The organism is Ruegeria sp. BHSC223 (assembly GCF_059613025.1).
Map to the genome: position 1 here is coordinate 332,236 of NZ_JBXWRR010000001.1, position 55,671 is coordinate 387,906.

Here is a 55,671-nt window from a genome sequence, read left to right on the forward strand (position 1 = left end):
GCACCACGGGGGCGGATCCGCTCTTCGCTTTCGACCCGGTTGAGTGACAGCAGGTCACCCACCAGCCGGTTCATCCGGCCCGCCTCCTGCTCCATGATGCCCAGGAAACGGTCCTGGGCTGCGGGGTCGTTGCGCGCCGGGCCGCGCAGGGTTTCGATGAAGCCCATGATCGCGGTCAGCGGCGTGCGCAGCTCGTGACTGACATTGGCGACGAAATCGCGCCGCATCTGCCCTGCCTGCTCCATCGGGGTGACGTCGGTAAAGCTGACCAGCACCGCGCCGCCCGCCACCGCGCCGATCCCGTTCACATAGCGGCAGGTCACCTCGAACGTGGTGTCCTGTGCGCCGTCGTTGGCCAGATGGCGGCTGCGGCTGGCGCCCTTGTCGCGCAGGGAGCGCTCGATTGCCTCGATCACCTGCGGCTGGCGCAGGATGGTGGCATAGTGCCGCCCGACGATCTGCTGACCCAACAGCGTCTGCGCCTCGGTATTGGCGGCGATGATGCGTTCAGACTGATCGACCAGCAGGGCCGCCAGCGGCATCGCGGCCAGGAAATCATGGTTCAGTGCGTCGCTCATGGCAGCGGTCGGGATCAGTCGACCGCGACCATCGTGTCGCGGAACCGGCGCATATTGTCCTGATAGTGCTTGGCGCTCCAGGCGATGCGGGCCACAGCGGCCTCGTCCAGCTGGCGCACCACCTTGCCGGGCGCTCCCATCACCAGCGAGTTGTCGGGGATTTCCTTGTTCTCGGTGATCAGCGCCCCCGCCCCGATCAGGCAGTTGCGGCCGATCCTGGCGCCGTTCAGCACCGTCGCGCCCATGCCGATCAGCGAGTTTTCCCCGATGGTGCAGCCGTGCAGCATGACCTTGTGGCCGATGGTGCAATTCGCCCCGATGGTCAGGGGATAGCCCGCGTCGATATGCATGACGCAGTTCTCCTGCACATTGGTTCCCTGCCCGATCCGGATCTCTTCGTGATCGGCGCGGATGGTGCAGCCGAACCAGACCGAGGCGCCCTCTTCCAGCACCACCTTGCCGATCAGGTTGGCATCGGGGGCGACCCAGGTGTCGGGATGGATTTCGGGGCGGTGTTCGCCCAGGGCATAGATGGTCATGACAGGTCCTCGAATTCGCTTTGCAGCTTGCGCACATGTTCCTGCAGCGCCGGTTGCTGGATGCGGCGCATCCGCTCGGCGCTGACAATGGTTTTCAGCCGTTCCTCGGTGGCGTCCAGATCGTCGTTGATCAGGACATAATCGTAATAGCCCCAATGGCTGATCTCGTCCCAGCTTTTGAGCATCCGGCGCGAGATCACCTCGGCGCTGTCCTGGCCCCGGCTTTCCAGCCTGCGGCGCAACTCCTTGATCGACGGTGGCAGGATGAAGATCGACAGCGCATGCTTGCCCAGGTCCGAGTTGCGGATCTGGATCTCGCCCTGCCAGTCGACGTCGAACAGCACGTCCTGCCCGGCCTCGATCGTGTCGCGCACGGGGCCTGCGGGTGAGCCATAGAAATTGCCGAACACATGGGCATGTTCCAACATCTCGCCGCGCCGCACCTGTCCCTTGAACTGCTCTTCGCTGAGGAAATAGTATTCGCGGCCATGTTCCTCTCCCGGCCGCGGCGCGCGGGTGGTGGCCGAGACCGAGAATTTCAGACCGGGATCCCAGGCCATCAACCGGCGTGCGAGCGTGGATTTTCCCGCGCCCGAGGGGGAGGAGAGAATGATCAAGAGGCCACGGCGGTCTGTCATCTGTCTTGCTTCCTGTCTTTATTCCACATTCTGCACCTGCTCGCGCATCTGGTCGATCACCGCCTTCAGCTCCAACCCTACCCCGGTCAGATCAGCGTTTTGTGACTTTGAACAGAGTGTGTTCGCCTCTCGATTGAATTCCTGCATCAGGAAATCCAGCTTGCGGCCCACCGCGCCGCCTTTGGCCAGCAGGTCGCGGGCGGCCTTGATATGGGCGTGCAGGCGGTCCAGTTCCTCGGTCACGTCGGCCTTGACGGCGAGCAGGGCCAGTTCCTGCGCCACCCGGTCGGGATCGGCGCCGTCGCTGTTGCCCAGCACACGGGCCAGATTGGCGCGCAGGGTTTCGGCCACCAGCGGTTTGCGCGCCTCGGCCAGATCCGCCGCCTGCGCGGTCAGTTCCGCGACACGGGTCAGGTTGTTTTGCAGAATTTGGGCCAGCGCCTTGCCTTCGGTCTCGCGCATTTGCAGGAATGCGGCGATCAGCGGACCCAGTTCGGCCTTCAGCCGTTTCACCAGCGGGGCCGGATCGTCGCCGCCGCCACCGGCCTCCAGCACACCGCGCAGCGCCAGCAGATCGGCCGCGCGCGAGGGCGCCAGCGTCATGCCGCGCGCCATCGCCTGGTCCTCGACCTCCGACAGCGCCTCCAGTACCGCCGCCAGCGCTGCGGGGTTCAGAGACAGCGCCGCGCCCTCCTCGCCCCGGCTCAGCCGCAGGCTGAGCGTCACGCTGCCGCGCGTCAGCGCCTTGCCCAGATCGGCGCGGATCGCGGTCTCCAGACCTTCGAGCCATTCGGGCACACGCAGGCGCAGATCCAGCCCCTTGGCATTCACGCTGCGCAGCTCCCAGCTCCAGCTGAACGGCGCCAATTCGCCGCGCGCCGAGGCGAAACCGGTCATGGATCTGATCATCGCTGCCCTCTCTGGTGGGTCCGGTCCAGCCGGAAATGCCCCCGCACCTAATGCCAAGCCCGCCCCTTGAGCAAGACCCGGCCGGATTTTCGTCAAGTTTTACCCGGTTAACCATTCGTTAAGAAATAGGTCCAAGATTGGGGCAACCCGTGGCAGGTTAACGTTTAGGTAACCTGTCTTAAGCTCAGCCCTTGCCCTGCAGGACGCGAGCCAAGGCAGGAGAGCGACGAGCAACAGGGTAACGGTGATGAAGGCTTTTTTTGGTAGCAGATCCCGGCCGGGTACCGGGGACAGCGCGGGGAATGTGATCTCGATGGACCGGTTTCGCAGCGGACGTACCGTGTCGCCGCTTCGGCAGGCCGAAGCCTATTGGGCGGCCCTGCGCGACGGTGACGGGGTGCCGCGACGCTCGGACATCGACCCGCGCGGGCTGGAAAACATCCTGGAATACACGTTCATCCTGGAACGGATTGCACCCGGTATCGCCCGGTTCCGCCTGGCCGGCAGCCATCTGAGCGAGATTGCCGGGATGGAGGTGCGCGGCATGCCGCTGACCGCGTTTTTCACCGCCGGTGCCCGGTCCGAGATCGGCGCCACGCTGGAACATGTCTTCGACACGCCGGCCATCGCCGAAATGACGCTGAACGCGGAACGGCGGTTCACCGCTCCTCGGGTCGAGGCGCGGATGATCCTCTTGCCGCTGCAAAGCGATTTCGGCGATGTCAGCCGGGCCTTGGGTATCATGATCTCGGATGGGCCGCTGGGCACTGGCGGGCGCCGCTTCGAGATCGCCGGATCGACCCTGCGCGACCTTCCTGCGGCAGCGGACACGGCAAAGGAACAGGTCTCTGGGACTGCTGAAACTGTGGGGTTTGCCGAACCACGCACGGGATTTGCGGGCGGCAAGCCGCAGTTGCGCCTGGTTCTGCCCGAGGATTGAAGGAAAAACTCGGGGTCACAACGGAAATGGCCCGGGACGATGCCCCGGGCCACTTTGTCTAAAGTCTGATACTGCTTCAGCTCGCGGCGCGGCGGCGCTGATCGGCGCGCAGCCGGGTCAGTTCCTCGGCCACGAGAAAGGCCAGTTCCAGCGACTGGCTGGCGTTCAGGCGCGGATCGCAGGCGGTGTGATAACGGGCGCTCAGATCCTCGTCGGTTACGGCCCTAACACCTCCAGTGCATTCGGTTACGTCCTTCCCGGTCATTTCGAAATGTACGCCACCGGGCACGGTACCTTCTGTCTGATGCACAGCAAAGAAGTCACGTACCTCGCGCAGCACGGATTCGAATGGGCGAGTCTTGTAGCCCGAGGCTGATTTAATCGTGTTGCCATGCATCGGGTCGCAAACCCAGGTCACCTTGGCGCCTTCTTCACGCACCGCCTGAACGAGGCGCGGCAGGTGATCTGCGACCTTGCCCGCGCCAAAGCGCGCGATCAGGGTCAGCCGGCCCTCTTCGTTCTCGGGGTTCAGCTTGGCCATCAGCACCTTGAGATCCTCGGCGGTGGTGGTCGGCCCGCATTTCAAGCCGATCGGGTTCAGCACGCCGCGGCAGAATTCCACATGCGCGCCGTCCGGCTGCCGGGTCCGGTCGCCGATCCAGATCATGTGGCCCGAGCCCGCTAGCCAGTTGCCCGAAGTCGAATCGAGCCGCGTCAGCGCCTCTTCGTATTCCAGCAGCAGCCCCTCGTGGCTGGTGTAAAACTCGACCGTCGAGAACTGATGCGTGGTATCGGCGGTGATGCCCGCCGCGCCCATGAAGTCGATCGTGTCCTGGATGCGGTCGGCGATCTCGGAGTATTTCTGCACATCCTGTTCGTCGGTAAAGCCCAGCGTCCAGGAATGCACCCGGTTCATGTCGGCGAAACCGCCGGTCGAAAAGGCGCGCAACAGGTTCAGCGTCGCCGCCGCCTGGGTATAGGCCTGCAGCATCTTCTGCGGGTTGGGGATACGCGCCTCGGGGGTAAAGGCCAGCTCGTTGATGATATCACCGCGATAGCTGGGCAGTTCCACGCCATCGACCACCTCGGTCGGCGCGCTGCGCGGCTTGGCGAACTGACCCGCCATGCGTCCCACCTTGACCACCGGCACCTTGGCGCCGAAGGTCAGCACCATCGCCATTTGCAGCATCACCTTGAACGTGTCGCGGATGCCGTCAGCGCTGAATTGCTCGAAGCTCTCGGCGCAATCGCCGCCCTGCAGCAGAAAGGCCTCGCCGCGCCCGGCTGCGCCCAGATGCCGTTTCAGCCGCCGCGCCTCGCCGGCAAAGACCAAGGGCGGATACTGGGAAAGCTGCGCCTCGACACGGGCCAGTTCGGCCTGATCGGTATAATCGGGCATCTGGACCCGCGGTTTCGCGCGCCAGGTCGATTTTTGCCACTCGCTCATCGCTCTCATCTCCGCAAGGATATTCACAGGGGGCCTCTATACAAAATGACCCGGGCAGAGACCATATCAGATTTGCGCCTCTTGACGTCGCAAACAAGCTCTGAGCAATGTGAATGACAACCCAGCGCAGACGCCCCCGACGTAGCGTCACATAAGCCAAGGAACGCGCGCATGAAAGAGCAACGCCAAGTTGTCAGAGTGGATACCGGCCAGAAGAAGCCGCAGAGGTTTGTCTTTGTCCTGCTCGACCAGTTCACGATGTTGTGTTTCGCCTGCGCTGTCGAGGCGTTGCGCATCGCCAACCGGATGGCGGGACAGCAGCTGTATGAATGGTCCGTCGTGGGCGAAGGCGGTGCCTCGGCCACCTGTTCCAACGGCACGGTGTTCAAGCTCGACGGCGATCTGGACGAACTGCGGCGCGAGGATGTGGTGCTGGTCTGCGGCGGCATCGATGTGCAGAAAGCCACCACGAAAAAGGTGGTCAGCTGGCTCCGGCGCGAGGCGCGGCGCGGTCCGGTGATCGGCGGGCTCTGCACCGCCGGCTACACCCTGGCCAAGGCCGGTCTGCTGGACGGCAAGCGCGCCACCATCCACTGGGAAAACCAGGACAGTTTCATCGAGGAATTCGAAGAGGTCACGCTGACCAAGTCGGTCTTTGTCATCGACGGGCCGCGCATAACCACGGCGGGTGGCACCGCCTCGATCGACCTGATGCTGAAACTCATCGCCAATGCCCATGGTGAGGAACTGGCCAATGCGGTGGCCGATCAGCTGATCTATTCCTCGATCCGTACCGACCAGGACACCCAGCGCCTGTCCACCCCCACCCGCATCGGCGTGCGCCACCCAAAGTTGAGCCAGGTCATCCAGATGATGGAGCGCAATATCGAAGAGCCGATCTCGCCCGCGCTGCTGGCCAAGGATGTGGGCATGTCCACCCGCCAGTTGGAACGGCTGTTCCGCCGCTATCTCAGCCGCAGCCCCAAGCGCTATTACATGGAACTCAGGCTGCAAAAGGCGCGCAACCTGCTGATGCAGACGGATATGAGCGTGATAAACGTGGCACTGGCCTGCGGCTTTGCCTCGCCCAGCCATTTCTCGAAATGCTACCGCGCGCATTACAACACCACGCCCTATCGCGAACGCGGCGCGCAAAGCGCGCGGCTGTCGGTCTAGCATCACGCGCGGCTTGTGTCGCCGCTGCCAGCCAGAGGTTTGTGTTTTCGACACCAGGGCGCGTTCGCGCCAAATGAAAGACACTCGAAAGAAGCGGCGAGCAGGGACTAACCCCCCGGCGCCACGCGATAAACCGCGCCCCGGCCTTCGGAGATGAACCAGATCGTGCCGTCGGGCGCCTCGACGATGTCGCGGACGCGCTCGGTCTCGGGGCCCTCGATCCGCTCGGCTTCGCGCAGCGGGCTGCCGGTCAGCCTGACAATATGGTCGAATTTCAGCGACCCGACAAAGATGTCACCGGCCCAATCCGGCCAGAGCGCGCCGGAATAGACCAGCAGGCCAGACGGGGCGATTGACGGATCCCAATGGAATTGCGGCTGTTCCATCCCCGCCTTGTGGGTGCCTTCACCGATCTTGGCCCCTGAATAGTGGCGGCCATAAGAGATCACCGGCCAGCCGTAATTGGCACCGGGCCGGATCTGGTTCACCTCGTCACCGCCGCGCGCGCCATGTTCCGAGGTCCAGAGCCGCCCTTGTGCATCCAGACCCGCGCCTTGCGGATTTCGGTGCCCCAGTGACCAGATCTCGGGCCGGATACCGCTTTGTCCCACAAAGGGATTGTCGGAGGGAATGCTGCCGTCGGGATTGATGCGGATGACCGATCCTTGCGGGTTGGTCGGATCCTGTGCGCTGGCGTCGTCGCCGCGATCGCCCAGGGTGACGAACAGCGTACCATCCGGCGCCTCGACGACCCGGCTGCCGAAATGGCGGCCGCCCTGCCCGCCCGGTGGAACCTGATAGATCTGGCGAAGGCCGGTCAGGCGACGGTTGTCCTCGGACAGCCGCGCGACCGCCACCGCCGTTCCGGCACCGCCCCCAGACTGCGGCTGCGCAAAGGTGAGGTAAAGCCGCCGGTTGCGGGTGAAATCGCGGGCGAGGGTGATATCAAGCAAACCGCCCTGCCCCGCGACCCGCACCCGAGGCACGCCGGCAACCTCGTTCTTGTGGCCCTGTGCGACATGCACCAACACACCGTCCCGCTCGGTGACAAGAAATCCGCCGTCAGGCAGCGGTGCCACCGCCCAGGGCGACCTCAGCCCTTCTACCATGGCTTCGATCCTGAGCGGCCCCGCCCGCGAGGACAGTTCGGCCCTGGCCTGCCCCGAGGCGAGCAGGCTCGCGATCGTCAGAATCACGCTGCCAAGTTGTACGATTGTCATGCCGTTTCCTCCCGTCCGCCCAGTCTCAATTCAAGACCAGGGCAAGCAAAACATCCATGATTTCCGGCACCAAACCACTTTTTCGTTAGGACTTTTCTTTTGGCGACAGCTTGCCTAGGGTTTCGTCAGAACGATTACGTTCCAACAAGGGAGTAACACATGAAAAAGCTTCTCACGGCCACTGCGGCCTCTGCCCTGATGGCGAGCGCGGCCTTTGCCGGTGGTCATGCCAAAGAGGTGAAGATCGGCGTGATTCTGGGCTTTACCGGCCCGATCGAATCGCTGACCCCCTCGATGGCCGATGGCGCCGAACTGGCGATGAAGGAAGTCACCGATTCGGGCCTGCTGCTGGATGGGGCCACCGTGACCTCGGTCCGCGCCGACTCGACCTGCGTCGATGCCGCCGCCGCCACCGCTGCCGCCGAACGTCTGGTGACCTCGGACAAGGTCGACGGCATCATGGGCGCCGACTGTTCGGGCGTGACCGGTGCGATCCTGTCCAACGTTGCCGTGCCGAACGGCGTCGTGATGATTTCGCCCTCGGCCACCTCGCCCGCGCTGTCGACCGCCGAGGATAACGGCCTGTTCTTCCGCACCGCGCCCTCGGATGCCCGCCAGGGTGTCGTGATGACCGAAGTGCTGATGGAAGAAGGCATCAAGGAAGTCGCGCTGACCTATACCAACAACGACTATGGCAAGGGTCTGGCCGACAGCTTCCAGGCCGCATTCGAGGCGGCAGGTGGCACCGTGACCATCTCGGCCGCGCATGAGGACGGCAAGGCCGACTATTCGGCCGAAGTGGGCGCACTGGCGGCTGCTGGCGGCGACCGTCTGGTGGTTGCCGGTTACGTTGATCAGGGCGGTTCGGGCATCGTGCGCTCGGCCATCGACTCGGGCGCGTTCGACACCTTCCACTTCCCCGACGGCATGATCGGCGCCAAGCTCGAAGAGAATTTCGGCGACGAGATCGAAGGATCGAGCGGCCAGCACCCCGGCACCGACAGCCCGGGCGTGGCCAAGTTCTCGGAAATGGTGGGCGGCGCGTTCGATTCCACCTCGCCCTTTACCCCGGAGTCCTATGACGCGGCGGCCCTGATCATGCTGGCCATGCAGGCGGCCAACTCCAAGGACTCGGGCGACTACAAGGGCAAGATCATGGATGTGGCCAACGCACCGGGCGAGAAGATCTATCCCGGCGAACTGGCCAAGGCGCTTCAGATCATCAAGGACGGCGGCGAGGTCGACTATGTCGGCGCCACCGCAGTCGAGCTGATCGGACCCGGCGAAAGCGCCGGCAACTACCGCCAGATCACCATCGAAGGCGGCAAGATCACCACGGCCAAGTACCGTTGATCGCCCCGCGATGAGATGAGACTGAACAGCCCGGGCCTTGTGTCCGGGCTGTTTCAATGACAAAAGGCCGCACCTCTTTTCGGGGGATGAGGCAACAACCAACAAGGCCGCAGAAAACAAGCGGTCCCGGGGGAACACATGATCGTCGTCGAAGACGTGCACAAGCACTTCGGCGGATTCCATGCCGTCGATGGTGCGACGCTGGAAATCGCCAAGGGCTCTGTCACCGGTCTGATCGGACCGAACGGAGCCGGTAAGACCACCCTGTTCAACGTGATCGCCGGCGTCCTGCCGCCAACCAGCGGCAAGGTCACCATGGATGGCGAGGATATCACCGGCCTGCCGCCGCACGAGCTGTTCCACAAGGGCCTGCTCAGGACCTTTCAGATCGCGCATGAATTCAGCTCGATGACCTGCCGCGAGAACCTGATGATGGTACCGGGCGGCCAGTCGGGCGAGACGCTGTGGAACACCTGGTTCGGGCGCAAGCGGATTGCCGATCAGGAACGCGCCCTGCGTGCCAAGGCCGACGAGGTGCTGGAGTTCCTGACCATCGAACATCTGGCCGACCACAAGGCGGGCCAGGTCTCGGGCGGGCAGAAAAAGCTGCTGGAACTGGGCCGCACCATGATGGTGGATGCCAAGATCGTGTTCCTGGACGAGGTCGGCGCCGGGGTGAACCGGACCCTGTTGATGACCATCGCCGACACCATCCTGCGGCTGAACAAGGAACGCGGTTATACCTTTGTCGTGATCGAGCATGACATGGATTTCATCGGCAAGATCTGTGATCCCGTCATCTGCATGGCCGAGGGCAAGGTTCTGGCTCAAGGCACGCTTGACGAGATCAAGGCCAATGAACAGGTGATCGAGGCCTATCTGGGCACCGGCCTGAAGAACAAGGCACAGCTGGAGGCGGACGCATGAGCGACAATCCCTATCAGGACGGTCGCGGCAACAAGGATGCCTCGATCACCAACACCAAGGGCATGGGCACCATGACCCCCGCCCATCGCAAGAGCGGCCCCACGACCAAGGTCGATGGCGGTCCCTTTCTGATCGGCGACACCATGACCGGCGGTTACGGCAAGGGGCCCGATATCCTGCATGAATGCACCATCGCGGTGAACCCGGGTGAGATCGCCGTGATCGTCGGCCCCAACGGCGCCGGCAAGTCGACCGCGATGAAGGCGGTGTTCGGCATGCTCGACGTCCGTTCCGGCTCGGTCCGGCTGGATGGCGAGGACATCACCAAGCTCACGCCGCAGGACCGGGTGGTCAAGGGCATGGGTTTCGTGCCCCAGACCAACAACATCTTCACCTCGATGACGGTCGAAGAGAACCTGGAAATGGGCGCCTTCATCCGCCGCGACGATATCCGCGAGACCATGGAACAGGTCTATGACCTGTTCCCGATCCTGCGCGAGAAACGCTATCAGGCCGCCGGAGAGCTGTCAGGCGGCCAGCGCCAGCAGGTCGCCGTGGGCCGGGCGCTGATGACCAAGCCCAAGGTGCTGATGCTGGACGAACCCACCGCAGGCGTCAGCCCCATTGTGATGGACGAGCTTTTCGACCGCATCATCGAGGTCAGCCGCACCGGCCTGCCGATCCTGATGGTCGAGCAGAACGCCAAGCAGGCGCTGGCCATCGCCGACAAGGGATATGTGCTGGTTCAGGGCCGCAACGCCTTTACCGGCACCGGCAAGGAACTGCTCGAAGATCCCGAAGTCCGCAAATCCTTCCTGGGGGGCTGAGACATGGAAATCCTCAACGCCCTTGTGGCGCTTTCTAACTTTGTCCTGATCCCCGCGATCGCCTATGGCAGCCAGCTGGCGCTGGGTGCGCTGGGCGTCACGCTGATCTATGGCATCCTGCGGTTCTCGAACTTTGCCCATGGCGACACCATGGCGTTCGGCGCCATGATCACCGTGCTGGTGACCTGGTGGATGCAATCGCATGGCATTCACCTTGGTCCGCTGCCCACCGCGCTTCTGGCGCTGCCCTTCGGCATCCTGGGCTGCATGGCGCTGGTTCTGGTCACCGACCGCGCGGTCTATCGCTTTTACCGCGAGCAAAAGGCGAAACCGGTGATCCTGGTCATCGTCTCGATGGGCGTCATGTTCATCATGAACGGGCTGGTGCGTTTCATCATCGGCCCCAATGACCAGAACTTTGCCGATGGCACCCGCTTCCTGATCTCGGCCCGTGATTTCAAGAAGATGACCGGGCTGGACGAAGGGCTGGCGATCAAGACCACCCAGGCGCTGACCGTGGTTGTGGCGGTGATCTGCGTGGCGCTTCTGTTCTGGTTCCTGAACCGGACCCGCACAGGAAAATCCATGCGCGCCTATTCCGATAACGAGGATCTGGCGCTGCTCTCTGGCATCAACCCAGAGCGCGTGGTCATGTACACCTGGCTCATCGTGGCGGCGCTGGCCACCACGGCGGGTGTGCTCTACGGCCTGGACAAAAGCTTCAAGCCCTTTGTCTATTTCCAGCTTCTGCTGCCCATCTTTGCCTCGGCCATCGTGGGCGGTCTGGGCAGCCCGCTGGGCGCCATCGCGGGCGGCTTCGTCATCGCCTTTTCCGAGGTGACGGTGACCTATGCGTGGAAAAAGGTGCTGGGCTATCTGGCGCCCGAGGGCATGTCACCCGACGGGTTGCTGCAGCTTCTGAGCACCGATTACAAATTCGCGGTCAGCTTCGTCATCCTGCTGATCGTGCTGCTGTTCAAGCCTACGGGCCTCTTCAAGGGGAAAGCGGTATGACCGAGACAGTGAAGAACACCGCCCTGTTTCTGGGCGTCGCCGTGCTGGTCGTGATCACCGGTTTCATGCAGAGCTGGAACTCGGCCATCCTGATCGTCAACATGGGGCTGATCTCGGCCATCATGGCGATCGGGGTGAACCTGCAATGGGGCTTTGCCGGGCTTTTCAACGTGGGGGTTATGGGCTTTGTCGCGCTGGGTGGCCTGGCCGTGGTGCTGGTGGCCGAGCCGCTTTCGCCCGAGGCGTGGAGCGCGGGCGGCTTCGGCATCGTGCTGGCGCTGCTTCTTGGTGCTGCCACCGTGGTGGCCGCCGTTCTGGTATCACGACACATGCCCAAGGGACGCGGGCGTAATCTGGCGATGCTGGCGGTGCTGGTGCTGGGCTTTGTCCTCTATCGCGCGGTGTTTGACCCCAACGTGATGGCGGTCGAGGCAATCAACCCGGCCGCGGCGGGCAATATCGGTGGCCTCGGTCTGCCCGTGTTGCTGGCCTGGCCCGCAGGTGGTCTCTTGGCCGCAGGCGCGGCCTGGCTGATCGGCAAGACGGCGCTGGGTCTGCGCTCGGACTATCTGGCCATCGCCACGCTGGGCATTGCCGAGATCATAATCGCGGTGATGAAGAACGAGGACTGGCTGGCGCGCGGGGTCAAGAACGTGATCGGCCTGCCCCGCCCGGTGCCTTACGAGATCGACCTGCAAAACGATGCCGGATTCGTCGAAAGCGCCGCGTCGCTGGGCATCGACCCGGTCACCGCCTCTACCCTCTATGTGAAACTGGGCTACTCTGTCCTGTTCATGGTGGTGCTGCTGGTTCTTCTCTGGATGGCGCAGATGGCGCTCAAAAGCCCCTGGGGCCGGATGATGCGGGCCATTCGCGACAACGAGGTCGCGGCCGAGGCGATGGGCAAGGACGTCACCCGCAGACACCTGCAAATCTTCGTTCTGGGATCGGCGGTCTGCGGCATCGCCGGTGCGATGATGACCACGCTTGACGGGCAGCTGACACCGGGCACTTATCAGCCGCTGCGGTTTACCTTCCTGATCTGGGTGATGGTGATCGTGGGCGGCTCGGGCAACAATTTCGGCGCCGTGCTGGGCGCGATGCTGATCTGGTTCCTCTGGGTTCAGGTCGAGCCTCTGGGCCTTTTCCTGATGCAGGTGATCACCAGCGGCATGGCCGAGGGCAGCGCATTGAAATCGCACCTGATCGACAGCGCCGCCCATATGCGGCTCCTGACCATGGGGATCATCCTGCTCCTGGTGCTCAGGTTCAGCCCACGCGGCCTGATCCCGGAGAAGTAACATCCAGAAAGGCCGCGCCCCACCCGGACGCGGCCTTTCTTCTCTGGCGCGACGCGCCCCTTCCTCTTGCTCCAAATATCCCCGCCGGAGGCATGGGCTTCAGCCCATATCCCGCGTCAAGACACTCACCGCCCCTTGAACAGGCTGCCCAGGATGCCACGCACGATGCGGCGGCCGGTGGTGCCTTTCAGTTCCTTGATCACCGCCTCGCCCATGGCGCTGGTCAGCGTGTCCTCGCTGCGCCGCCGGCTGCTGGTCTGGCGCGCGGTCGAGCGGCCCACCCGGCTGCCGGAATAGCGGCGGGCCGAGTTGTATTCGCGCTCCCAGGGGCTGGCCTCCTCGGCGCGCTCCTCGGCCTGTTCGGCCTCTTTCGCGGCCTCCTCGGCCCGTTTCGCCAGGATCTCGAAGGCCGATTTGCGATCCAGCGGCGTGTCGTATTTTCCCGCCATCTCCGATGTGGTCAGAATCGCCTTGCGCTCGGCCGGGGTGATCGGGCCCAGTTGCGACGAGGGCGGGCGGATCAGGGTGCGTTCCACCACCCCTGGCACGCCCTTCTTCATCAGCATCGAGGTCACTGCCTCGCCCACGCCCACCTCGCGGATCGCCTCTTCGGTGTCGAATGCGGGGTTCTCGCGATAGGTCTCGGCGGCCAGCCGCAGGTTCTTGCGGTCGCGCGCGGTAAAGGCGCGCAGCGCGTGCTGGATGCGGTTGCCCAACTGGCCCAGCACATCCTCGGGTACATCCGCCGGGTTCTGGGTGATGAAATAGACCCCCACCCCCTTGGAGCGGATCAGGCGCGCCACCTGTTCCACCTTGTCCACCAGCGCCTTGGGCGCGCCGTCAAAGAGCAGATGTGCCTCGTCAAAGAAGAACACCAGTTTCGGCTTCTCGGGGTCGCCCACCTCGGGCAGTTCCTCGAACAGTTCACTGAGCAGCCAGAGCAGGAAGGTCGAGTAGAGCCGCGGCGAGGCCATCAGCGTATCGGCGGCCAGGATGTTGACCATGCCGCGCCCCTGATCGTCGACCCGCATCATGTCGGCCAGATCCAGCGCCGGTTCCCCGAACAGGCGCGCGCCGCCCTGGTTCTCGATCACCAAAAGGCGACGCTGGATCGCCCCCACCGAGGCGGTCGAGATATTGCCATAGCGCAGCGACAGCGACTTGCCATTCTCGCCGATCCAGACCAGCAGCGCCTGAAGATCCTTGAGGTCAAGCAGCGGCAGCCCCTCCTCGTCCGACAGCCGGAAGGCGATGTTCAGAATGCCTTCCTGCGCCTCGGTCAGCTCCAGCAGTTGCGACAGCAACAGCGGCCCCATCTCGGCCACGGTGGTGCGCACCGGATGCCCCTGTTCGCCGAACAGGTCCCAAAAGGTCACCGGACAGGCGCGATAGGCATAGTCGGTCAGACCGATCTTTTCGGCGCGCGAGGTAAAGGCTGCATGCAGCTTGTGATTGGCCGACCCCGGTTTGGCCATGCCCGACAGGTCACCTTTGACATCGGCCAGAAACACCGGCACGCCGGCCTCGGCAAAGCCCTGCGCCAGGATTTGCAGCGTCACCGTCTTGCCGGTGCCGGTGGCGCCCGCGATCAGCCCGTGCCGGTTGGCATATTTCAGGTCCAGCCCCTGCGCCACGCCATAGTCCGGGCCGCCGCCGCCCAGGAAAATCTTTCCATCCATTTGGTTTATGCCTCGAAATTCATCGTCTCACCGCAACCATACAAAGTTAACCTTTGCCTGCGATAGTCTTTATTGCCCCTCAGACAACTGGTGCTGCGGGGGCACTTCCTCCCTGTCAGACTGGCCGTGCCTTCGGGCACGGCATTTTTCGACCCGACGGTCAAAAATCGTGCATCTCCAATCAATTGCCCCCGAGAGTCGAAAAAACCTGCGATAGCTGTTGACCCGTTGGCGCGCCTCTCGTAACGTCTGCTCACAATACTAAGTCGGCCAGTCCGACGGGGAGACAGATAAGAGGGAATCCGGTTCACGGGTTCCCTTTTTTGTTCGGCTCCGCTGTCATCAAATCGCCGCTGATGCGCTGCTTTGTCCCTGACAGCGCCGAACACTCGTGATAGACGGGGCGCGAGCAGCTCATCTTTTGACGAGGCATTCATGACCAAGACCCTGATTAACCTGTCCGCCGCCGCCCTGCTGGTCCTGACCGGCGCAGCGACGGCACAGGACACGACCACCCCGGCCGAAACGGCCCCGGCACAGGAAGAGCAGAAGACGGCCGACCAGCTTCTTGATCTGGGCACGCCGGCAGATGGTTCGCCACAGCTGGGACAGCGTTACTCCAAAGAGAAGATCGGCGATTGGGACATGGCCTGCATCAAGACAGAGGGTGAAACCGACCCCTGTTCGATGCTCCAGATCCTGACCGACGCCCAGGGCAACCCGATGGCCGAGTTTTCGATGTTCCGGCTCGAAGAGGGCGGTGTCGCGGTTGCCGGGGCAACCGTGATCGTTCCACTGGAAACCCTGTTGCCAGCCCAGTTGACGATCTCGATCGATGGGGCACCCGGCAAGCGGTACAACTACTCGTTCTGCAACCCGATCGGCTGCATCGCGCAAATCGGTCTGACCCAGGCCGATATCGACGCGATGAAGAAGGGGGCCAAGGCAACGGTATCGCTGGTTCCCGCCCCGGCCCCGGATCAGACCGTGTCGCTGGAATTGTCGCTGACGGGCTTCACCTCCAGCTATGACAAGGTGGACGTGGTCAGCAACTGACCCTGTTTACCGGAGTGCAGAAAGGCCGCCGGTTCGGGGGAACCTGGCGGCCTTTTCATATCCGTCTGATCCAGGGCGCGGGTCAGACCTTGCGCAGCGCCAGCACCGCGTTCAGCCCGCCAAAGGCAAATGCGTTGCTCAGCACCACATCGACCTTGGCCTCGCGCGCCTCGTTCGGGACCACGTCCAGCGCGCATTCGGGGTCGGGTTCCTCATAGCCGATGGTGGGGGCGATCACCCCGTCGCGCAGCGCCATGATACAGGCCAGCAGTTCCACCGCGCCAGTGCCGCCGATCAGGTGGCCATGCATCGACTTGGTAGACGAAATCATCAGGCTGTCGGCATGACGCCCGAACACATCGGCCACCGCGGCGCATTCGGTCTTGTCATTGGCCGCCGTGCCGGTGCCATGGGCGTTGATATACCCCACGTCACCCGGATTGATCCGCGCATCGGCCAGCGCACCCGCCATCGCCCGCGCCGCCCCCTGTTTCGATGGCATCACGATATCGGAGGCATCCGAGGACATGGCAAATCCCGCAACCTCGCACAGGATCTCGGCACCACGGGCCTTGGCGTGCTCCATCTCTTCGAACACGAAGATACCCGCGCCCTCGCCCTGGACCATGCCGTTGCGGTTGGCGCTGAACGGGCGGCAGGCATCCTTGGACATCACCCGCAGCCCTTCCCAGGCCTTGACCCCGCCGAAACACAGCATCGATTCCGATCCGCCGGTGACCATCACCGGCGCCATGCCGCTGCGCACCATGGAAAAGGCCTGCGCCATTGCATGATTCGACGAGGCGCAGGCGGTCGAGACGGTAAAGGACGGGCCCTTGAGGTTATGCTCCATCGACACATGGCTGGCGGCCGCGTTGTTCATCAGCTTGGGCACGACAAAGGGATGGACCCTGTTCTTGCCCTCTTCATAGACCGAGCGGTAATTCTCGTCCCAGGTGCTGACGCCGCCGCCCGCAGTGCCCAGCACCACGCCCGATTTCGCCGCCAGTTCACCGTGAAAGTTCAGCCCCGACTGGTCGATTGCCTCTTTGGCCGCGGTCAGGGTGAACTGGGTGAACCGGTCATAGAGCGACATTTGCTGGCGGTTGAACCGGCCCTCGGCCTCGAACCCGCGCACCTGGCCGCCGATGCGGATGGCCAGCCGCTCGACATCGCGAAACTCCAGCTCGCCGATGCCGCAATGGCCCTCGCGCATGGCGTGCAGCGTCTCGGGCACCGAATGCCCCAGCGCGTTGATGGTGCCGGCTCCGGTGATGACGACCCGTTTCATGGGCGCTGTCAGACCTTTTCCGCCACCAGTTTCTCGATCCCCGCGATGATCGCGGCCACGTTCGAGATATCGAAATCGCTCTGGCTGGGTTCATTGGCGTTGAAGGGGATCGAGATGTCGAATTCCTCTTCGATGGCAAAGATGCTTTCCACCAGACCCAGGCTGTCGATGCCCAGATCCTCAAGCGTGCTTTCGGGGCTGACGTCGGAGGGCTCCAGCACGGCCTGCTCGGCGATGATGGCGATGACGCGGTCGCTGATGCTCATGTCGATCCTCTGGGTTCTGTCTGGCGCTGATTTACTCGCTCGGTCCCGGTTTGGAAACCGCCTTTTTCAGTGCCGCGATGTCGCGCAACAGGCGCGGCAGGCGGCGCTGCGCCTTGTAGATCTCGGTGTGCTGGTCCATTTTCACTGCGGGATATCCCATGATCACCCGGCCCGCCGGTACGTTCGACAGGATCTTGGTGCCACCCCCCGCGATCACCCCGTCGCCAATAAAGATATTGTCGACCACGCCGGTCTGGCCGCCCAACACCACGTTGTTGCCGATCTCGACCGAACCGGACACGCCGGTCTGCCCACAGAGCAGACAGTCGCGCCCGACACGCGTATTGTGGCCGACATGCACTAGGTTATCGAGCTTGCTGCCATCGCCGATACTGGTATTGCGGATGGTGCCGTTGTCGACGGTGCAATTGGCGCCGACCTCGACATCGTCGCCGATCTCGACCGCGCCCAGCGAATGGATGCGGGTCCAGGCCTGCGCCTTGGCCTCGCCCTGATCGCCCATTGTCTTGCGGGCATTTTCGGCGCCTGACACCTCGGGGGTGACAAACGAGAACCCGTCGCCGCCGATCCGTGCGCCGGGTTGCGCAATGAAACGGGCGCCAATGGTGGTACGGGCACCAATGCTGACCATCTCGCGCAGGAAAGCGCCCTCGCCCAGCACAGCATCCATGCCGATCACGCAATGCGGCCCGATGACCGAGCCCTCGCCGATCCGGGCCCGTGCGCCCACAACGGTCAGCGGCCCGATGCTGACATCGGCGCCGATCTCGGCGCTGGGGTCGATCACCGCCGAGGGATGGATGCCCGCCGCGACGCCCTGACCGGGGTCGAGCATGGCGGTCACGCCCGCCATGGCCAGACGCGGTCGGGTGGCAAAGATCGCGGCCTCAAGCCCCATCGCCTGCCATGCGGCGCCGGGCCACAGGATCGCGGCGCGCGCCCCCCCCTGTGCCAGCGCCTCGGCATATTTCGGTGACATCGCCAGCGCCAGCTGGTCGCGCCCGGCATCGCCCGGTTCCGCCGCGCCGGTGACGGTCAGGTCGAGATTGCCTGCGGCCTCGGCCCCGAGGGCCTTGGCGATCTGCGAAATGGTATAGGTCATCTGGGGCCTGCTTCTTGTGGTTGGCCCCGTGGATTTAACCCTGAACCGCGCTCAGAACCACCCCTGCCCGACTGAGCGCGTCCCAAATCTTTGCGTCACGCCCATAAACGTCGCGCCGATAGCCGGGCTGCCCCCGGTCATCCACCACCGCCGTGCGATAGATGATATGTACCGGCACATGGCGTTCCAGATCGACCTTGGTTTCACGACCGGTGTTCAGCACGTTGTGAAAAAAGGCTTTCGGATCGGTTTCTTGCAGAGCGAGCAGCGTGTAAGCGAATTCAAAGGGTTGCGCCAGCCGGATGCAGCCATGCGAATAGGCGCGGACCTCGCGGGCGAACAGGTGTTTCTGCGGCGTGTCGTGCAGGTAGATGTTGTATTTGTTCGGGAACATGAATTTCACCAGCCCCAGCGCATTGCTCTTGCCCGGCGGCTGGCGCATGGCAAAGGGAAAGCTGCGGCTGGAGAACTGGCTGAAATCCACTGCACCGCGATTGACCTGGCGGCCACGGCTGTCCGTGATTTCCAGATGCCGGACCGCATTGGGGTTTGCGCGCAGCTTGGGCAGATATTCCTTGGTGATGATCGAGCGCGGCACGTACCAGCTCGGGTTGATCACCATATGCTCCATCTCATCCGAGAATTCGGGGCTGCGCCGGTCGCTGACATTCTTGCCGATGACCGAACGGGTCTCAAAGGTGACGCGGCCATGATCCACGATCTTGGCGGTGAAATCGGTCTGGTTGACCAGGATATGCCGCTCGCCGCGATCACGCGGCAGCCAGCGTTCGCGCTCCAGCCCGACGATCACCGATTTCAACCGGTCGGCCACGGATTTGTTGATCTCGTCCAGGGTGCCGTCGCCGGCAACCCCGTCGGGCTCCAGCCCATGGGCCAGCTGAAACGCCTGAACCGCCTTTTGCAGCGTGCCGTCATAGCTCGCCACCGCGCTGCGATCCATGTATCCCATGGCGATAAGGCGGTTGCGCAGCGCCACGACCCGCGGGCCGCTGTTGCCCGGTTCCAGCTTGCCGCCCGAAACGGTCGGCCCCCAGCCACCGGTGGCCAGCGCATGTTCGAGGTCGAGCTTGAGTTTCAGAAGCGCCCGGTATTGCGGGGTATCCGGGGCCAGTGCGCGCATATAGGGGGCAGGCTCGGCGGCCTGAAGCTCCTTCAAATAGGCCTCGGCGCCTCGGCGCTCAACAACCCGCACCATACCTTCGTCGATCTGGGAGGGGGTCAGCAGCCCGGTTTGCAGATCGCGGGCGAACCGGGCGAATTCACGGCTCAATGCGACCTCGACCATGCCAATGTCGCGGGTGGTACGGGCGGCGGCCATCTGCGCCTTCAGCCCGTCGATGTCATAGCGCCCGGAGGGCAGGCCATGCACATCTGCCATGCTCAGCGCCTCGATCAGGGCGACGCGGCGGGCGGTGAATACTGCCCCTTCGCCGGTCCAGAGCGGCTGGTACCCGTTCTTTCGGTAATAGGCGGCAACCCCCTCATCGCCGTAGCTTGCCTCGGCAACCGCTTGTTTATAAGCGGTAACTTGCGCATCCGCCACACCCGGAGCCCCCAAAGCCGTCACACCGGCAAGCAGCAAAGCTGTCAGGGTGAGACGAATGGCAGGGCGTTTGCGATGCGGCATGATGAGATCCTGAGCAAAATACACTTAACAACGTTCAAAGACGTTAATCTGGACAAATCTTCAAGAAAAACAGGGGGAAATGTCCATTCACAATCGCTTCAATGGGTGACAATTCAGCTTGGCTGATGCGCGGATGCATCGCCCAGTCGCGGATGGCGCGCATGTCCTGCCTGTCTAAAGCAGTGTTCTCATCACCTGTTTGGGCGAAAAACTGCCGAAATTTCCCCCTTGGCTGTCACATTTTGAAAGAAAACTTGGCGAACGAATCCCCCTGTGCCATACAAATGCGCAACCGGGGGATGGTTATTAACAATGTACACGTAACATCGTGTGCAGGCAGGACGAAGTACGGGACGAAACAGTCACATGACTCAACACAACTCGACGAGCCTTTCTCGGCGCGCACTTCTTCAGGCATTCGCCGCGACTGCGGTTGCCGCAACTCCAACATACTCGATGGCAGCAGGGTTTCTGCGCGGAGGTGGCGACATCCGCCGTATTCGCATGTACTCCGGTCGTACCGGGGAACGCATTGACATGGTGTATTGGATCGACGGCAACTACATCAAGGACGCGGTGAAGGAGATCAATCACTTCATGCGCGACTGGCGCGTTGACCAGGTCAAGTCCATAGATCTGCGCACCATCGACATCATGGCCGCCGCTCATAACCTGATGGATGTGAACGAGCCCTATATGCTTCTTTCGGGCTATCGGAGCCCGCAGACCAACGCCATGCTGCGCAGCCGCTCGCGCGGGGTGGCCCGCAACTCGCTGCATATGCAAGGGCAAGCAGCCGACCTGCGGCTTGCCTCTCGCTCGGTAAGCCAGATGGCAAATGCCGCGATTTCCTGCCGCGCCGGCGGTGTCGGCAAATACTACCGCTCGAATTTCGTGCACATGGATTGCGGAGAGGTCCGCTCCTGGGGCGGCTGACCGTCCCTAAACAGGAAAAAGACCGGATGTCCCCCGTGCCGCAGGCTCGGGGGTTTTTGTTTTACGAGTGCATACCGCCTTGTCATCCAATCTGGCAGGATGGGCCGCGAGCCGAAGTATGGAGAGGGCCGCGCATTACCCAAAGGCTCATCCCCTTCGGAACCACCACCCCACCCCCTGGCATATTTCTGTTGCAAGCGGCATCCGCGCCTGTTCCAGGATCAGAACTGCAAATACCGTCGGTTCGGGCACAATGGCCCGATCGCAGAACCGGATATCGCCCCCCGAATGAATGTGCCTCTATTCGCCCGTGGTACCCGGCCTCCCGCTCAGTCCAGCACCTCGATCAATGGAACCCCGGTCGCGCCAGAGGGCGGCTTGGTGCCCAGATAGGCCGCGATGGTCGGCGCCACGTCCACCGTTTCGACATGGCGCGCAATGCGTGCCGGGGGGATGCCCGGGCCATGAAAGATCACTGGTACATGGGTGTCATAGGTCCACGGCGACCCATGCGCCGAGGCCACCGTCAGCCCGTCAAAATCGGCGATGAACCAATGCGGTTCGAACACGACATAGATATCGCCCGACCGGTCGCGGTGAAAGTTGCGGCGCACCGCGTCCACCACCTTGCCCTCGCCGATCTGCCCCTCGCGCAAGCGGCGGCTGGATACGGCAAGGTCGATGCCGGGCAGCAGGTCGAGTTCGCGCGCAACCGAATCCTCGACCGTCGCCGGATCGAGCCCCTTCTCTGCAATCAGCTCGCGGTTGAGATAGACATAGGGGCTGGAAAAGTTGCGGATCAGCGCGCGCGCCTCGCCGAATTGCGCGCCCAGACGCACGAAACCGGGCTCTGTATCGACGCGCTCGAAATCGAAAGTGCCGGCCTTTATGCCATGGGTGGCAAGGTAGCCCGGGTTCTCGGGAGAGCCATGATCGGCGGACAGCACCACCAGCACCTGATCCAGCCCGACCCTGTCATCCACGAAATCAAGGAGATCGGCCAGCGTCCGGTCGAGGCGTCGAATGTTGTCTTCGGCCTCAAGGCTCGACGGCCCGAAGACATGCCCGACATAGTCGGTCGAAGACAGCGAGATGGACAGGTAATCGGGCACCGCGTCCTGCCCGATGCCCTCGGCCTCGATCAGCGCCTTGGCGAAATCCACGGTGATCTCGTCGCCTGCCGGGCTGAGCGTCAGGCGGGTGGTGTAATACTTGTCATCGTCCTCTCCCCAGGGATGGGGAAAGCTGCGCCCGAAACCGGGAAAGTCGGTCTCCCACGGCTGGTCGTCGCGGGTGCCGAACATGTAGCTTTCGGGCGCGTCCGCGAGCGTCCAGCTTGTCCCGGCATAAGATGCAACCATGCCCGAAGCGTTCCAGTCGCTCACCCAGCCGGGGTAATCGTCGCGGTAAAAGGTCGAGGTTACGAACCGCCCCTCGGATTTCGAGAACCAATAGGCCTGACCGGTATGGCCGGCCATCGAAATCGCGCCCCGATCCTTGATCGACACGCCAAAGATCAGCGCCTCGGGACCAAAGAACATGCCGATCTCGTCGGCGATGGTCGAGGTCAGGATGTTGCCGGGCGAGCGGCCATCGGTGGTGGCGGCACGCTGGGTCGGGTCGATCTCGGTCGCCGCATCGACCCCGGCGGCGCCCACCAGCGGATAGTCGGGATCCTGCACGTTATAGACCTGACCGCCCTCGACCCGGTCGAACCAGACATTGGCGACCATCCCGTGCACCGCCGGATCGGCACCGGTGGCCAGCGTGGTGTGGCCGACGATGGTTTCGGTATTGGCATGGCCGTGATGGGCCTGGGTGAAATGGACACCGCCCCGGATCAGGCGGCGGAACCCGTCCTCGCCAAGTCCGGCACCGAACCTCTCGATCAGGTCGCCGCGCAATTGGTCGACGGTGATCTGCAAGACCAGTTTCGGACGTTCCTGTGCCAGGGCGGGTACTGCGGGTGCAATGCAGGCTAGTGCCGCCACCAGCGCAGGCGCCGTCATTCTTGGGCTGCTGTTCACCATCTTGTTCCTCCTCCAAGTCAATTGTCCGGACCGCACGCGCCGCCGCTAGTGTTCGGCAACCGAGCGTTTCATCTCGTTGAGCGCCGCACTATGCGGCAATTTCTCCAACGCCTCGTCAAGCACCCCGGCCGTAGCGTCGGGCCCGTCCATCGCCGCAGCGATGCGCGCCAGCATGATCCAGGCCTCTTCGCGTTGCGGGTCCATTTCGACCACCTGCCGGAACGCGCCGCGCGCGGCCGGGATGTTGCGCATGGTCAGCGCCATGCCCGCCATCACCATATGGGATTCGGGGAAATCGACACGTGCGGCAAGCGCCCTGCGCCAGTCGGTCATCGCTGCCTGCATCTGCGCCTCGATGCGGGCCGGCAGCCGCGCAATGGGAGCATCCAGCATCGCCTTGGCGGTCTCGATCCGCACCATGCGCACCGGATCCGCCAGCAGCGGGATCAGCCGCTGCACACGTGTCTGAGGGGGCGCCGCGCGCTGAACCCCGATCGCCGCGGCGCGCACGAGGGGATCGTCGTCCTCTAGCAGCCCGGCCAGGAACTCGGCACTGTTGGCATCGCCCCCCTGAGACAAGAGCCAGAGTGCCGTCGCGCGGACCAGCCCGGCCTGATCCCGATCCTGGGCCAGGATGCGCAGCCCCGGCCCCGCCGCGACCGGATCGGCCCGCCCGGCTGCCAGCACCGTGCCGAAATGCGGACGTTTGGCCGCATCGGGATACCGCTTGGCGATTTCCGCCGCCGCCCAGCCCGCATCCTGATCCGCATGGCAATCGGTACAGGCATCGGGCCCGCCGGTCACCGCCGCCAAATCCGGGCGCGGGATGCGGAAACTGTGATCGCGCCGCCCGTCTATCCCCATGTAATCACGCTCGATCATATGGCAGGACTTGCATTCTGCCCCGACAGAGCCCTTGGGGTGGAACGTATGCGCGGGATCGTCGTAGAGCGCTGCCTTCAGGCTGGGAAAGCGCGGGTTCGCCGCCGGTGAATGGCACTGGGTACACAGGCTGTTATCCTCGGCCCGCAGCGTCGCGCCATGCGGCTCGTGACAGTCCAGACAACCCACGCCGCGCTGATACATCTTCGATTGCAGGAACGAGCCATAGACATAGACCTCGTCCTGGATCTGACCGTCGGCGTGATACAGTCCGGGCCGCAAAAGCGACAGCGTATAGGCATCGTGATAGGGCGTCCCCGGTATCGGGTTGCCCTGCCCCATCGGCTCGCGCCGGGAATGGCAGCCGGCACATTGCTGGATCATCGCCTCGGTGCCGGCGGTGTCGAAGTCCATGGCAAGCCCATAACCCTCGGGCGGCAGCAGCGGGTCCTGCGGGCTTCGCTCGCGGGCGGTTTCGGCCCAGGTCACATGCGCGGAACCGGGGCCATGGCAGGCCTCGCAGCCCACGCCGATCTCGGCCTGTTGCGAGTGGTAGCTGTCGCTTGCCGCATCGTAATTCTTCTCGAACCCGGTTGCGTGGCATTCGGCGCAGCGTGCGTTCCAGTTCTTGTAGGGGCCGGTCCAGTGCAGGCCGTCGCCCGGCGGCAGGTCCTGTTCGGGGTAAAGGTGGTACCAGCGGGCGCCGTCGACATCCCAGACCACGTCGAAGCTCTGAAGTCGCCCCGGTTCGGTCTCGATCAGGTATTGCTGAAGCGGCGCGATCCCGGCGACCGAGTGGATATCATGAGTCTTTTCGCTGCCGTCGGCCTCGGTGATGGTGACGCGATATGCGTCGCCTTCACGACTGAACCGATAGCGCACCCCGTCATGTTCGAACTGGCTGTTGTCGAAATCGGCCAGCACGGTTTCGGGCGTGGGCAGGGTCCAGGCCAGCGCGTGGTGCGAGCCTTGCCAGGCGGTCGCCGCGCCCTCGTGGCAGTTGGCGCAACTGGCCGAGCCGACGTAATCGGCGCTTCCGGTCTCTGTGTCACCGGTCTGCGCCAGGGATGGCATCGCCAGGCTGATACAGGCCAGAACCGCGACAAGGAGGGAACGAAACATGGGCGACTCCGGTTTGCGCGGTCAGCGCGGATTGAGCGGGGGCAACCCGGCCAGCTGATGATGGCCCGCGCGGTCGGGGCTGTAAACCGCAAGTGCCCGGTCAAGCGCACGCCAGTCCGCCAAATCGCCTCTGGGTGCAGGTCCATAGAGCGCCGCGCCGAGCGCCCTGAGCGCGCTGGCGATGGCCGGATCGCGGCGCGGGTCCGTGGTGCCGAGCCGCGCCGCCCAGAGATCGAGCGCGGCCAGCGTCGCCGACAGATCGCGCCGCCGCGCCGCGTCGATGGCCAAGCTGCGCGCGTGCGCAGGCGAGGCAAGATAGCGGCTAAGTCTGGTCGCGCGCCAGCGTTTCCAGCGCCGCAGCACGGGCCGGACGGCAAATGCGACGACACCCAGCACCAGCACCAGCACCAGCGCTCCCAAGATCAGCAGCTGTGGCGAAAGCGCGGGCACACTGCGCGCGACGGGCGCGTCCACGGTCAGATCGACCCCCGGCACCGAGGCCGTTTCCACCTGACCGGTTTCCAGGTTGTACCAGTCAAGCGTGACCGGCGGGGCGGCGCCGCTTCCGCCGCTTTGCGCCAGATAGGTCACCCGCTCGACCCGGCTGCCGCCCGGTTCGCCGCGCGTTTCGGTTTCGCTCAGCACCGGTTCCGATGGATACACGGTCAGCCCGGTGACCGGTTCGACAGCTAACAACCCCGGCAGCAGCAGCGCCGGTCCGCCCTCGATTTCGGCGGTGACGATACGGGTCAGGCTGTCACCGGGGCCAAGCGGTGCGGTGGCCCCGGTGACCTCTTGCGTCAGCGTCACCGCGCGGGCGGCGATGAACGGGTCCAGCCCCTCGGCGCCATCGGGCAGGATGCCGGTGATCGTGATCGCCTCAATTGGCACGACCTCTTCACGGGGGGCAGAGCTGTCGGGATCGGCCCAGGTCACGATCAGTTCCTGCGGCGGGATCACGAAGCGGCCCGGCACCAGCGGCGTGATCCGGTAGCGCCGCGAGACCCCGGACCAGGTGTCGCGGTCAATCCGTTCGCTGATCGGGTTTGTTGCCCGTTCGGGCAGGCGAACCATCAGGTTCGGCGCCTCGAAAGAGGGGAAGACCACCGGCTTGGGCAACCATGTGGGCACCAGCACCGTGATCCGCAGGTCAAGCGGCTGGCCCGGTATCGTCTCGGCGGTCTCAAGCTCCACCGTCACGCGGGGCACGTCCTGCGCGCGGGCCGGTCCCGTCACGATAAGCGAGAGCACCGCAAGGACCAGGAACAGCGCGCCTCTCATTGGCCCGCCCCCGATGCCTCGAACCGGAAGCGATAGCGCAGGAAATCCCCCGTTCGGGTGTCGACCGTGTTCATCCACTGGTCACTGGTCAGGATCGCCTCATCACCGCGCGGTTGCCGGTCGGTCTGGGTGTCGACGCCCCGGTTGGCCTCGTTGTCAAACACCACGTCATCGGCGCCGATGCCGGTTTCCTCGCCCGTGTCCGAGGCCTCGCGGGCATCTTCGACATAGGTCACGATGCGCCGCGCGGTTTCCAGGTTCTCTGCCGCGCCGGGAAAGTCCGGGTCGCGCTCCAGCGTGGTTTCAAAGGCGCGCACGCCGTCGCGATACTGGCGGTTCTTGATATGGGCGAGGCCCTGGGTAAAAGAGGCCTCGGGCGTCTCCAGCCGGTTCAGCACCTCGATCGCCTCGTCATAGCGCCCGGCCCGATAGAGCGCGTGACCCTTCCACATCGGATCGGCAAAAAGGTCACCCGCGCCTGTGAAGTCGTTCCGGTTGAACGCACGATAGCCCTGCTGGTCGGGTGTCAGGAACCAGTCGGCCAGCCCGTCGGCCCGTGCGGCACCAGGGTTGAGACCGACCGAGGCGACAAGGCAAAGCGCGCCCCAGCGCATGGTCCAGCCCTGCCGGAACCACAAGAGCGCCAGCAGCGCGGCGGGCACCGCCAGCCACCAGCCGCGATCCTCCCAGGGCTGGCTGTCATCATCCAGCAGCGCGCGGCGGTAATCCACATTCAGGATCCTGTCCAGCCGCTGCACGTCGCTGTCGTCCGTTGTTGCCCGGACCACCGGCACCGTGCCAAGCCGGTCCAGCCCGATATCCGAAACGCCATCGGGCAGCATCGCCAGAACGGTCGTCGCCGCACCGGCCCCGGCGGAATCGAAGGCTGCCACATCGGCACTGTCCAACCCGTCCGCCACGACCAGCACCCCGCCTACGCCTTCGGCGGCTAGGATCTCTTGCGCCAAAGACAGCGCGGCGGTGGCATTCGCGCCCTCCTGCGGCATCACATCGGGCGTCAGCCCCTCCAGATAAGGCAGCATCACCTGCGCGTCCTCTGTAAAGGGCAGGACCCGGTGCGCCGTCCCGGCATAGGCCACAAGGGCGGTGCGCGCCCCGGCGCGCAGGTCCAGCAGGTCGCGGATCTTGAACCTGGCGCGCTCCAGCCGGCTTGGCGCCAGATCGGGCGTGGTCATCGAAGGCGTAACCTCGAGCACGATGACCACCGGACCGGTCTGGGCCAGAAAGGGATCGGCCTGCCGGGTCCAGGACGGGCCTGCGGCGCCGATAACCGCCAATGCCAGCAGCGCCGAGACATGGTCGATGGGCAAAAACCGCCGGGCCGCGCCACCGCCAACGGTCAACGCCGCCAGCAGATGCGGCGCGATCCCCTCGGGCAGCGGAGGCTTGCGGGTCGCCGCGCGCCGATTCAGCCACCAAAGCGCCGCCAGCGGCACCAACAGGAGGAGGAACAGCGGGCGCAGGAAGTGGAATGCGTCAGCCACCAGCCCGAGTTCGGAAAGCAGGATCTCGCTCATGCCGCCCTCCGCCCTCTTTGGGGAAGGCTCAGCAGCCCCAGCGCCCCGATCCCAAGCACCGCCACCAGCCCAAGCAGCCACGATGACAGAACCCTGCGCGGACGATACGACACCTGTTCGACCAGTCGGGGGGACAGCGCGTCGATCCGCTGATAGACCCCGGCCAGCGCCTCTACGTCCGAGGCGAAAAAGGCGCTGCCGCCGGTGCGGCTGGCGATATCGGCCAGCGTTCGGGTGTCGACGCGGGTATCTCCGCTGGCCTGCGGGTCGCCGACTGCAATCGTGTGGATCTCGACCCCGCGTGCGCGGGCGATCTCGGCGGCGTTGAGCGGGCTCATCCGGCTGCCGGTATCGGCGCCGTCCGACAACAGGATCAACAGGCGCTGCTCGACCTCGCTGATTTCAAAGGTGCGAATGGCCAGACCGATCGCGTCGCCGATGGCGGTATGCGGCCCGGCCATGCCGACCTCGGTCTGCTCGACCAGTGCGGCGATGGTGGCCAGATCCTCGGTCAGCGGCGCCTGGAGAAAGGCCTGTGTGCCGAACACGATCAGCGCGATCCGGTCGCCCTCGCGCTCGGCCACGAAGCGGCTCACCACCTCTTTGACCGCATCCAGACGTTGCAGCCGGGTGCCATCGGGGGCGGCGAAATCGACGATGTCCATCGAGCCGGAAATGTCGATGGCCAGAACCACATCGCGGGCCGAGCGTGTCATCTCTATCGGGGCGCCCAGCCGTTCGGGTCGCGCCAGCGCCAGCACCAGCAGCACCCAGACGGCAATCGCCACCGTCATCTGGAGCCGGGTCCGCCGCAGGATCACCGCCCCCTCGCCCGGTGTCACCTCTGCCGCACGCACGATCTGGCGAAAGAAGGGAAAGCGCAGTGCCGAGACCTGCTCGCGCCGCGCAGGCAGAAAGCGCCAGACCACAAGCGGCAGCGGCAGGAGCAAGAGCGCAAGTGGAAAGCCAAGGGCGATCATCGCGACACCTCGCGCCGATGGCGGCGGATCCAGCGTGCGGCCAGATCGGCGAGACCGGAGGGCGCGGTACTGCCCGACCGATAAGGCGCGCTGGCCAGTGCCTGTCCGGGTCCCTGGGTGAACGCCGTGCCACCCCCACCGGTCCGGTCGAGAAAAACCAGCCATTCGGTACCGCTCAACCCGGCCACCTCGTGGCGCGGAAAGGCCACCAGCGCGGTGCGCCGCAGCACTTCGGCGATCACCACCGGGTCGCCGCCCGCGCGTGCCAGAGCGGCCAGCGCCGCGCGCCGGTAGCGATTGGCGTGATAATGGCGCCACCAGCGCCAGAGGCCATGGATCACAGCAACGCCGGCAAGCACTGCCAGCACCGCCCAACCGGCGGTTTGCGGCAGCATCGACACTGGCGGCGGCGGGTCGGGTGGCACCAGCTGGCCGATCAGATCGACCAGAGTGACCGGCGGGTCCTGTCCCTGCTCGCTCATCTCGGGCCAAGCCCCATCAGACGTTTCATCTGGGTCAGGCTGTCCTCGGCCGCGCTCAGCGGCAGTACCGGCACGCCATAACGGCGCTGCCAGTCCAACACCTCGGCCAGACGTCCGCGCGACATCTCGCGCAGGTCGCGATGCACCGTCGTATCTCCGGTGTCGATCTCGGCCTGAAGCTCACCATCAGAGATCACCAGTTTCAGCCCCTCGGGAACATCGTCCGCGATGGGGTCGGTCACCAGCCCCAGGATCAGGTCGTTCTGGCGCGACAGGGCATTGACCAGTTTCTGCGTCAGCTCGTCGATCACGTCGAAATCGGAAAAGACAAGGATCAGGTGATTGCGCGGCGCGATCCGTCCCACCGCTTGCAACACGTCGTTCAGGCCGACCGGCGCCACCTTGGGGGCATCGGCCCGCAACAGCGCATTGGCCCGCGCGATGGCCAGCAGCAACCGGTCGAGCGCGGCGCGGCTGCGCTGGGGCCGGATCTCGGCCAAGGTTTCGTCGCCAAAGACGATCCCGCCGACCCGGTCGCCCTGATCGAGAATGCGGAAGGCGGCAAGTGCCGCGCATTCCGCCGCCGTGACCGATTTCATGTTCAGCACTGAACCGAAGAACATCGACATCCGCTGATCGACCACGATCAACGTCGGGCGGTCGCGCTCTTCGGTGAAGACCCGGACATGCGGCTTGCCGGTGCGCGCCGTCACCTTCCAGTCGATCGAGCGGATATCGTCCGAAGGCAGGTAGTCGCGCAATTCCTCGAAATTCAGCCCGCGCCCGCGCATCCGCGACGCATGGCGTCCGTTCAGCGCGCTGCCGGCGGGTTGGCGTGGCAGAAAGCTGAGCGTCCGGGCGCGGCCTTCGAGCTTGCGCAGATGCGCAAGTTCCACATGCACACGCGGATCGGTTTCTGCTCCTGCCGGTGGCAGGGCGGGCAGTGTACCGGTCCGTATGCGGGCGGCCCTGTCGAACATCGTGACGGTCCTAGGTCAGTGCAACTTGCGCGATCATCTCAGAAATCACCCGGTCCGGGGTGATCCCGTCGCCCATCGCCTCGTATGTCAGTCCCAGCCGGTGGCGGAACACGTTGGGCGCCACCGCGCGGATATCGGCAGGATCGACATAATCGCGCCCTTCCAGCCAGGCATGGGTGCGCCCGCATTTATCAAGCGCCAGCGAGGCGCGCGGGCTGGCGCCCACCCCGATCCAGCGGCCCAGATCAGGGCCGAACCGGTCCGGCACCCGTGTCGCGTTGACCAGATCGGCCATGTAGCGTTCCATCGCGTCCGAGACGTGAATGCCGACGATCTCGCGCCGCGCCTCGAACACAGTCTCTTGCGAAATCGCGGGCGGGCGTTCCTTTGCCACCTTGTCCTTGGGCGCATTGGCGGCGGCCTCTTCGCCACGCACGAGGCGGATCACCTTCACCTCGTCCTCGACCGGGGGATAGGTGATCATCACATGCATCAGGAACCGGTCCATCTGCGCCTCGGGCAATGGATAGGTGCCCTCTTGTTCGATCGGGTTCTGGGTCGCCATCACCATGAACAGCGGCGGCATCTTGTGCGTGGTGCCGGAAACGGTCACCTGCCGCTCTTCCATTGCTTCCAGCAGCGCGGCTTGCACCTTGGCCGGGGCGCGGTTGATCTCGTCGGCCAGCACGATATTGGCAAAGATCGGTCCCGGCTCGAAGCGGAACTCCGACCCCTTGTCTGTCTGGTAATACACCTCGGTCCCGGTCACGTCCGAGGGCAACAGGTCGGGCGTGAACTGGATGCGGCTGAAATCGGTCTCGAGGTTCTTGGCCAGCGCCTTGATCGCGCGCGTCTTGGCCAGCCCCGGCAGGCCTTCGACCAGCAGGTTGCCATTGGCCAGAAGCCCGATCACCAGCATCCGGACCACGTCCTGCTGGCCGATGATGGCATCGCCCATGCGCGCAATCAGGGTGTCGATGTCGTCGCGCGGCGTGCTGCCCATATGCGCCTCCGTCTTTCTCGGGTTTCGCGGCCGTCCCCTTGGTGGGGGCCGAACCGGCTGGCGGCCCACCTGCCCGCCTCGGCAAGACAAGACCGGCGGGAATACACCCGCCGGCCCCGATGGCATCAGATCAGTTCGAACTGGTGTTCGAGGTCAGTTTCTCCAGCGCGGCACCCAGGTTGAAGCTGCCCGGCGACTGGCGCGGCGGGTAGTCCTTGTAGGTTTCCAGATGCTGGGTCACATAAGCCACTGCCGGCAGCACCATGAACGCCCGGTCGAACCGCCACATGTCGTAATTGGCCGATTCGTGATCCGCCCGCTCGAACGGGTCGCCCAGCAGATCGAACAGCTTGGGCAGACGCAGTTCAAAGAACGGTTCCTGCCAGACCTCGAAGCCGTGGCCGCGCTGCTCCAGGAACACCATCTTCCAGCGGCCATAGCGAAGGTTGGCCAGATCGCCGTCATCGGTCCAGTAGAAGAACTCCTTGCGCGGGCCCTCCTCGACCTCGCCCGAGAAATAGGGCAGCAGGTTGTAGCCGTCGAGATGCACCTTGTACTCGCGCCCGATCGCCGAATGACCGGTCAGGAGCTTGTCCTTGACGTCGGCCTCGCCCACGGCCGCGAGGATGGTGGGCAGCATGTCCTCGTGCGAGAAGATGTCGTTATAGACGGTGCCCGGTTCGATGACGCCGGGCCACTTGATCAGGGTCGGCACACGATAACCGCCTTCCCAGTTCGAGTTCTTCTCGTTGCGGAAGGGGGTGGTGCCGCCATCCGGCCAGCTGAACACCTCGGCCCCGTTGTCCGAGGAATACATGATCACCGTGTTGTCGGCGATGCCCAGCTCTTCGACCTTGTCGAGAACCTGCCCCACGTGACCGTCATGCTCGACCATGCCATCGGCATAGATACCCAGCCCGGTGACACCATCGGATTCCGGTTTCAGGTGGGTGTTCACGTGCATCCGGGTGGTGTTGTACCACAGGAAGAACGGCTTGTCGGCGGCCACCGCGCGTTCCATGAAGTCGATGGCCGAGGCGGTCACCTCTTCGTCCACCGTCTCCATCCGCTTCTTCGTGAGCGGGCCGGTATCCTCGATCTGGCCGTCCGAAGTTGCGCGAATGACGCCGCGCGGGCCGAAATTCTCGCGGAAACCGGGGATCTTGGGATAATCGGGATGCTCTGGCTCTTCCTCGGCATTCAGGTGATAGAGATTGCCAAAGAACTCGTCAAAACCGTGATTGGTCGGCAGATGCTCGTCCAGGTCGCCCAGGTGGTTCTTGCCGTATTGGGCGGTCATGTAGCCGTGATTCTTGAGCAGGCCCGCGATGGTCGGGTCCTTCTCGGACAGACCTTCCTTGGCGCCTGGCAGCCCGACCTTGAGCAGGCCGGTCCGAAGCGGGCTTTGCCCGGTGATGAAAGCCGCGCGCCCGGCGGTACAGCTTTGCTGGCCATACCAGTCGGTGAACAGCGCCCCCTCGGAGGCGATCCGGTCGATATTCGGCGTCCGGTATCCCATCATGCCCCGGTTATAGGCCGACGTGTTCATCCAGCCCACGTCATCACCCCAGATGATCAGGAAATTTGGTTTCTGATCCTGCGCGATCGCGAAACTTGGCGCGATCGCCAACGTTAGTGCAACAGCGGCCTGCACCGCGCGTTGCCTCATACTCAATGTGGCAGCCACGAACCTTCTCCTTTTTGAACTGACCGGATGTCTCAAAATGGTATCAAGAAATGAGTGGGCAAAAGTATCATTTGATTGCTTTGTGAAAATTCTCTCTTATTTTCTGAGGGTAACGGAAGACGTCAAGGAGCGCGCATCATGCCTGTCGATCCGGCTCTCTTTGGAGACAGCGGGTGGTTCGCCGCGTGTCCCGAGAGCCTGCGCGAGGCACTGGTTGCAAGGGGGCAGTGGCGCAAATACGCGCCGGGGGAACGGGCCACGGGCGATGTCGAGGCGCCGCAGGCCGGCATGTTCGGTGTCTATCAGGGGACCTTTGACATCAAGACTCCGCGCGCGGATGGTGAACTTGTCACCTTTCATTCCCTTTCCCGCGGGCACTGGATCGGCGACATCTCGATCCTGTCGGAGCAAAACCAGCTTGCCGTGATGGAGGCACGAGTCGCATCTGAAGTGCTGTTCGTTCCGGCCCCGGTGGTTCTCGACATCGTTACACGGACCCCAGCCCATTATCGCGATTTCTACCGGCTGACCCGGCGCAACATGAACATCGCGATCGAGGCGCTGATTGGTCTGGTCGCTTCAGATGCCGATCACAAGATCGCCTTTCGCCTGCTCCAGCTTGACCGCATGAACTGTGTTCCCGGCGGATGGCTGGACATGTCCCAGAACGACCTGGCCGAGATGCTTGGCCTGTCCATCGCCTCGGTCCGTCGCGGGCTGACAGAACTCGCCAGAGCAAATGCGATAGAACTCGGCTATGCCCGAATGCGTGTTCACCGGGCTAAGCTGGCTTCGTGGATCGAAACACACTGACGCCGGGGGGAACCTGTTCCAATCCGCCCTACCGCCTTGCGGTTCAAGGCGTTGGGTCAGGGATCAACAAAAGGGTTTGATATGGCGCACCCGAGAGGATTCGAACCTCTGGCCTCTGCCTTCGGAGGGCAGCGCTCTATCCAGCTGAGCTACGGGTGCCTGTGACCCGGGCTATACGGTATCGCCGCGGCCTCTGCAATCGTCAATCTGCGGATTTTTCTTGCCTTCGTCACAACAGCTTCGCCAAATGCACGGCATGGCTCGCACCCCATCTTTGATGTTGCTGATCCTGCTTCAGGTCACCGTCTCCGCCGCCTCGCTGGTGGTCGAGATCGTGGCCGGTCGCATGTTGGCGCCCTATGTGGGCATGTCACTTTATACCTGGACTTCGGTCATCGCGGTGGTGCTGGCAGGGTTTTCTTTGGGGCACTGGATCGGCGGTGTCCTGGCCGAGCGTCCCGCAGCACGCGCGCTAAGGCTGACTGGCTGGACACTTGTCGCGGCCGCCCTCACCACCGCCGCTGCGGCGCTTCTTTTGCGCAGTCTTTCGGAGCCGGTGCTGGAACTGGTCGCGCATCCGGTCTGGGGGATCGCGCTGCTGACATTGGCGGTGTTCTTTCTGCCCTCCTGCTTTGCCGGGGTGCCCGCACCGGTATTGGCCGCGTTGTCGGTGCAACGCGGCACGGGCGCGGGCCGCGCCCTGGGGGCGATGTTTGCCGCCGGGGCCATCGGCGCCATAGCCGGAACCCTGCTGGCGGGGTTCGTTTTCATTTCCTGGCTGGGTTCATCGCTCACGCTTATGGCGGTGACGGCGGTTTATGCGCTGTCGGCGCTGCTCTGTTTCCGCCTCGGTGGCGGGCGCTGGCTGGCGCCTCTCGTCGCTCTGGGGCTGGTTTTGTCGCTGGCTGTCGCGGCGCTGGCTGCGCCCGATCCCTGCACCCGCGAAAGCCGCTACTACTGCATTCGCGTCATCGAGCTGAGCACGCACGAGGCGCCCGAACGGCTGATGGTGATCGACCATCTGGGCCACGGGATCAGTGCCCGCGATATGCCGCTGACCATGTATACCGACCATGCCGCCATGTTGGACGCGCTGGCCCGCATCCGCGCGCCGCGCCCCGATTTCTCGTCCTTCTTCATCGGCGGCGGCTCCTACTCGATCCCGCGCGCCTTTGCCCTGCGCGGCACCGGCCCGCGCGTGGTGGCCGAGATCGACCCCGAGGTGACCCGCATTGCCGCTGCGCAATTCTGGTTCGATCCCGCCAGTGCCGAGATCCTGCATGAGGATGCCCGCCGGGCGCTGCTGACCCGGCCCGAGCGGCGCTATGACGTGATCCTGGGCGATGCCTTTACCGATGTGGCGGTGCCCGCCCATCTGGTGACGCGTGAATTCTTCGAACTGGCGCGCGACAGGCTGACCCCTGAAGGCACCTATCTGATGAACGTGATCGACTATCAGGATCGCTTGCGGGCACTGGCCGCGCTGGTGCACACGCTGGGCGCCGTCTTTCCCATGGTCGAGGTCTGGACCAGCACCACCCCGCCGCCACCGGGCGAACGCGCGGTCTTTGTCCTGGTCGCGGGCAACAGCCCCACCCCGCATTCGCGTTTCGTCACCCGCGCACCCGGGCCCACCGAATATGGCGCGCTCGCCCCGGACTGGGTGGCCCAACTGGCCGCCATGGGCGCGCTGCTGACTGACGACTTCGCGCCCATCGACCGGCTGATCGGCCGGCCCGACTAAGCCCCTTCATTCTGCCAGAAATACTCCGGGGGGAGGTGACAAAATTCGTCGAATTTTGTCAGCGGGGGGCAGAGCCCCCCGACGCCCTTGCCGATCAGCGATCAGGCAAACAGCTCATGGGCCAGTTCCAGCGCCTCGATCAGCGTGTCCACCTCGGCACGGGTATTGTAGAGGCCAAAGCTCGCCCGGCAGGTCGCGGTCACGCCCAGATGTTCCATCAGCGGACCCGCGCAATGATGGCCCGCGCGCACCGCGACGCCCTTCTTGTCGAGGATGGTCGAGATGTCATGGGCATGTGCCGCACCCTCAAGCGTGAAGGAAAAGATCGCCGCCTTGCCCGGCGCATGGCCCTGCACGTTCAGCCAGTTCAGCCCGGCAAAACGGCCGGCCGCATAGTCGCGCAACCCGGCCTCGTGGGCGGCGATGTTCTCCATCCCCAACGCCATCATGTAATCCAGCGCCACACCCATGCCGATGGTCTGTACGATGCCCGGCGTGCCGGCCTCGAACTTCATCGGTGGATCGTTATAGATCACCGTGTCCTTGGTGACCTCCTTGATCATGTCGCCACCGCCCATGAACGGGCGCATCTCGGCCAGCCGCTCGGCCCGGGCATAGATCGCGCCCGAGCCGGAGGGACCATAGAGCTTGTGCCCGGTGATGGCGTAGAAATCGCAGCCCAGATCCCGCACGTCGACCGGCATATGCACCGCGCCTTGCGAGCCGTCGACCAGAACCGGCACGCCCTTGGCCCGGGCGCCCGCGCAGATGGATTTCACATCGACAACGGTGCCCAACACGTTGGAGCACTGGGTGATCGCCACCAGTTTCGTCCGGGGGCCGATCGCGTCCAGCACCGCCTGAGGATCCAGCGACCCGTCGGGTTCGGGGTCGACCCATTTCAGCACCACGCCCTGGCGTTCGCGCAGGAAATGCCAGGGCACGATATTGGCGTGATGTTCCATGGTCGACAGCACGATTTCGTCGCCTGCCTGCATAAGCGGCATGGCCCAGCCATAGGCGACCATGTTGATCCCCTCGGTGGTGCCCGAGTTCAGCACGATCTCGTCCTCGGAACCCGCGTTCAGGAACCGCGCCACGATGCCGCGCACCGCCTCGTATTTCTCGGTCGCGAGATTGGACAGGAAATGCAACCCGCGATGCACATTGGCATATTCCTCGGCATAGCCGCGGGTCACCGCGTCGATCACCGCCTGCGGTTTCTGGGCCGAGGCGCCATTGTCGAGATAGGTCAGCGGTTTGCCGTTCACCTGACGGGACAGGATCGGAAAATCGGCGCGGATGCGGTCGACGTCATACATAGGGGGTCGCTCCGGGGATTGGCCCTCCGACGAAGGACAACAGGACAAGTACGCCAACGGCGATGGCCAGTACCGACAGGATCAACACCGCCGCCGCACGCATGAGGGAATTCAGGCGATGGGCCTGATCGATGAAATGCAGGGTGACATAAAGCGCCACCAGATTGGCAGCCAGCGCCAGCAAAGCCGACAACAGCGGTACGGTCAGCGCCAAGAGCAGGGTGGCGGCCTGCACCACCACCAGCACCAGCTGGATCCAGACCATCACCGCCATCACGTCCCAGAAAGAGCCCTCTCCACCCAGCAGCCGCCCGATCCGGTGGATCGCCGCGATGGTCAGGACCAGCCCACCGCCCATCAAAGCGCCATAGCCAACCACCGATTGCGGGATGCCCGGCATCGCCATTGCGCCAAAGGCCATGTTGGACAGCCCGTGCAACAGGCTCGCCAGCGCCACCGAGAGAGCCAGCGAAAGCCACAACACTTCGCGTCCCGGCTCGCGGCTGAGAATCACCCGCGCCGCATTGGCCGGATCGGTCACGGTAAGGGCGGCAAGCGACCGCAGCTCGGCAGATGTCATGGGGCGGGCCTCTGAGCTTCTCTGAGATTGGTTAGCCAGAACCAGGCAAAGACCGCAACCCATATCAGCCCGACCAGGCTCAGCGCCGGGCCGGGGCCGATGAACCCCGCCACCAGCCCGTTGAGCAATACCAGCGGGGTCGAGGCCAAGAGCGACCAGAACAGTGCCAGCCGCGCGCCATAAGCGCTGCCCTGCCCGCCCAGCATGCGCGCGACCCAATGGGACAGCAGCGCGATGACATAGAAAAGCAGCGGCAGCAGAAAGACGCTGCCGAGCAGCGCACCGCCCATCAGCATGTTCAGATCGGCCTGTTCCAGATGCGCCCGCCGGGCCAGCGCCGGCAGCTGCGCGACAAAGGCGATGACACAGAACGCCATTACAAAGGCCAGCGCGCGATCCTCGCGCTGGCCCATGTCCAGCAGGTTACGCATCACCCGCGCCGGCCCGCGATAGCTGGCCGCGATATCGCTGGTGACCGGCATCAGGCCCGCCGCGCCAGCCAGCCTTCGAGCCGCGAGACGATATCGGCAGCCAGAGCCTCGTCCTCGATCTCTTCGACGGCCTCTGCCAGAAAGGCGAGCGTCAGCAGATCGATGGCCTCTTTTTGAGGCACGCCGCGCGAGCGCAGGTAGAACAGAGCGGTTTCGTCGATGGCGCCACTGGTCGAGCCATGCGAGCAGGCGACGTCGTCGGCATAGATCTCCAGCTCGGGCTTGGCCAGGAACTGGCTGTCATCGTCCAACAGCAGCGACTGGCTGATCTGATAGCCGTCCGTTTTCTGCGCGCCGGGCTGAACCAGGATCTTGCCCTGGAACACGCCGGTGGCGCCATTGCGCAGCACCTTCTTGAACACCTGACGGCTTTCGCAGTTCACCGCGTCATGGGTCACGAACACGGTGTCGTCATGGTGGAAGTCACCATCGCCCACGCAGGCGCCTGCCACATGGGCCACGCCCTCGTCTCCGGTCAGCTCGACCACCTGTTCGTTGCGGGTCAGCACGCCGTTCACGGTCAGGGTAAAGGACTTGTAGACCGATCCCGCGCCCAGCCGGGTGAACATATGCGTCACCGCGCGGCGTTCATGGTCGCGGCCCTGGGCGCGCACATGATGCAAGGTGCCGCCATCAGCGATGTCGATCTCCATGCATTTGTTGAACCGCGAGGCGGCGGGGCCGTTTTCCAGGATCGTCACCTCGGCACCGCTTTCCACCCGGATCACGTGATGCAGCAGCGCGTCCGAGCTTTCCGAGGCATGGCGGTAGATCAGGCTGATCGGTTTCGACGGTTTGCCGGTCACGTGAATGGCGATGCCATCGGCGGCAAAGGCGGTGTTCAGCGCCGCCAGCGGGCGCGGCACCGGCGACTGGCCGCGTGCCTCAAGAACGCCGTACAAGTCCTTGGCCCAATGAATATCCTTGCAGCAGATATCCTCGATCCGCTCGATCCGCACGCCCTCCATCTCCAGCGCATCCGATGCCTCGGCATCGAAAACCCCGTCGACAAAGACGATCTTGAGCCGGTCGATGGCGTCAAACATCATCGGCTCGTCGGTATGGAAGGTCGCGGCGCGCGGCGCCTCGGGGGCGATCAGCGTATCGGGACGGGTGTATTTCCAGTACTCGTCGCGCCGTCCGGGCACGCCTATTTCCCGCAGCCGCGCCAGCGCCGCCTCGCGCGCGGGCCGGGTGCAGCCGGCGGTGGGCAGCGTCAGCGTCGACAGCAGCGCCTCGGTCGCGGTCTGTTTCTGTGCAGGAACCCCCATCAGTTCACCTCGGCCAGGATATCGGCGTAACCGTTGTTCTCGACCTCCAGCGCCAGCTCGGGGCCGCCGGATTTCACGATGCGGCCATCGGCCATGATATGCACGACATCGGGTTTGATGTGATCCAGCAGGCGCTGGTAATGGGTGATCACGAGGAAGCCGCGCCCGGCATCGCGCAGCGCGTTCACGCCCTCGGCGACCAGTTTCATCGCATCCACGTCAAGGCCCGAGTCGGTCTCGTCCAGGATGCACATCTTGGGTTCCAGCATCGCCATTTGCAGGATCTCGTTGCGCTTTTTCTCACCGCCCGAGAAGCCCACGTTGACTGGGCGTTTCAGCATGTCGGCGTCGATTTTCAGTGCCTTTGCCTTGGCGCGCACTTCCTTCAGGAAGTCGGCGGCGCTCAACTCTTCTTCGCCGCGTGCCTTGCGCTGAGCGTTCACCGCGGTGCGCAGAAAGGTCATGTTGCCCACGCCGGGGATCTCGACCGGGTATTGAAACGCCAGGAACAGGCCCGCGGCGGCGCGTTCCTCGGGCTCCATTTCCAGCAGATCGGCGCCCGACAGGGTGGCGGCGCCCTCGGTCACCTCGTACCCGTCGCGCCCCGACAGAACATAGCTGAGCGTCGATTTGCCCGACCCGTTCGGCCCCATGATCGCATGCACCTTGCCCGCCTCGACGGTCAGGTCCACACCTTTGAGGATCTGCTTGTCCTCTTCTTCAAGTTTCACGTGCAGGTTTTTGATTTCAAGCATGGTTTCCTCGTCTCAATTCGGTTCCGCCACAGCGGCGGAGGCAGGGGTTTGGGCGCGCATATGCGCCGGGAAAGCGGTCAGCAGATCGGCGCGGGCGCGGGCGATGCCCTCGGCCCAGGCCAGTCCGTCGTCGTCCTTGAGGCCACGCAGATGCGCGGGTACCTCGTCCAGCGTCAGCGGCATGTCCAGCGGACGGCCCACCGAGGCGGCATAGTCGTAATATTTCAGATGCTGCTGCCCGCCCGGCATCAGCCAGGTCGAGGGCACGCCGCAGGCATCGGCAACGATCAGCCCGTGCAGGCTGGCCGAGATAATATGCCGACAAGATGCGATGCGGCGGCAGACCTCCAGCGCGTTACCCGCGACGTCGATCAGTTCCAGCGCCGGTTCTGCGTCCAGCAGTGCCGCCAGCGCCGGATCGGCCAGCATCGAGTGATGCGGCACCAGCGCGATCCGGTCATCGCGCGCGGGCAGCTCACCCAACAGGTCGCCCACCAGCAGGCCGGGATCGCCAAAGGCGCGCATCCTCAGCCCCAAAAGATCGGCGCTGAGCGGTCCACGCAGCAGCGCCACCTCGACATTCTCAAGAAACCCGGTCGAGCCCACCGGATGCAACAGCCCCGCGCCCCAGATCACCGGGCGGCGCCCGTCGGGCGCGGGCTCGCCATAGTTGCGGCGCATCACCTGGATCAACGAGCCGATGGCCAGCATCTCGCAGCCCTTGGGCCCGGCATGGCGCACCGCGCGGCCAGACACATGCGCCACCACCAGCGCCGACAGGGCGTCGCCGAAATTCGGCACGCCCCTCCACCAATACAGGCGGATCGGATCTGTGGGCAGCGCGCGCATCCTAACTCCCCTTCAGCATCCAGGCAGGCAGCGTATCGACGAACTGCCTGGGCGCCTCGGGCGCCGCCAGACCGCGCCGCACCAACTCGTCCAGGCAGAACACGGTCAGGTCGAAACTGGCAAACACGCAAGCCGAGGCAACCGCCAGCTGGCGCAGCTGCTCATCGCTCCAGTCCGCGACCGTTTCCGGGTCGCGGATATAGATCGCATCGCCATCCATCATCTGATTGCGGAACGCCTTGCCAGCCAGCCGCGCCCGCTGCGAATTCATGACCTGCATCGACTTGGTGAACTGGAAGGTATGGAACCGGAACCCCTGGTCGTGCAGCTCAACATCCAGCGGGCCAAACAACGGCTCGTCCTCGTAAATGCGGTAGAACCGGACCTCGGGGATGATACAGACCGCGTCAGAGAGCTTGTCGCGCCCGGTGCGGATCACGTCCAGCTCGCCGCCCTGGATGTCGATCTTCAACAGATCGGGGCACGGCAGCGCGCTCTCGTCCAGATCGTCCAGCGCCACCAGCTCCATCTCGATCGGTTCGATCCCCTCGCGATGCCAGCCGGGCTTGCCCAGAAAGGTCACCGACCGTTTGCGGATCGGATAAAGCGAGCCAAGCCCGCTTTGCGGATGCGGATGGAACCGGCCCGGCCCGGTTGGCCCGACCGCCTGCTGCAGGTAATGGGTACCCGGGCGCGGATCGGCCATCAGCGCGTCATACGAGGCCTGATCGGGCTCGAAGCCCCAGACCTCGCAACCGCCCAGCCGCAACAGCCCGTCATAATCGGGCACGTTGATCGGGTTTGCACCCACATCGGCGATACGCAAGGGGCGCGCTGGCGCGATGGTATCGGCGAGGAACGCATAGCGGCGCGCCAGCATCTGGTCTGCGCGGCTCAGCTGTGCGGCGGGTGCGATGTCTTCGGTACTCACGTCGATCCTCCCACAATCAGTCCAGCACGACGGCGGTGCCCGAGGCCGAGACCATCAGCATCGACTGGCCCACCACCTCGTAATCCAGATCGACGCCAACGACCGCATTGGCCCCCAGCGCGGCGGCGCGGCCCTCAAGCTCGGACAGCGCGGTTTCGCGGGCATCCTGCAACTTGCTTTCATATGCGCCAGAGCGGCCACCGACGATATCGGTGATCGAGGCGAAGACATCGCGCACAACATTGGCGCCCATGATCGCCTCGCCCACCACGATCCCCTTGTAGGCGGTGATGCGGTGGCCTTCGACACTTGGAGTAGTGGTCACGATCATAGGTCGGGTCCTTGTTGCGGGTTCAATTCACGGGCTGGTCATGGTGCGGATCACCCGCAACAGCGCGCCGGGGGGGATCGGCTGCGGCTCGACCTGAAAGGCAGCCAGACGTCCGATCATCAGCGGGGCGCCAAGGTATTCCTCGACCTGATGTTGCCAGCGTCGCTGGCTGTAATCGTCAAACAGCAACGTCACCGGACGGGTGATCGAAAAGGCGGTGGCCAGCGCACAGCCGACCCGGAACCGCCCATCGACCAGCACCACATCGGGATGGCGGAACCCCTCGGCCCGCCATACCGCCAGCGGATAGTCGGGATAGCTGCGCCATTTGCTGTCCGAAACCGGATGCCCCCAATCGCCGGTCGGGCCGATATCGGTCCAGACAATATTGACCTCGGTCCCCTCGGCGGGCGGGTTGGCGGCCAGCCAGGCCTTCATCATCCGTGCCCAGGCCCGGTCGCTTTCGATCGAGGTGACATGCTTGCCCGGCAGTTCCGACGCCAGCACGGTAGAGCCGCCGGACCCGTATTCCAGGATCACCCGCGCCTCTTCATAGGCCGTGCGCAGCGCCTCTGCCTCTGCCGGGGGCATGGTCAGCTCTGGCCGCATCTGTTCGCCGGTCTGGTCGTCCACTGGCCTGATCCCTGCCGCAACGGCCCCGAAGGGGCCTTAGCCCACCGAGCCTTCGAGGCTGATCGCCACCAGTTGCTGTGCCTCCATGGCAAACTCCATCGGCAGCGCCTGCAACACGTCCTTGCAGAACCCGTTCACCACCAGCGCTACGGCCTCTTCCTCGTCCATCCCGCGCGAGCGGCAATAGAACAGCTGATCCTCGTCCACCTTGGACGTGGTCGCCTCGTGCTCGCAGCGCGACGAGTTGTTCCTGACCTCGATATAGGGCACCGTATGCGCCCCGCATTTGTCGCCGATCAGCAGGCTGTCGCACTGGGTATAGTTGCGGCTGTTCTTGGCCTTGGGATGCATCGAGACGAGGCCGCGATAGGTGTTCTGCGCCTTGCCCGCGCTGATCCCCTTGGAGACGATGCGCGATTTGGTGTTCTTGCCCAGATGGATCATCTTGGTGCCGGTATCGGCCTGCTGCATGTTGTTGGCGATGGCGATGGAATAGAACTCGCCCTGACTGTCATCGCCGCGCAGGATGCAGGAGGGGTATTTCCAGGTCACGGCCGAGCCGGTTTCCACCTGGGTCCACATCACCTTGGACCGGTCGCCCCGGCAATCGGCGCGTTTGGTGACGAAGTTGTAGATGCCGCCCTTGCCGTTCTCGTCGCCCGGATACCAGTTCTGGACAGTCGAGTATTTCACCTCGGCGTCTTCCTCGACGATGATCTCGACCACGGCGGCATGCAGCTGCGCGGTGTCGCGCTGGGGGGCGGTGCAGCCTTCGAGATAGGACACATAGCTGCCCTTGTCGGCGATGATCAGGGTGCGTTCGAACTGGCCGGTGTTTTCCGCGTTGATGCGGAAATAGGTCGACAGCTCCATCGGGCAGCGCACACCGGGCGGCACATAGACAAAGGAGCCGTCCGAGAACACGGCAGAGTTCAGCGTGGCATAGAAATTGTCGCTGACCGGCACCACGGTGCCCAGGTATTTCTTCACCAGTTCGGGATGTTCGCGGATCGCCTCGGAGATCGAGCAGAAGATCACGCCCGCCTTTTTCAGTTCGGCCTGGAACGTGGTGCCCACGGACACGGAATCAAACACCGCGTCCACGGCGACCTTGCGACCCTCGGCGGGGGCGTTCTCGGCGCCTTCGACACCGGCCAGGATCATCTGTTCCTTGAGCGGAATGCCCAGCTTTTCATAGGTGGCGAGCAGCTTGGGGTCGACCTCGTCCAGCGATTTGGGCTTTTCGGTCATGCTTTTGGGGCGGGCATAGTAGTACTGATCCTGAAAGTCGATTTCGGGATAGTTGACCATCGCCCATTTCGGTTCGCTCATGCCGGTCCAGCGTTCGAACGCAGCCAGCCGCCATTCGGTCATCCATTCGGGCTCTTCGTTCTTGCCCGAGATCAGCCGCACGATATCGGGGTTCACGCCCTTGGGGGCGTATTCCATCTCGATCTCGGTTTCCCAGCCGTATTTATAGGTGCCCGCCTCGCGGACGGCATCCACCGTCTCCTGATCGACGCCTTCTTTTACCTGGGTCTGGTCCAATGCGGCCATGAGAGCCCTCCTTCGCGCTGAGCGCGCTGTTTGTTCTGTGTCACGCGGCGCGCGCGTGGTGTTTCTTTTCTTTGTCCAGCCACGCTTCGGCAAAGCGCAGCACATCCGTTTCGGTCGTCTCGGGCCCCATTGACACGCGGATCGCGCTTGTCGCCGTTGCCTCGTCAAACCCCATTGCCTGAAGCACCGCGCTGGCGCGGACCTTGCCGCTGGAACAGGCGCTGCCGGCGCTGATGGCAAATCCGGCCAGGTCCATCTGCATCACCTGCGTCTCGCCCTTCCAGCCCGGCGTGGCCAGGCACAGGGTGTTGGGCAGGCGGGGCCGACCTTTCCCGACAAAAATAGTAGATTTAGCTCCGGCCTCAAGAGCATTTTCTAGAATATTTCTAAGTTTCTCGACGCGGCTCCAGACCCCGTCCGCAAGATCGCGCGCGGCGGCCTCGGCAGCGGCGCCGAAACCGGCGATGCCGATCACGTTTTCAGTGCCCGAGCGACGCCCCATTTCCTGCCCGCCACCCTTGATCTGCGCCGCCAGATCGGTGCCGCGTTTCATCACCAGCGCGCCGATGCCCTTGGGACCGCCCAGCTTGTGCGCCGAGATCAGCGCCATTTCGGCCCCCAGCCAGTTGAAGGCGACCGGCAGCTTACCAAACCCCTGCGTCGCATCCGTCACCGCCAGCCCCTGCGGCAGGTCCTGAAGGAGACCGGTCTCGGAATTGGCCAGTTGCAATGTCGATCGGGCGGGATCGGGCACTGTAACCGCCCCATCGGCGGACACCTGCAAATCCTCGTTGATCCAAGCCCTTACCGCATCATGCTCAAGCGCGCATCCATGCAACCCACGATCCTTGAGCGCCAGTGCCGCGGCCTCTGTCGCGCTGGAGGTAAAGACGATATCTGCCCCCTCGGCACCAAAGGCGGCGGCGACCTGCGCGCGGGCCTTTTCCACCACCGCCTTGGCCGCGCGCCCTTCGGCATGGACCGAGGACGGGTTGCCGCAGACATCCATCGCCGCGATCATCGCCGCCCGCGCCTCGGCGCGCAGCGGTGTGGTGGCATTGTGATCGAGGTAAACGCGCATCAGAGAGTCATCATTTCTTGGCGGTTGGGTCCAGATAGACGGACCCGGCAAAAATGGCAATCAGGGGTCCAGACAGGGCTAGTCGTCAACGACCGAAAACAGATTGGGCACCGCCGGGCACGGCGCCAGATCGTTCTTGACCACATCCGACAGCCGGGTCTGGTGCAGGAACACATAGACATGAGCGCTCAGCCCCTCCCACAGCCGGTTGGTCAGCGATTGCGCGCGACTGCCAGACGACGCACCCGAGGCGCCCGCCCCCTTGTGCATCGCGTTCACCGTCTCGTCCACGGCGGCGAGAATATCGACCACCCGGATATCCGAGGCCGGCCGAGCCAGACGATAGCCCCCACCCGGACCGCGCACCGAGGCGACCAGATCGGCCCGCCGCAGCTTGACGAACAGTTGTTCCAGATAAGGCAGCGAGATATCCTGACGCTCGGAAATGTCACCCAGCGTGACCAGCTTGTCCGCAGGTTGCAGGGCAATATCGGTCAGCGCGACCATCGCATAGCGCCCCTTTGTCGATAGCTTCACGCTCCTACCCTCCTCAACCGCGCCCAGATGCGCGAAATCATTGACCTTATCGCCCTCAGTGCGTATCTCCCACTGACAGCGTTGCCGGCAAGCGGCACGTTACTTAGAACCATTCTAAGATGCCCGAGGGAATTCGTCAAGTTTAGCCCGGCATCTCAGACCGCGAGACAGGACGAAAGCACATATGCCCGAGGTGATTTTTCCCGGACCCGAAGGCCGCCTGGAAGGCCGCTACCACCCGCAAAAGGAAAAAGACGCACCCATTGCCATCGTGCTGCACCCGCATCCGCAATTCGGCGGCACCATGAACAACAAGGTCGTCTATAACCTGCATTATGCCTTTTACAATCTGGGTTTCACCGTGCTGCGGTTCAATTTCCGCGGAGTTGGGCGCAGCCAGGGCGAATATGATCAGGGCATCGGCGAGTTGAGCGATGCGGCATCGGCACTCGACTATCTCCAGTCGATGAACAACAACTCGAAACATTGCTGGGTCGCGGGCTTTTCCTTCGGCGCGTGGATCGGCATGCAGCTGTTGATGCGCCGCCCCGAGATCACCGGGTTCATCAGCGTGGCCCCGCCGGCCAACATGTATGATTTCTCGTTCCTGGCGCCCTGCCCGTCCTCGGGCCTGATCATCAATGGCACATCGGACCGGGTTGCGCCGCCAGCAGATACCCGCTCGCTGGTCAACAAACTGCACGAGCAGAAAGGCATCACCATCACCCATACCGAGGTCGAGGGCGCCGATCATTTCTTCCAGAACCAGCACATGGACACGATGATCACCAGCGTGACCGATTATGTGAAGCGTCGCCTGACCGAGACCTCGCGCTGATGGCAGGCACGATCGAGACGCTGGCCGCCAAACTGGCCGAGGACACGCTCAAGGCGATGGACGCGACCGGCGACGAGCGGCTTTATGTCGAGATTGGCAAACAGCTGGCCGCCTCCTCGCAGTCGCTGGAAGAGGCGTTTCTGACCGAGGTCCGCGTGCGGCTGGCCGAACGTGGCGCGCGCCGGGTTCTGATGCGACGCGTGGCCGAGTTGAAGGCCAAGAAGCAGGACAGCGAATGAGCGCGCGGCTTGACGCCCAGTTTGCCTTTCTGAAGCAGGCTGACAGGCTGAAAACGGTCGTGCGGGCCAATGTGCTGCTTGATTTGTCGCGCCCCGAAAATTCCGCCGAACACAGCTGGCATCTGGCGCTTTGGGCGCTGGTGCTGGCGCCTTTTGCGGCACCGGATGTGGATGTCGACCGCGCCATCCGCATGTTGCTGCTGCACGATCTGGTCGAGATCGAGACCGGCGACCACCCGATCCACGAGGCGACCGACTGGCTGGCGGTGGAACGGGCCGAGCGGGCAGCGGCGCGCAAGCTGTTTGGCCTGCTGCCCCCCGATCAGGCGGCAGATTTCCATGCGCTCTGGACCGAGTTCGAGGCCGATGAAAGCCCCGACGCCCGCTATGCCAAGATGCTGGACCGCTGCCAGCCGATGTTCCAGGTGCTCTGCGCCGACACGCCGCGCCCCGACCATGTCGAGGTGGTGCGTGAAAATCTGAGCAGCGGGCGTGCCGCCTATCTGGCCGAGGTTTTCCCCGAGGCGCATGCGCACGCGCAGGCGCTGCTTGACGGGCGCGCGCCCGCTGCGGGTGGTTTTGCCGACCGGCTGGCGTTTCTGGCCGAGGCGGACCAGCTCAAGACCGTGCTGCGCGCCTCGCGCCTGATGGATGACAGCCGGTTTGAAAACTCGGCCGAACACAGCTGGCACATCATGCTTTATGCTTGGGTGCTGGGGGAATACGCGGCCCATCCGATCGACACGGACCGGGTTCTGCGCATGCTGCTGCTCCACGATCTGGTCGAAATCGACGCCGGCGACAACCCGATCCACGGGAATGTGGACCATGCCGCGCAAGAGGCGCTGGAGGCTGCCGCCGCCGAACGCCTGTTCGGCCTTCTGCCCGTGGAGCAAGGCGCCGCTCTGTGCGCGATCTGGCAGGAATTCGAGACTGCCCAAAGCGCCGATGCGCTGTTCGGCAAGGCGGTGGACCGGGTGCAGACCCCGATCGCCAACCTGGAAAACGGCGGTGGATCGTGGATCACCTATGATGTCAGCCTGCCACAGTTGGTGGCGCGGGTCGGCACCCCGGTCAGCCGGGGCGCCCCGGGCCTGTGGGATTGGCTGCATCCCCAGCTGAGCGATTGCTTCACCCGTCTGGGCCTGCGGCTCTAAGCGGATCAGACACCGCGAGCGGGCTGTGGATGGTCCAATTCGGCGGCGGGAACAGGTGCTTCTGACCGCGGAGCAAGGCCGAAGCCAACCCCAGCAACGAGTAATGCAACAACAACAATCGCTTTGGCAAATGGCGTAATCATAGTGAACCTAACTATAAATGCGGAATTAGAATAAGGTCAGGCTAACCCGCCCTACCCCGACGCGCCAGTAAGGTATTCAACACCTTACGCTGCGCACCCGAAATCCTCGGGTGCAAAGTCACGCTCCTGCGCGCCCTCGGCCCCGATGGTCAGCATCCGGCCCGGACGCAGCTCGCTCCAGTCCCCTTCATCGGTTTCCAGCGGCTCGGACACCACCGCCCACCCCTGGCGCGCGTGGCTGTAGCGGTAGTAGACCGAAGGCGCGATATGGTCCGATGAATAACGTGCGGCGTAAAGGGTCTGGCCGTCGCTGAAGGCCGCAGATAGACGCATGTGCGGCGTTGAGCCATGGGCACGGCTCAGCGCTTCGAGCCGTGCCACTGCCCGCGCCAACGCGCCATGGGGGTCACTTTCCAACCCTTCGCTCAGGGCTAACAGGAACAGTACCTCGGAATCGGTGCTGCCCTTGCGATAGGTATAGAACTCGTCGGCAATCGCCATGTCTGCCTGCTTGCGGAACGCCTCGAACCCACCGACCTGGCCGTTATGCATGAAACACCACCGCCGCGCGGCAAAGGGATGGCAGTTGTTGCGGCTGATACACGACCCGGTCGAGGCGCGCACATGGCTGAGAAAGAGCCCCGAGCGCACGTGATGGGCCACCGCCCGCAGGTTCGGGTCGGACCAGGCCGGATAGACATCGCGATACAGTCCCGGTTCGGGCCGGGCGTCATACCAGGCCACGCCGAACCCGTCGCCATTGGTGGCGGTCTTGCATTCCTCGGCATGGGCGCTTTGCGCGATCAGCGAATGCCCCGGACGGGAAATGACATCTTCGAGAAAGATCGGGGTTCCATGATAGGCGGCCCAACGGCACATGGTTCGCTCTCCGGCTGGGGCGACTGCTCCCGCGCCCCACGGGTCCGGGACACCGGCCCCGTCTGATCGCTCTCATTATCGTGAACGAGCCTTTCCGTCGAGTGAATCGCCGAACAGGTACCTGTGCGAATTTTAGCCGTTTTCGGCCCCCTGTCCCGAATCCGGAATTTGCGCTAGTCCGGGTCTGACACCCGGTTTCGACCGATTCACCTGACCGGAGACCGGCCATGCCCCTGCACTATATCTATCTGATCCTTGCCGTCGCGGCCGAGACCGTGGGGACCACCGCGCTGCAGGCCAGCCAGCAGTTCACCCGGCTGGTGCCCTCGCTGATCGTGGTGGGCGGCTATGGCATCGCCTTTTTCCTGTTGTCGCTCACGCTGCGCGTCATGCCGGTTGGCATCGTCTACGCGATCTGGTCGGGGCTGGGCATCGTGTTCATCGCCGTCATCGGGCTGGTCGTGTTCGGCCAACGACTGGATCTGCCTGCCATTCTGGGGATTTCGATGATCATGGCCGGCATCCTTGTCATCCATCTGTTCTCGGGCGCCTCGCCGCATTGATGCCGCGCCGCGGCGTATATCGGCGTTAAAGATGCATTTCCTCTGGCCTTTGGCCGGATCTCGGGCTATGCGCCGGGCCAACTCCCTTACAAAGGCGGACCTCATGGACCTGCGCAACATTGCGATCATCGCTCACGTGGACCACGGCAAGACGACGCTGGTGGATGAACTGCTGAAACAATCCGGTGCCTTTCGCGAAAACCAGGCCGTGGCCGAACGCGCCATGGACAGCAACGATCTGGAACGCGAACGCGGGATCACCATCCTGGCCAAGGCGACCTCGGTCGAGTGGCAGGGCACCCGTATCAATATCGTCGACACCCCCGGCCACGCCGATTTCGGCGGCGAGGTCGAGCGCATCCTGAGCATGGTCGATGGCGTTGTGCTGCTGGTCGATGCCGCCGAAGGCCCGATGCCGCAGACCAAGTTCGTGACCTCCAAGGCGCTGGCGCTGGGCCTGCGCCCCATCGTGGTGCTGAACAAGGTCGACAAGCCCGATGCCGAACCCGACCGGGCGCTGGACGAATGTTTCGACCTGTTCGCCAATCTGGGCGCCAATGACGAACAGCTCGATTTCCCGCATCTTTATGCCTCGGGGCGTTCGGGCTGGGCCGACACCGATCTGGACGGACCGCGCAAGGATCTGACCGCTCTCTTCGAACTGGTGGTGCGCCATGTGCCCGCCCCGGCGCAGATCGCCCGCAAGGACGAGCCGTTCCGCATGCTGGCCACCACGCTGGGCAGCGATCCGTTCATCGGTCGCATCCTGACCGGCCGGGTGGAAAGCGGCACGCTCAAGGCGGGCGAGAGCCTGAAAGCGCTCAGCCGCGACGGCACCCAGATCGAAAGCTTCCGCGCCTCGAAGATCCTGGCCTTTCGCGGCCTGGGCCAACAGCCCATCGACGTGGCCGAAGCGGGCGATATCGTCACCATCGCCGGTATGAGCAAGGCCACCGTGGCCGACAGCCTGGTCAATCCTCAGGTGACCGAGGCCCTGCCCGCCCAGCCGATCGACCCGCCGACCATCAGCGTCACTTTCGGCATCAATGACAGCCCGCTTGCGGGCCGTGACGGCAAGAAGGTGCAAAGCCGCGTCATCCGCGACCGCCTGATGAAAGAGGCGGAATCGAACGTGGCCATCCGCGTTACCGACACGCCCGGCGGCGAGGCCTTCGAGGTCGCGGGCCGAGGCGAACTTCAGATGGGCGTTCTGATCGAGAACATGCGCCGCGAAGGGTTCGAGCTCAGCATCTCGCGCCCGCAGGTCCTGTTCCGCGAGGAAGACGGCCAGCGCATGGAGCCGGTCGAGGAAGTCACCATCGACGTGGATGACGAATATACCGGCGCGGTGATCGAAAAGGTAACCGGCCCCCGCAAGGGTGAACTGGTCGAGATGAAACCCGCCGGCGCCGGCAAGACGCGGATCATCGCGCATGTGCCCTCGCGCGGGCTCATTGGCTATCACGGCGAGTTCCTGACCGATACGCGCGGTACCGGCGTGCTGAACCGGGTGTTCCACGGCTGGACCCCACATAAGGGCGCCATCCCGGGCCGGCGCGCGGGCGTGCTGATCTCGATGGAGAACGGCCAGTCGGTGGCCTATGCGCTGTGGAACCTCGAAGAGCGTGGCCGCATGTTCATCGGCCCGCAGACCGATGTCTACGAGGGCATGATCATCGGTGAACACAGCCGCGACAATGACCTGGAAGTGAACCCGCTCAAGGGCAAGAAACTGACCAACGTGCGTGCCTCGGGCACCGATGACGCGGTGCGGCTGACCCCGCATATCCAGTTCAGCCTGGAAGAGGCGATTGCCTATATCGACGATGACGAACTGGTCGAGGTGACCCCGACCACCATCCGCCTGCGCAAACGCTATCTCGACCCGCATGAACGCAAACGCATGGCCAAGGCAGCCAGCTGACAGAACAAGGGGCGCCCGGCAGGGCGCCCCTTGTTGGTCCGGTCTGAGATTATTCGTCGAATAATCTCAGACTCCGAAAATTCGCAGAATTTTCTTACTCGTTGGTTTCGACCACCATCAATTCGCGTTCCGATGCGCCGCGCGCATGGTCCAGCGCCGCCTGATATTCGGGCGAGTTGTAACAATCCACCGCCGCCTCGACGCTGGGAAACTTGGCGACCACGTTGCGCGGGCGCTCCTTGCCCTCAAGCTGAACGAAACGGCCACCCCGCGCGACAAATGTGCCGCCGTGTTTGGCAATGGCGGGCCCGGCCAGTTCGGCATATTTTCCATATGCTTCGGCGTCCGTCACCGTCACATGTGCAATCCAGAGTGCACCCATCGTCTTATCCTCCCAATACCTGTTCCGCGGCCTTGATCGCCGCATCCGCTTTGCCTGCATCCTGACCGCCGCCCTGGGCCATGTCGGCACGGCCACCACCGCCCTTGCCGCCCAGTTCGGTCACGGCCGCGCGCACCAGATCGACCGCCGACACCCGGTCGGTCAGATCGGCCGTCACCCCGGCAGCCACCGCTACCTTGCCGCCGGTATCGGCGATCAGCAGCACCGCACCCGACCCCAGCCGGTCCTTGTGCTCGTCGATCAGCGCCGGCAGGTCCTTGCCCGATACACCCGACAGAACCTGCGCAAGGAAAGGCACACCGTTCACCTCGCGCGCCTCGGCGCCACCACCCTGCCCGGCCCCTCCGGCCATGGCCAGATCGCGGCGCAGCTGCGCCACCTCGTTCTGGAGCGCCTTGCGCTCGTCCAACAGCGCCCGCACCCGCTCGGCCACCTCGGCCGGTTGCGCCTTGAGCATCGCGGTCACTTGCGACAGACGACCAACCTCCTGCGACAGGTGTTCGAACGCGGCCTGCCCGGTCAGCGCCTCGATCCGGCGTACCCCGGCGCTCGACGCGCTATCGCCCAGGATCACGAACACGCCGATATCGCCGGTCTGCGCCACATGGGTGCCGCCGCACAGCTCGATCGACCAGGTCTTGCCATCGGCACCCTTGCCGGTCTCGGCCCGGCCCATGGACACCACCCGCACCTCGTCGCCGTATTTCTCGCCAAACAGCGCCTGCGCGCCGATGGCGCGGGCATCGTCGGGGGTCATGATCCGCGTCTCGACCCGCGAGTTCTGCCGGATGAACCGGTTCACCTCGGTGCCGACCCGGGCAAGTTCCGCCTCGCTCAGCGCCTTGGCATGGCTGAAATCGAAGCGCAGCCGGTCGGCGGCGTTCAACGAGCCGCGCTGGGCCACATGATCGCCCAATGCCTCGCGCAGCGCCTCGTGCAACAGGTGCGTGGCCGAGTGGTTGGCCCGGATCGCGCTGCGGCGGGCATGATCCACTTCCAGCTCGACCGCGTCGCCCCTGGCCAGCGTGCCGCGCTCCATGGTCACCTTATGGGCATAGACCTTGCCATCGGCGAACTTGCGCGTGTCCTCGACCAGGGCCACGTGATCGCGGTTCTCCAGCCGGCGGATCACGCCGCTATCACCGACCTGACCACCGGATTCGCCATAGAACGGGGTCTGGTTGGTCACCACCCAGCCGCTGCCGCCCTCGGCAATCCTGTCGCTGACCGCACCATCGACCACCAGCACCAAAACCTGCCCCTCGGCCTTTTCGGTGTCATAGCCCAGGAAATCGGTCGCGCCCGCGACATCCAGCACGTCGAACCAGACGGCATTGTCCGCCGCCTCGCCCGAACCCGCCCAGGCGGCGCGCGCCTTGGCCTTCTGCTCGGCCATCGCGGCGTCGAACCCGTCGGTATCGACCTTGCGGCCCTTCTCGCGCAGCGCGTCCTGCGTCAGGTCCAGCGGAAACCCGTAAGTGTCATACAGCTTGAACGCCGCCTCGCCCGGCAGCGGCGCGCCCTCGGGCAGCGCGCCCAACTCGTCATCCAGCAGTTTCAGGCCCCGGTCCAGCGTCTGCTTGAACCGGGTCTCTTCCAACAGCAGAGTTTCTTCGATCAGCGCCTGCGCCCGTCCCAGTTCCGGATAGGCCGCGCCCATCTGGCCCACCAGCGTGCGCACCAGCCGGTGCATCACCGGGTCCTTGGCACCCAACAGATGGGCGTGCCGCATCGCCCGCCGCATGATCCGGCGCAGCACATAGCCGCGCCCGTCATTGCTGGGCATCACCCCATCCGCGATCAGGAACGAGGTAGACCGCAGGTGATCGGCGATCACCCGGTGGTGCACGTTCTGATCGCCATAGGGATCGACACTGGTGGCATCGGCCGAGGCCTCGATCAGCGCCTTGAACAGGTCGGTGTCATAGTTGTCATGGCTGCCCTGAAGCAGCGCGCCGATCCGCTCCAGCCCCATTCCGGTGTCGATCGACTGCATGTCGAGATCGACCATCGAGCCGTCCTCGAACTTCTCGTTCTGCATGAAGACGATGTTCCAGATCTCGATGAACCGGTCGCCATCCTCTTCCGGGCTGCCCGGAGGGCCACCCCAGATATGGTCGCCATGGTCATAGAAAATCTCGGTGCAGGGGCCGCAGGGGCCGGTCGGGCCCATCTGCCAGAAATTGTCCGATGTCGCGATGCGGATGATCCGGTCCTCGGGCACGCCCACCTTCTTCCAGATCTCGAAGGCCTCGTCATCGGTGTGATAGACCGTGGTATAAAGCTTGTCCTTGGGAATGTCGAAATCGCGGGTGATCAGTTCCCAGGCAAAGGGGATCGCCTCGGATTTGAAATAATCGCCAAAGGAGAAGTTGCCGAGCATTTCGAAAAACGTGTGATGCCGGGCGGTATAGCCCACATTGTCGAGGTCGTTGTGCTTGCCGCCCGCCCGCACGCATTTCTGTGCGGTGGTGGCGCGGACATAGTCGCGCTTGTCTACCCCGGTAAAGCAGTTCTTGAACTGCACCATGCCCGAATTGGTGAACATCAGCGTCGGGTCGTTGCGCGGCACCAGCGGGCTGGACGGGACGATCGTATGCCCCTGCTTCGCGAAATAGTTCAGAAAGGTCGATCGGATATCGTTCAGGCTGGGCATTCTGGCTCTCTCGGCGCGAATTCGACAAGGTCTGAGCCGGTTTAGCCGCAGCGTAAGCGATAGTCCACTCCTCGCAGCCGCAGCGCAGAAAAATGGGGCGCCCGCCATTGGACGCCCCTGTTGTCAGATTGACTAGCCGCGGGTCTGGTCAGGCTTCGAGGATGTCCTCGCCATCTTCGGTCATGTCGAACTCCAGCCCGTGCGCGGCGCGGATCTTGTCTTCGATCGCCAGCGCAATCGACTGGTTTTCCTTGAGAAAGGTCTTGGCGTTCTCGCGGCCCTGGCCGATCCGCTCATCCCCGTAAGAGAACCAGCTGCCTGATTTCTCGACCACGCCGGCCTTGACGCCCAGATCCAGCAACTCACCGGTCTTCGAGATACCCTCGCCATACATGATGTCGAACTCGACCTGCTTGAAGGGCGGCGCCACCTTGTTCTTGACCACCTTGACGCGGGTGGCGTTGCCCACAACCTCGTCACGGTCCTTGATGGCACCGATGCGGCGGATATCCAGGCGGACCGAGCTATAGAATTTCAGCGCGTTGCCACCGGTGGTGGTTTCCGGGCTGCCGAACATCACGCCGATCTTCATCCGGATCTGGTTGATGAAGATCACCATGCATTTCGAACGGCTGATCGAACCGGTCAGCTTGCGCATGGCCTGGCTCATCAGGCGCGCCTGCACGCCGACGCTGGAATCGCCCATGTCGCCTTCAAGTTCCGATTTGGGGGTCAGCGCAGCGACCGAATCGACCACGACCATGTTGACCGCGCCCGAGCGCACCAGCGTATCGGTGATCTCCAGCGCCTGTTCACCGGTGTCGGGCTGGCTGATCAGAAGTTCATCCAGATCGACGCCCAGCTTGCGCGCATATTGCGGGTCAAGCGCATGTTCGGCATCGACGAATGCACAGACGCCACCGCGTTTCTGCTGTTCGGCGATGCAATGCAGGGTCAGCGTGGTCTTGCCCGAGCTTTCCGGCCCGTAAATCTCGACAATCCGCCCCATCGGCAGACCGCCGATTCCCAGCGCGATATCCAACCCCAGCGAGCCGGTCGAACTTGCCTCGATCTCCTGAATGGCGTTCTCACCGCCAAGTTTCATGATCGAGCCTTTGCCA

General features: G+C 64.1%; 52 protein-coding genes and 1 tRNA gene (2 of these 53 cut by a window edge). 16 read left to right on the top strand and 37 right to left on the bottom strand.

Annotation, left to right across the window (positions count from 1 at the left end; all coding sequences use genetic code 11):
* The 4 genes in view from AC2FNY_RS01660 to AC2FNY_RS01675 are tightly spaced (at most 18 nt apart) and all read right to left on the bottom strand, a layout consistent with a single transcriptional unit that may run on beyond the window.
* Nucleotides 1-578 carry the 5' portion of a sensor histidine kinase gene (locus AC2FNY_RS01660; protein WP_496801439.1) on the bottom strand. The gene continues 469 nt to the left of window position 1, outside the view, so 578 of the gene's 1,047 nt are visible here — the first part of the coding sequence; the start codon lies at nt 576-578; its stop codon lies beyond the left edge, outside the window.
* A 14-nt stretch (nt 579-592) separates the two neighbouring features.
* Nucleotides 593-1,117 carry a gamma carbonic anhydrase family protein gene (locus AC2FNY_RS01665; RefSeq protein ID WP_496801440.1) on the bottom strand — a complete coding sequence of 175 codons (525 nt, stop codon included), beginning with the start codon at nt 1,115-1,117 and terminating at the stop codon, nt 593-595.
* Complete coding sequence (gene gmk, locus AC2FNY_RS01670) at nt 1,114-1,755, bottom strand: guanylate kinase (RefSeq protein ID WP_234136715.1); 642 nt, start codon at nt 1,753-1,755, stop codon at nt 1,114-1,116. Before gmk ends, AC2FNY_RS01665 begins: the two co-directional genes overlap by 4 nt.
* Before the next feature lie 18 nt (nt 1,756-1,773).
* On the bottom strand, nt 1,774-2,664 hold the full coding sequence (locus AC2FNY_RS01675; protein ID WP_234136714.1) for a YicC/YloC family endoribonuclease: 891 nt from the start codon (nt 2,662-2,664) through the stop codon (nt 1,774-1,776).
* A gap of 247 nt (nt 2,665-2,911) precedes the next feature.
* Here AC2FNY_RS01675 and AC2FNY_RS01680 point away from each other — a divergent pair, with 247 nt between their 5' ends.
* The gene (locus AC2FNY_RS01680) at nt 2,912-3,604 is read left to right on the top strand and encodes a PAS domain-containing protein (RefSeq protein WP_496801441.1); all 693 of its coding nucleotides are present in this window, start codon (nt 2,912-2,914) and stop codon (nt 3,602-3,604) included.
* Nucleotides 3,605-3,680: 76 nt separating this feature from the next.
* On the opposite strand, the gene AC2FNY_RS01685 is transcribed toward AC2FNY_RS01680, so the two are convergent.
* Nucleotides 3,681-5,051, bottom strand: coding sequence for a class II 3-deoxy-7-phosphoheptulonate synthase (locus tag AC2FNY_RS01685; protein ID WP_234136712.1), 1,371 nt, complete (start codon nt 5,049-5,051; stop codon nt 3,681-3,683).
* Nucleotides 5,052-5,222: 171 nt separating this feature from the next.
* Here AC2FNY_RS01685 and AC2FNY_RS01690 point away from each other — a divergent pair, with 171 nt between their 5' ends.
* Nucleotides 5,223-6,227 (top strand): GlxA family transcriptional regulator, encoded by a 1,005-nt coding sequence (locus tag AC2FNY_RS01690; RefSeq protein WP_234136711.1) that lies wholly within the window; start codon nt 5,223-5,225, stop codon nt 6,225-6,227.
* Nucleotides 6,228-6,334: 107 nt separating this feature from the next.
* On the opposite strand, the gene AC2FNY_RS01695 is transcribed toward AC2FNY_RS01690, so the two are convergent.
* Entirely contained in the window at nt 6,335-7,447 is a 1,113-nt protein-coding gene (locus tag AC2FNY_RS01695) for a PQQ-dependent sugar dehydrogenase (protein WP_496801442.1), read from the bottom strand.
* A gap of 159 nt (nt 7,448-7,606) precedes the next feature.
* Here AC2FNY_RS01695 and AC2FNY_RS01700 point away from each other — a divergent pair, with 159 nt between their 5' ends.
* From AC2FNY_RS01700 to AC2FNY_RS01720, 5 genes are all read left to right on the top strand, one after another.
* The gene (locus tag AC2FNY_RS01700) at nt 7,607-8,800 is read left to right on the top strand and encodes an ABC transporter substrate-binding protein (protein ID WP_234175742.1); all 1,194 of its coding nucleotides are present in this window, start codon (nt 7,607-7,609) and stop codon (nt 8,798-8,800) included.
* Nucleotides 8,801-8,938: 138 nt separating this feature from the next.
* Nucleotides 8,939-9,727 carry an ABC transporter ATP-binding protein gene (locus AC2FNY_RS01705; RefSeq protein WP_496801443.1) on the top strand — a complete coding sequence of 263 codons (789 nt, stop codon included), beginning with the start codon at nt 8,939-8,941 and terminating at the stop codon, nt 9,725-9,727.
* Nucleotides 9,724-10,554: an ABC transporter ATP-binding protein gene (locus AC2FNY_RS01710; RefSeq protein ID WP_234136707.1), complete on the top strand. Its 831-nt coding sequence runs from the start codon at nt 9,724-9,726 to the stop codon at nt 10,552-10,554. The genes AC2FNY_RS01705 and AC2FNY_RS01710 overlap by 4 nt, the downstream gene beginning before the upstream one ends.
* Before the next feature lie 3 nt (nt 10,555-10,557).
* A complete protein-coding gene (locus AC2FNY_RS01715) occupies nt 10,558-11,568 on the top strand; it encodes a branched-chain amino acid ABC transporter permease (protein WP_234166595.1) in 1,011 nt (336 codons plus the stop codon).
* A complete protein-coding gene (locus AC2FNY_RS01720; RefSeq protein WP_234166596.1) occupies nt 11,565-12,869 on the top strand; it encodes a branched-chain amino acid ABC transporter permease in 1,305 nt (434 codons plus the stop codon). Before AC2FNY_RS01715 ends, AC2FNY_RS01720 begins: the two co-directional genes overlap by 4 nt.
* 125 nt (nt 12,870-12,994) lie before the next feature.
* On the opposite strand, the gene AC2FNY_RS01725 is transcribed toward AC2FNY_RS01720, so the two are convergent.
* Nucleotides 12,995-14,548, bottom strand: coding sequence for a helicase HerA-like domain-containing protein (locus AC2FNY_RS01725; protein WP_496801444.1), 1,554 nt, complete (start codon nt 14,546-14,548; stop codon nt 12,995-12,997).
* Between the two features lie 435 nt (nt 14,549-14,983).
* Here AC2FNY_RS01725 and AC2FNY_RS01730 point away from each other — a divergent pair, with 435 nt between their 5' ends.
* Nucleotides 14,984-15,604 carry an invasion associated locus B family protein gene (locus tag AC2FNY_RS01730; protein WP_496801445.1) on the top strand — a complete coding sequence of 207 codons (621 nt, stop codon included), beginning with the start codon at nt 14,984-14,986 and terminating at the stop codon, nt 15,602-15,604.
* 82 nt (nt 15,605-15,686) lie between these two features.
* Here the strand turns inward: AC2FNY_RS01730 and AC2FNY_RS01735 are convergent, their stop codons facing one another.
* From AC2FNY_RS01735 to AC2FNY_RS01750, 4 genes are read right to left on the bottom strand one after another with little or no spacing between them, the layout of a single operon-like run.
* Nucleotides 15,687-16,895 carry a beta-ketoacyl-[acyl-carrier-protein] synthase family protein gene (locus AC2FNY_RS01735; protein ID WP_234136702.1) on the bottom strand — a complete coding sequence of 403 codons (1,209 nt, stop codon included), beginning with the start codon at nt 16,893-16,895 and terminating at the stop codon, nt 15,687-15,689.
* Between the two features lie 8 nt (nt 16,896-16,903).
* A complete protein-coding gene (locus AC2FNY_RS01740; protein ID WP_234144262.1) occupies nt 16,904-17,161 on the bottom strand; it encodes an acyl carrier protein in 258 nt (85 codons plus the stop codon).
* Nucleotides 17,162-17,192: 31 nt separating this feature from the next.
* Entirely contained in the window at nt 17,193-18,284 is a 1,092-nt protein-coding gene (lpxD, locus tag AC2FNY_RS01745; protein ID WP_496801446.1) for a UDP-3-O-(3-hydroxymyristoyl)glucosamine N-acyltransferase, read from the bottom strand.
* A gap of 34 nt (nt 18,285-18,318) precedes the next feature.
* Nucleotides 18,319-19,932, bottom strand: a complete 1,614-nt coding sequence (locus AC2FNY_RS01750) for a L,D-transpeptidase family protein (RefSeq protein WP_496801447.1) — start codon at nt 19,930-19,932, stop codon at nt 18,319-18,321.
* A 366-nt stretch (nt 19,933-20,298) separates the two neighbouring features.
* On the opposite strand from AC2FNY_RS01750, the gene mepK reads away from it, so the two are divergent.
* A complete protein-coding gene (mepK, locus tag AC2FNY_RS01755; RefSeq protein ID WP_234136698.1) occupies nt 20,299-20,868 on the top strand; it encodes a peptidoglycan L,D-endopeptidase MepK in 570 nt (189 codons plus the stop codon).
* 329 nt (nt 20,869-21,197) lie between these two features.
* Here the strand turns inward: mepK and AC2FNY_RS01760 are convergent, their stop codons facing one another.
* The 9 genes from AC2FNY_RS01760 to AC2FNY_RS01800 all read right to left on the bottom strand — a co-directional run bounded on the left by AC2FNY_RS01760 (nt 21,198) and on the right by AC2FNY_RS01800 (nt 32,853).
* Nucleotides 21,198-22,898 carry an alkaline phosphatase family protein gene (locus tag AC2FNY_RS01760; RefSeq protein ID WP_496801448.1) on the bottom strand — a complete coding sequence of 567 codons (1,701 nt, stop codon included), beginning with the start codon at nt 22,896-22,898 and terminating at the stop codon, nt 21,198-21,200.
* Nucleotides 22,899-22,943: 45 nt separating this feature from the next.
* A complete protein-coding gene (locus AC2FNY_RS01765; RefSeq protein ID WP_496801449.1) occupies nt 22,944-24,902 on the bottom strand; it encodes a multiheme c-type cytochrome in 1,959 nt (652 codons plus the stop codon).
* 21 nt (nt 24,903-24,923) lie between these two features.
* Nucleotides 24,924-26,183: a hypothetical protein gene (locus tag AC2FNY_RS01770; RefSeq protein WP_496801450.1), complete on the bottom strand. Its 1,260-nt coding sequence runs from the start codon at nt 26,181-26,183 to the stop codon at nt 24,924-24,926.
* Entirely contained in the window at nt 26,180-27,721 is a 1,542-nt protein-coding gene (locus AC2FNY_RS01775) for a VWA domain-containing protein (RefSeq protein WP_496801451.1), read from the bottom strand. Before AC2FNY_RS01775 ends, AC2FNY_RS01770 begins: the two co-directional genes overlap by 4 nt.
* Entirely contained in the window at nt 27,718-28,701 is a 984-nt protein-coding gene (locus AC2FNY_RS01780) for a VWA domain-containing protein (RefSeq protein ID WP_496801452.1), read from the bottom strand. Before AC2FNY_RS01780 ends, AC2FNY_RS01775 begins: the two co-directional genes overlap by 4 nt.
* Nucleotides 28,698-29,183 carry a DUF4381 domain-containing protein gene (locus AC2FNY_RS01785; RefSeq protein ID WP_496801453.1) on the bottom strand — a complete coding sequence of 162 codons (486 nt, stop codon included), beginning with the start codon at nt 29,181-29,183 and terminating at the stop codon, nt 28,698-28,700. Before AC2FNY_RS01785 ends, AC2FNY_RS01780 begins: the two co-directional genes overlap by 4 nt.
* Entirely contained in the window at nt 29,180-30,163 is a 984-nt protein-coding gene (locus AC2FNY_RS01790; RefSeq protein WP_496801454.1) for a DUF58 domain-containing protein, read from the bottom strand. Before AC2FNY_RS01790 ends, AC2FNY_RS01785 begins: the two co-directional genes overlap by 4 nt.
* Nucleotides 30,164-30,173: 10 nt before the next feature.
* Nucleotides 30,174-31,166, bottom strand: coding sequence for an AAA family ATPase (locus AC2FNY_RS01795; protein ID WP_496801455.1), 993 nt, complete (start codon nt 31,164-31,166; stop codon nt 30,174-30,176).
* 130 nt (nt 31,167-31,296) lie between these two features.
* Nucleotides 31,297-32,853, bottom strand: coding sequence for an arylsulfatase (locus tag AC2FNY_RS01800; protein ID WP_496801456.1), 1,557 nt, complete (start codon nt 32,851-32,853; stop codon nt 31,297-31,299).
* A gap of 138 nt (nt 32,854-32,991) precedes the next feature.
* Here AC2FNY_RS01800 and AC2FNY_RS01805 point away from each other — a divergent pair, with 138 nt between their 5' ends.
* Nucleotides 32,992-33,666, top strand: coding sequence for a Crp/Fnr family transcriptional regulator (locus AC2FNY_RS01805; RefSeq protein ID WP_234166607.1), 675 nt, complete (start codon nt 32,992-32,994; stop codon nt 33,664-33,666).
* Between the two features lie 82 nt (nt 33,667-33,748).
* Here the strand turns inward: AC2FNY_RS01805 and AC2FNY_RS01810 are convergent.
* A tRNA-Arg gene (locus tag AC2FNY_RS01810) sits at nt 33,749-33,825 on the bottom strand.
* 97 nt (nt 33,826-33,922) lie between these two features.
* Here AC2FNY_RS01810 and AC2FNY_RS01815 point away from each other — a divergent pair.
* Nucleotides 33,923-35,410 (top strand): fused MFS/spermidine synthase, encoded by a 1,488-nt coding sequence (locus AC2FNY_RS01815; protein WP_496801457.1) that lies wholly within the window; start codon nt 33,923-33,925, stop codon nt 35,408-35,410.
* 101 nt (nt 35,411-35,511) lie between these two features.
* Here AC2FNY_RS01815 and AC2FNY_RS01820 read toward each other — a convergent pair whose 3' ends face one another.
* The 12 genes from AC2FNY_RS01820 to iscR all read right to left on the bottom strand — a co-directional run bounded on the left by AC2FNY_RS01820 (nt 35,512) and on the right by iscR (nt 45,748).
* Nucleotides 35,512-36,732, bottom strand: coding sequence for a cysteine desulfurase (locus AC2FNY_RS01820; RefSeq protein WP_234136686.1), 1,221 nt, complete (start codon nt 36,730-36,732; stop codon nt 35,512-35,514).
* Entirely contained in the window at nt 36,725-37,312 is a 588-nt protein-coding gene (locus tag AC2FNY_RS01825) for a Yip1 family protein (protein ID WP_496801458.1), read from the bottom strand. Before AC2FNY_RS01825 ends, AC2FNY_RS01820 begins: the two co-directional genes overlap by 8 nt.
* Nucleotides 37,309-37,794, bottom strand: coding sequence for a YIP1 family protein (locus AC2FNY_RS01830; RefSeq protein ID WP_496801459.1), 486 nt, complete (start codon nt 37,792-37,794; stop codon nt 37,309-37,311). Before AC2FNY_RS01830 ends, AC2FNY_RS01825 begins: the two co-directional genes overlap by 4 nt.
* Nucleotides 37,794-39,074, bottom strand: coding sequence for a Fe-S cluster assembly protein SufD (gene sufD / locus AC2FNY_RS01835; RefSeq protein ID WP_496801460.1), 1,281 nt, complete (start codon nt 39,072-39,074; stop codon nt 37,794-37,796). Before sufD ends, AC2FNY_RS01830 begins: the two co-directional genes overlap by 1 nt.
* A complete protein-coding gene (sufC, locus tag AC2FNY_RS01840) occupies nt 39,074-39,829 on the bottom strand; it encodes a Fe-S cluster assembly ATPase SufC (RefSeq protein ID WP_234136682.1) in 756 nt (251 codons plus the stop codon). The genes sufD and sufC overlap by 1 nt, the downstream gene beginning before the upstream one ends.
* Nucleotides 39,830-39,841: 12 nt before the next feature.
* On the bottom strand, nt 39,842-40,678 hold the full coding sequence (locus tag AC2FNY_RS01845) for a polysaccharide pyruvyl transferase family protein (RefSeq protein WP_496801461.1): 837 nt from the start codon (nt 40,676-40,678) through the stop codon (nt 39,842-39,844).
* Nucleotide 40,679: 1 nt separating this feature from the next.
* On the bottom strand, nt 40,680-41,609 hold the full coding sequence (locus AC2FNY_RS01850; RefSeq protein ID WP_496801462.1) for an FkbM family methyltransferase: 930 nt from the start codon (nt 41,607-41,609) through the stop codon (nt 40,680-40,682).
* Nucleotides 41,610-41,625: 16 nt separating this feature from the next.
* Nucleotides 41,626-41,940 carry a heavy metal-binding domain-containing protein gene (locus tag AC2FNY_RS01855; protein ID WP_234136679.1) on the bottom strand — a complete coding sequence of 105 codons (315 nt, stop codon included), beginning with the start codon at nt 41,938-41,940 and terminating at the stop codon, nt 41,626-41,628.
* A gap of 27 nt (nt 41,941-41,967) precedes the next feature.
* A complete protein-coding gene (locus tag AC2FNY_RS01860) occupies nt 41,968-42,573 on the bottom strand; it encodes a hypothetical protein (protein WP_234136678.1) in 606 nt (201 codons plus the stop codon).
* 36 nt (nt 42,574-42,609) lie between these two features.
* Nucleotides 42,610-44,130, bottom strand: a complete 1,521-nt coding sequence (sufB, locus tag AC2FNY_RS01865; protein WP_234136677.1) for a Fe-S cluster assembly protein SufB — start codon at nt 44,128-44,130, stop codon at nt 42,610-42,612.
* A gap of 40 nt (nt 44,131-44,170) precedes the next feature.
* Nucleotides 44,171-45,214 (bottom strand): cysteine desulfurase family protein, encoded by a 1,044-nt coding sequence (locus tag AC2FNY_RS01870; protein ID WP_496801693.1) that lies wholly within the window; start codon nt 45,212-45,214, stop codon nt 44,171-44,173.
* A gap of 75 nt (nt 45,215-45,289) precedes the next feature.
* Nucleotides 45,290-45,748, bottom strand: coding sequence for a Fe-S cluster assembly transcriptional regulator IscR (gene iscR, locus AC2FNY_RS01875; RefSeq protein WP_234136676.1), 459 nt, complete (start codon nt 45,746-45,748; stop codon nt 45,290-45,292).
* Between the two features lie 184 nt (nt 45,749-45,932).
* Between iscR and AC2FNY_RS01880 the strand changes: the two genes are divergently transcribed.
* From AC2FNY_RS01880 to AC2FNY_RS01890, 3 genes are read left to right on the top strand one after another with little or no spacing between them, the layout of a single operon-like run.
* Nucleotides 45,933-46,586: an alpha/beta hydrolase gene (locus AC2FNY_RS01880; RefSeq protein ID WP_011047753.1), complete on the top strand. Its 654-nt coding sequence runs from the start codon at nt 45,933-45,935 to the stop codon at nt 46,584-46,586.
* Nucleotides 46,586-46,825, top strand: coding sequence for a hypothetical protein (locus AC2FNY_RS01885; RefSeq protein ID WP_234136675.1), 240 nt, complete (start codon nt 46,586-46,588; stop codon nt 46,823-46,825). The genes AC2FNY_RS01880 and AC2FNY_RS01885 overlap by 1 nt, the downstream gene beginning before the upstream one ends.
* Complete coding sequence (locus tag AC2FNY_RS01890; RefSeq protein ID WP_496801463.1) at nt 46,822-47,982, top strand: HD domain-containing protein; 1,161 nt, start codon at nt 46,822-46,824, stop codon at nt 47,980-47,982. Before AC2FNY_RS01885 ends, AC2FNY_RS01890 begins: the two co-directional genes overlap by 4 nt.
* Nucleotides 47,983-48,209: 227 nt before the next feature.
* Here the strand turns inward: AC2FNY_RS01890 and AC2FNY_RS01895 are convergent, their stop codons facing one another.
* Nucleotides 48,210-49,004: a class II glutamine amidotransferase gene (locus AC2FNY_RS01895; protein ID WP_234136673.1), complete on the bottom strand. Its 795-nt coding sequence runs from the start codon at nt 49,002-49,004 to the stop codon at nt 48,210-48,212.
* A gap of 227 nt (nt 49,005-49,231) precedes the next feature.
* Between AC2FNY_RS01895 and AC2FNY_RS01900 the strand changes: the two genes are divergently transcribed.
* Both AC2FNY_RS01900 and typA read left to right on the top strand, forming a co-directional pair.
* Complete coding sequence (locus AC2FNY_RS01900) at nt 49,232-49,567, top strand: DMT family transporter (RefSeq protein WP_234136672.1); 336 nt, start codon at nt 49,232-49,234, stop codon at nt 49,565-49,567.
* A 103-nt stretch (nt 49,568-49,670) separates the two neighbouring features.
* Nucleotides 49,671-51,491 carry a translational GTPase TypA gene (gene typA / locus AC2FNY_RS01905; protein ID WP_234136671.1) on the top strand — a complete coding sequence of 607 codons (1,821 nt, stop codon included), beginning with the start codon at nt 49,671-49,673 and terminating at the stop codon, nt 51,489-51,491.
* A gap of 94 nt (nt 51,492-51,585) precedes the next feature.
* On the opposite strand, the gene AC2FNY_RS01910 is transcribed toward typA, so the two are convergent.
* The 3 genes from AC2FNY_RS01910 to recA all read right to left on the bottom strand — a co-directional run.
* Nucleotides 51,586-51,873, bottom strand: coding sequence for a DUF1330 domain-containing protein (locus AC2FNY_RS01910; RefSeq protein ID WP_234170108.1), 288 nt, complete (start codon nt 51,871-51,873; stop codon nt 51,586-51,588).
* A 4-nt stretch (nt 51,874-51,877) separates the two neighbouring features.
* Nucleotides 51,878-54,550, bottom strand: a complete 2,673-nt coding sequence (alaS, locus tag AC2FNY_RS01915) for an alanine--tRNA ligase (protein ID WP_496801464.1) — start codon at nt 54,548-54,550, stop codon at nt 51,878-51,880.
* A gap of 148 nt (nt 54,551-54,698) precedes the next feature.
* Nucleotides 54,699-55,671: the 3' portion of a recombinase RecA gene (gene recA, locus AC2FNY_RS01920; protein WP_234136668.1), read on the bottom strand. The gene runs 89 nt beyond the window's last position; only the last 973 of its 1,062 coding nucleotides appear in the window; its start codon lies off the right edge, out of view; its stop codon occupies nt 54,699-54,701.

Bases quoted from the DNA above. Each gene is read 5' to 3' on its own strand.
- mepK (WP_234136698.1), top strand. From the start codon at position 20,299: ATGACTCAACACAACTCGACGAGCCTTTCTCGGCGCGCACTTCTTCAG.
- AC2FNY_RS01805 (WP_234166607.1), top strand. From the start codon at position 32,992: ATGCCTGTCGATCCGGCTCTCTTTGGAGACAGCGGGTGGTTCGCCGCG.
- alaS (WP_496801464.1), bottom strand. From the start codon at position 54,550: ATGCCCAGCCTGAACGATATCCGATCGACCTTTCTGAACTATTTCGCG.
- AC2FNY_RS01680 (WP_496801441.1), top strand. From the start codon at position 2,912: ATGAAGGCTTTTTTTGGTAGCAGATCCCGGCCGGGTACCGGGGACAGC.
- AC2FNY_RS01685 (WP_234136712.1), bottom strand. From the start codon at position 5,051: ATGAGCGAGTGGCAAAAATCGACCTGGCGCGCGAAACCGCGGGTCCAG.
- gmk (WP_234136715.1), bottom strand. From the start codon at position 1,755: ATGACAGACCGCCGTGGCCTCTTGATCATTCTCTCCTCCCCCTCGGGC.
- AC2FNY_RS01795 (WP_496801455.1), bottom strand. From the start codon at position 31,166: ATGGGCAGCACGCCGCGCGACGACATCGACACCCTGATTGCGCGCATG.
- lpxD (WP_496801446.1), bottom strand. From the start codon at position 18,284: ATGACCTATACCATTTCGCAGATCGCCAAGGCCCTCGGGGCCGAGGCC.
- AC2FNY_RS01770 (WP_496801450.1), bottom strand. From the start codon at position 26,183: ATGAGAGGCGCGCTGTTCCTGGTCCTTGCGGTGCTCTCGCTTATCGTG.
- AC2FNY_RS01765 (WP_496801449.1), bottom strand. From the start codon at position 24,902: ATGTTTCGTTCCCTCCTTGTCGCGGTTCTGGCCTGTATCAGCCTGGCG.
- AC2FNY_RS01665 (WP_496801440.1), bottom strand. From the start codon at position 1,117: ATGACCATCTATGCCCTGGGCGAACACCGCCCCGAAATCCATCCCGAC.
- AC2FNY_RS01700 (WP_234175742.1), top strand. From the start codon at position 7,607: ATGAAAAAGCTTCTCACGGCCACTGCGGCCTCTGCCCTGATGGCGAGC.
- AC2FNY_RS01820 (WP_234136686.1), bottom strand. From the start codon at position 36,732: ATGTATGACGTCGACCGCATCCGCGCCGATTTTCCGATCCTGTCCCGT.
- AC2FNY_RS01780 (WP_496801452.1), bottom strand. From the start codon at position 28,701: ATGATCGCCCTTGGCTTTCCACTTGCGCTCTTGCTCCTGCCGCTGCCG.
- AC2FNY_RS01710 (WP_234136707.1), top strand. From the start codon at position 9,724: ATGAGCGACAATCCCTATCAGGACGGTCGCGGCAACAAGGATGCCTCG.
- AC2FNY_RS01690 (WP_234136711.1), top strand. From the start codon at position 5,223: ATGAAAGAGCAACGCCAAGTTGTCAGAGTGGATACCGGCCAGAAGAAG.
- AC2FNY_RS01910 (WP_234170108.1), bottom strand. From the start codon at position 51,873: ATGGGTGCACTCTGGATTGCACATGTGACGGTGACGGACGCCGAAGCA.
- sufC (WP_234136682.1), bottom strand. From the start codon at position 39,829: ATGCTTGAAATCAAAAACCTGCACGTGAAACTTGAAGAAGAGGACAAG.
- AC2FNY_RS01880 (WP_011047753.1), top strand. From the start codon at position 45,933: ATGCCCGAGGTGATTTTTCCCGGACCCGAAGGCCGCCTGGAAGGCCGC.
- AC2FNY_RS01855 (WP_234136679.1), bottom strand. From the start codon at position 41,940: ATGATCGTGACCACTACTCCAAGTGTCGAAGGCCACCGCATCACCGCC.
- AC2FNY_RS01890 (WP_496801463.1), top strand. From the start codon at position 46,822: ATGAGCGCGCGGCTTGACGCCCAGTTTGCCTTTCTGAAGCAGGCTGAC.
- AC2FNY_RS01715 (WP_234166595.1), top strand. From the start codon at position 10,558: ATGGAAATCCTCAACGCCCTTGTGGCGCTTTCTAACTTTGTCCTGATC.
- AC2FNY_RS01785 (WP_496801453.1), bottom strand. From the start codon at position 29,183: ATGAGCGAGCAGGGACAGGACCCGCCGGTCACTCTGGTCGATCTGATC.
- AC2FNY_RS01790 (WP_496801454.1), bottom strand. From the start codon at position 30,163: ATGTTCGACAGGGCCGCCCGCATACGGACCGGTACACTGCCCGCCCTG.
- sufD (WP_496801460.1), bottom strand. From the start codon at position 39,074: ATGGGGGTTCCTGCACAGAAACAGACCGCGACCGAGGCGCTGCTGTCG.
- AC2FNY_RS01750 (WP_496801447.1), bottom strand. From the start codon at position 19,932: ATGCCGCATCGCAAACGCCCTGCCATTCGTCTCACCCTGACAGCTTTG.
- sufB (WP_234136677.1), bottom strand. From the start codon at position 44,130: ATGGCCGCATTGGACCAGACCCAGGTAAAAGAAGGCGTCGATCAGGAG.
- AC2FNY_RS01825 (WP_496801458.1), bottom strand. From the start codon at position 37,312: ATGACATCTGCCGAGCTGCGGTCGCTTGCCGCCCTTACCGTGACCGAT.
- AC2FNY_RS01730 (WP_496801445.1), top strand. From the start codon at position 14,984: ATGACCAAGACCCTGATTAACCTGTCCGCCGCCGCCCTGCTGGTCCTG.
- AC2FNY_RS01760 (WP_496801448.1), bottom strand. From the start codon at position 22,898: ATGGTGAACAGCAGCCCAAGAATGACGGCGCCTGCGCTGGTGGCGGCA.
- AC2FNY_RS01900 (WP_234136672.1), top strand. From the start codon at position 49,232: ATGCCCCTGCACTATATCTATCTGATCCTTGCCGTCGCGGCCGAGACC.
- AC2FNY_RS01695 (WP_496801442.1), bottom strand. From the start codon at position 7,447: ATGACAATCGTACAACTTGGCAGCGTGATTCTGACGATCGCGAGCCTG.
- AC2FNY_RS01740 (WP_234144262.1), bottom strand. From the start codon at position 17,161: ATGAGCATCAGCGACCGCGTCATCGCCATCATCGCCGAGCAGGCCGTG.
- AC2FNY_RS01675 (WP_234136714.1), bottom strand. From the start codon at position 2,664: ATGATCAGATCCATGACCGGTTTCGCCTCGGCGCGCGGCGAATTGGCG.
- AC2FNY_RS01845 (WP_496801461.1), bottom strand. From the start codon at position 40,678: ATGCGCGCGCTGCCCACAGATCCGATCCGCCTGTATTGGTGGAGGGGC.
- AC2FNY_RS01885 (WP_234136675.1), top strand. From the start codon at position 46,586: ATGGCAGGCACGATCGAGACGCTGGCCGCCAAACTGGCCGAGGACACG.
- AC2FNY_RS01815 (WP_496801457.1), top strand. From the start codon at position 33,923: ATGGCTCGCACCCCATCTTTGATGTTGCTGATCCTGCTTCAGGTCACC.
- typA (WP_234136671.1), top strand. From the start codon at position 49,671: ATGGACCTGCGCAACATTGCGATCATCGCTCACGTGGACCACGGCAAG.
- AC2FNY_RS01720 (WP_234166596.1), top strand. From the start codon at position 11,565: ATGACCGAGACAGTGAAGAACACCGCCCTGTTTCTGGGCGTCGCCGTG.
- AC2FNY_RS01895 (WP_234136673.1), bottom strand. From the start codon at position 49,004: ATGTGCCGTTGGGCCGCCTATCATGGAACCCCGATCTTTCTCGAAGAT.
- AC2FNY_RS01775 (WP_496801451.1), bottom strand. From the start codon at position 27,721: ATGAGCGAGATCCTGCTTTCCGAACTCGGGCTGGTGGCTGACGCATTC.
- AC2FNY_RS01735 (WP_234136702.1), bottom strand. From the start codon at position 16,895: ATGAAACGGGTCGTCATCACCGGAGCCGGCACCATCAACGCGCTGGGG.
- AC2FNY_RS01830 (WP_496801459.1), bottom strand. From the start codon at position 37,794: ATGCCGGTCACCAGCGATATCGCGGCCAGCTATCGCGGGCCGGCGCGG.
- AC2FNY_RS01705 (WP_496801443.1), top strand. From the start codon at position 8,939: ATGATCGTCGTCGAAGACGTGCACAAGCACTTCGGCGGATTCCATGCC.
- AC2FNY_RS01725 (WP_496801444.1), bottom strand. From the start codon at position 14,548: ATGGATGGAAAGATTTTCCTGGGCGGCGGCGGCCCGGACTATGGCGTG.